55 protein-coding genes, 1 tRNA gene, 1 riboswitch and 1 other annotated feature (2 of these 58 only partly in view) are annotated in these 57,671 nt (G+C 47.0%); of the genes, 53 read left to right on the top strand and 3 right to left on the bottom strand.

All coding sequences use genetic code 11. The features are described 5' to 3' along the window. The 21 genes from D081_RS01050 to D081_RS00950 all read left to right on the top strand — a co-directional run. On the top strand, positions 1 to 697 hold the 3' portion of the coding sequence (locus D081_RS01050) for a sulfide/dihydroorotate dehydrogenase-like FAD/NAD-binding protein (protein WP_085022282.1). The gene continues 143 nt to the left of window position 1, outside the view; only the last 697 of its 840 coding nucleotides appear in the window; its start codon lies beyond the left edge, outside the window; it ends in the stop codon at positions 695 to 697. Positions 698 to 703: 6 nt separating this feature from the next. Next, positions 704 to 2,107, top strand: a complete 1,404-nt coding sequence (gltA, locus tag D081_RS01045; RefSeq protein ID WP_085022281.1) for an NADPH-dependent glutamate synthase — start codon at positions 704 to 706, stop codon at positions 2,105 to 2,107. A 78-nt stretch (positions 2,108 to 2,185) separates the two neighbouring features. Beyond that, a complete protein-coding gene (locus D081_RS01040) occupies positions 2,186 to 2,668 on the top strand; it encodes a DUF523 domain-containing protein (protein WP_085022280.1) in 483 nt (160 codons plus the stop codon). A 3-nt stretch (positions 2,669 to 2,671) separates the two neighbouring features. Next, complete coding sequence (locus tag D081_RS01035) at positions 2,672 to 3,097, top strand: YbjN domain-containing protein (RefSeq protein ID WP_085022279.1); 426 nt, start codon at positions 2,672 to 2,674, stop codon at positions 3,095 to 3,097. A 54-nt stretch (positions 3,098 to 3,151) separates the two neighbouring features. Beyond that, positions 3,152 to 3,236 (top strand) — tRNA-Leu (locus D081_RS01030). A gap of 16 nt (positions 3,237 to 3,252) precedes the next feature. Continuing rightward, positions 3,253 to 3,477, top strand: a binding site (T-box leader). Positions 3,478 to 3,530: 53 nt separating this feature from the next. Beyond that, on the top strand, positions 3,531 to 6,197 hold the full coding sequence (locus tag D081_RS01025; protein WP_085022278.1) for a valine--tRNA ligase: 2,667 nt from the start codon (positions 3,531 to 3,533) through the stop codon (positions 6,195 to 6,197). Between the two features lie 74 nt (positions 6,198 to 6,271). After that, positions 6,272 to 7,687, top strand: a complete 1,416-nt coding sequence (locus tag D081_RS01020) for a folylpolyglutamate synthase/dihydrofolate synthase family protein (protein ID WP_085022277.1) — start codon at positions 6,272 to 6,274, stop codon at positions 7,685 to 7,687. Positions 7,688 to 7,792: 105 nt separating this feature from the next. Continuing rightward, positions 7,793 to 9,013 carry an O-antigen ligase gene (locus D081_RS01015; protein ID WP_085022276.1) on the top strand — a complete coding sequence of 407 codons (1,221 nt, stop codon included), beginning with the start codon at positions 7,793 to 7,795 and terminating at the stop codon, positions 9,011 to 9,013. Position 9,014: 1 nt separating this feature from the next. After that, a complete protein-coding gene (locus D081_RS01010) occupies positions 9,015 to 9,689 on the top strand; it encodes a TerC family protein (RefSeq protein WP_085022275.1) in 675 nt (224 codons plus the stop codon). Between the two features lie 24 nt (positions 9,690 to 9,713). After that, positions 9,714 to 12,356, top strand: coding sequence for a calcium-translocating P-type ATPase, PMCA-type (locus tag D081_RS01005; RefSeq protein WP_085022274.1), 2,643 nt, complete (start codon positions 9,714 to 9,716; stop codon positions 12,354 to 12,356). A 205-nt stretch (positions 12,357 to 12,561) separates the two neighbouring features. Then, a riboswitch (cobalamin riboswitch) is annotated at positions 12,562 to 12,752 on the top strand. A gap of 246 nt (positions 12,753 to 12,998) precedes the next feature. Then, the gene (locus tag D081_RS01000; protein WP_085022273.1) at positions 12,999 to 15,200 is read left to right on the top strand and encodes a methylmalonyl-CoA mutase family protein; all 2,202 of its coding nucleotides are present in this window, start codon (positions 12,999 to 13,001) and stop codon (positions 15,198 to 15,200) included. Next, a complete protein-coding gene (scpA, locus tag D081_RS00995) occupies positions 15,200 to 17,401 on the top strand; it encodes a methylmalonyl-CoA mutase (protein ID WP_085022272.1) in 2,202 nt (733 codons plus the stop codon). Before D081_RS01000 ends, scpA begins: the two co-directional genes overlap by 1 nt. Before the next feature lie 12 nt (positions 17,402 to 17,413). Further along, on the top strand, positions 17,414 to 18,607 hold the full coding sequence (meaB, locus tag D081_RS00990; RefSeq protein WP_085022271.1) for a methylmalonyl Co-A mutase-associated GTPase MeaB: 1,194 nt from the start codon (positions 17,414 to 17,416) through the stop codon (positions 18,605 to 18,607). Further along, on the top strand, positions 18,608 to 19,174 hold the full coding sequence (locus D081_RS00985; protein ID WP_085022270.1) for a peptide-methionine (S)-S-oxide reductase: 567 nt from the start codon (positions 18,608 to 18,610) through the stop codon (positions 19,172 to 19,174). A 245-nt stretch (positions 19,175 to 19,419) separates the two neighbouring features. Further along, positions 19,420 to 20,925, top strand: coding sequence for an acetyl-CoA hydrolase/transferase family protein (locus tag D081_RS00980; protein ID WP_085022269.1), 1,506 nt, complete (start codon positions 19,420 to 19,422; stop codon positions 20,923 to 20,925). 17 nt (positions 20,926 to 20,942) lie between these two features. Beyond that, positions 20,943 to 22,589: a methylmalonyl-CoA mutase gene (locus D081_RS00975; protein ID WP_085022268.1), complete on the top strand. Its 1,647-nt coding sequence runs from the start codon at positions 20,943 to 20,945 to the stop codon at positions 22,587 to 22,589. Positions 22,590 to 22,610: 21 nt separating this feature from the next. After that, positions 22,611 to 23,000 carry a cobalamin B12-binding domain-containing protein gene (locus tag D081_RS00970; RefSeq protein ID WP_085022267.1) on the top strand — a complete coding sequence of 130 codons (390 nt, stop codon included), beginning with the start codon at positions 22,611 to 22,613 and terminating at the stop codon, positions 22,998 to 23,000. 72 nt (positions 23,001 to 23,072) lie between these two features. After that, complete coding sequence (gene meaB, locus D081_RS00965) at positions 23,073 to 24,011, top strand: methylmalonyl Co-A mutase-associated GTPase MeaB (protein ID WP_085022266.1); 939 nt, start codon at positions 23,073 to 23,075, stop codon at positions 24,009 to 24,011. A gap of 31 nt (positions 24,012 to 24,042) precedes the next feature. Continuing rightward, positions 24,043 to 24,465, top strand: coding sequence for a methylmalonyl-CoA epimerase (gene mce / locus D081_RS00960; RefSeq protein WP_027396274.1), 423 nt, complete (start codon positions 24,043 to 24,045; stop codon positions 24,463 to 24,465). 45 nt (positions 24,466 to 24,510) lie between these two features. Then, positions 24,511 to 26,046, top strand: coding sequence for an acyl-CoA carboxylase subunit beta (locus tag D081_RS00955; protein ID WP_085022265.1), 1,536 nt, complete (start codon positions 24,511 to 24,513; stop codon positions 26,044 to 26,046). Between the two features lie 161 nt (positions 26,047 to 26,207). Further along, a complete protein-coding gene (locus D081_RS00950; RefSeq protein ID WP_085022264.1) occupies positions 26,208 to 26,603 on the top strand; it encodes a biotin/lipoyl-containing protein in 396 nt (131 codons plus the stop codon). A gap of 353 nt (positions 26,604 to 26,956) precedes the next feature. Here the strand turns inward: D081_RS00950 and D081_RS00945 are convergent, their stop codons facing one another. Continuing rightward, on the bottom strand, positions 26,957 to 27,151 hold the full coding sequence (locus D081_RS00945; RefSeq protein WP_085022263.1) for a CopG family transcriptional regulator: 195 nt from the start codon (positions 27,149 to 27,151) through the stop codon (positions 26,957 to 26,959). A gap of 268 nt (positions 27,152 to 27,419) precedes the next feature. On the opposite strand from D081_RS00945, the gene neuB reads away from it, so the two are divergent. From neuB to D081_RS00910, 8 genes are all read left to right on the top strand, one after another. Beyond that, positions 27,420 to 28,496 carry an N-acetylneuraminate synthase gene (neuB, locus tag D081_RS00940; RefSeq protein ID WP_085022262.1) on the top strand — a complete coding sequence of 359 codons (1,077 nt, stop codon included), beginning with the start codon at positions 27,420 to 27,422 and terminating at the stop codon, positions 28,494 to 28,496. Between the two features lie 6 nt (positions 28,497 to 28,502). After that, positions 28,503 to 29,117 carry a hypothetical protein gene (locus D081_RS00935; RefSeq protein WP_085022261.1) on the top strand — a complete coding sequence of 205 codons (615 nt, stop codon included), beginning with the start codon at positions 28,503 to 28,505 and terminating at the stop codon, positions 29,115 to 29,117. An 18-nt stretch (positions 29,118 to 29,135) separates the two neighbouring features. Then, positions 29,136 to 29,354 (top strand): hypothetical protein, encoded by a 219-nt coding sequence (locus D081_RS00930; protein WP_085022260.1) that lies wholly within the window; start codon positions 29,136 to 29,138, stop codon positions 29,352 to 29,354. Between the two features lie 22 nt (positions 29,355 to 29,376). Continuing rightward, positions 29,377 to 30,138 (top strand): SDR family NAD(P)-dependent oxidoreductase, encoded by a 762-nt coding sequence (locus D081_RS00925; RefSeq protein ID WP_085022259.1) that lies wholly within the window; start codon positions 29,377 to 29,379, stop codon positions 30,136 to 30,138. A 64-nt stretch (positions 30,139 to 30,202) separates the two neighbouring features. Continuing rightward, positions 30,203 to 31,189 carry a ketoacyl-ACP synthase III gene (locus tag D081_RS00920; RefSeq protein WP_085022258.1) on the top strand — a complete coding sequence of 329 codons (987 nt, stop codon included), beginning with the start codon at positions 30,203 to 30,205 and terminating at the stop codon, positions 31,187 to 31,189. A 195-nt stretch (positions 31,190 to 31,384) separates the two neighbouring features. Further along, positions 31,385 to 31,546 (top strand): hypothetical protein, encoded by a 162-nt coding sequence (locus D081_RS12590; protein WP_158087515.1) that lies wholly within the window; start codon positions 31,385 to 31,387, stop codon positions 31,544 to 31,546. Beyond that, positions 31,543 to 31,965 (top strand): type II toxin-antitoxin system death-on-curing family toxin, encoded by a 423-nt coding sequence (locus D081_RS00915; protein WP_085022257.1) that lies wholly within the window; start codon positions 31,543 to 31,545, stop codon positions 31,963 to 31,965. The genes D081_RS12590 and D081_RS00915 overlap by 4 nt, the downstream gene beginning before the upstream one ends. Before the next feature lie 47 nt (positions 31,966 to 32,012). Beyond that, on the top strand, positions 32,013 to 32,957 hold the full coding sequence (locus D081_RS00910) for a nitronate monooxygenase (protein WP_085022256.1): 945 nt from the start codon (positions 32,013 to 32,015) through the stop codon (positions 32,955 to 32,957). Between the two features lie 279 nt (positions 32,958 to 33,236). On the opposite strand, the gene D081_RS00905 is transcribed toward D081_RS00910, so the two are convergent. Then, positions 33,237 to 33,437, bottom strand: a complete 201-nt coding sequence (locus D081_RS00905; protein ID WP_085022255.1) for a DUF1858 domain-containing protein — start codon at positions 33,435 to 33,437, stop codon at positions 33,237 to 33,239. Between the two features lie 136 nt (positions 33,438 to 33,573). Between D081_RS00905 and D081_RS00900 the strand changes: the two genes are divergently transcribed. The 20 genes from D081_RS00900 (at position 33,574) to htpG (ending at position 54,527) form a co-directional block, all read left to right on the top strand. After that, positions 33,574 to 34,410 carry a polysaccharide deacetylase family protein gene (locus tag D081_RS00900; protein WP_085022254.1) on the top strand — a complete coding sequence of 279 codons (837 nt, stop codon included), beginning with the start codon at positions 33,574 to 33,576 and terminating at the stop codon, positions 34,408 to 34,410. A gap of 201 nt (positions 34,411 to 34,611) precedes the next feature. Beyond that, on the top strand, positions 34,612 to 35,043 hold the full coding sequence (gene mraZ / locus D081_RS00895) for a division/cell wall cluster transcriptional repressor MraZ (protein ID WP_085022253.1): 432 nt from the start codon (positions 34,612 to 34,614) through the stop codon (positions 35,041 to 35,043). Between the two features lie 8 nt (positions 35,044 to 35,051). Further along, the gene (gene rsmH / locus D081_RS00890) at positions 35,052 to 35,996 is read left to right on the top strand and encodes a 16S rRNA (cytosine(1402)-N(4))-methyltransferase RsmH (RefSeq protein WP_085022252.1); all 945 of its coding nucleotides are present in this window, start codon (positions 35,052 to 35,054) and stop codon (positions 35,994 to 35,996) included. Between the two features lie 37 nt (positions 35,997 to 36,033). Further along, positions 36,034 to 36,408 carry a cell division protein FtsL gene (ftsL, locus tag D081_RS00885; RefSeq protein WP_158087514.1) on the top strand — a complete coding sequence of 125 codons (375 nt, stop codon included), beginning with the start codon at positions 36,034 to 36,036 and terminating at the stop codon, positions 36,406 to 36,408. A 160-nt stretch (positions 36,409 to 36,568) separates the two neighbouring features. Next, entirely contained in the window at positions 36,569 to 38,065 is a 1,497-nt protein-coding gene (locus D081_RS12795) for a UDP-N-acetylmuramoyl-L-alanyl-D-glutamate--2,6-diaminopimelate ligase (RefSeq protein ID WP_085022250.1), read from the top strand. Between the two features lie 2 nt (positions 38,066 to 38,067). Then, on the top strand, positions 38,068 to 39,447 hold the full coding sequence (gene murF, locus D081_RS12790) for a UDP-N-acetylmuramoyl-tripeptide--D-alanyl-D-alanine ligase (RefSeq protein ID WP_085022249.1): 1,380 nt from the start codon (positions 38,068 to 38,070) through the stop codon (positions 39,445 to 39,447). Between the two features lie 48 nt (positions 39,448 to 39,495). Next, a complete protein-coding gene (gene mraY / locus D081_RS00870; RefSeq protein ID WP_233127376.1) occupies positions 39,496 to 40,482 on the top strand; it encodes a phospho-N-acetylmuramoyl-pentapeptide-transferase in 987 nt (328 codons plus the stop codon). Between the two features lie 33 nt (positions 40,483 to 40,515). Next, a complete protein-coding gene (gene murD, locus D081_RS00865; RefSeq protein ID WP_085022248.1) occupies positions 40,516 to 41,883 on the top strand; it encodes a UDP-N-acetylmuramoyl-L-alanine--D-glutamate ligase in 1,368 nt (455 codons plus the stop codon). Then, positions 41,880 to 42,995 (top strand): undecaprenyldiphospho-muramoylpentapeptide beta-N-acetylglucosaminyltransferase, encoded by a 1,116-nt coding sequence (murG, locus tag D081_RS00860; RefSeq protein WP_085022247.1) that lies wholly within the window; start codon positions 41,880 to 41,882, stop codon positions 42,993 to 42,995. The genes murD and murG overlap by 4 nt, the downstream gene beginning before the upstream one ends. A 23-nt stretch (positions 42,996 to 43,018) precedes the next feature. Beyond that, a complete protein-coding gene (gene murC, locus D081_RS00855) occupies positions 43,019 to 44,386 on the top strand; it encodes a UDP-N-acetylmuramate--L-alanine ligase (protein ID WP_085022246.1) in 1,368 nt (455 codons plus the stop codon). Positions 44,387 to 44,422: 36 nt separating this feature from the next. Continuing rightward, positions 44,423 to 45,361: a D-alanine--D-alanine ligase gene (locus tag D081_RS00850; RefSeq protein ID WP_085022245.1), complete on the top strand. Its 939-nt coding sequence runs from the start codon at positions 44,423 to 44,425 to the stop codon at positions 45,359 to 45,361. Positions 45,362 to 45,366: 5 nt separating this feature from the next. Continuing rightward, a complete protein-coding gene (locus D081_RS00845; RefSeq protein ID WP_085022244.1) occupies positions 45,367 to 46,293 on the top strand; it encodes a cell division protein FtsQ/DivIB in 927 nt (308 codons plus the stop codon). 19 nt (positions 46,294 to 46,312) lie between these two features. After that, positions 46,313 to 47,008: a DUF881 domain-containing protein gene (locus tag D081_RS00840; RefSeq protein WP_085022243.1), complete on the top strand. Its 696-nt coding sequence runs from the start codon at positions 46,313 to 46,315 to the stop codon at positions 47,006 to 47,008. Further along, on the top strand, positions 47,005 to 47,337 hold the full coding sequence (locus D081_RS00835) for a small basic family protein (protein WP_085022242.1): 333 nt from the start codon (positions 47,005 to 47,007) through the stop codon (positions 47,335 to 47,337). The genes D081_RS00840 and D081_RS00835 overlap by 4 nt, the downstream gene beginning before the upstream one ends. Positions 47,338 to 47,446: 109 nt before the next feature. Next, positions 47,447 to 48,604: a cell division protein FtsZ gene (gene ftsZ, locus D081_RS00830; RefSeq protein WP_143272057.1), complete on the top strand. Its 1,158-nt coding sequence runs from the start codon at positions 47,447 to 47,449 to the stop codon at positions 48,602 to 48,604. 100 nt (positions 48,605 to 48,704) lie between these two features. Further along, the gene (locus D081_RS00825) at positions 48,705 to 49,730 is read left to right on the top strand and encodes an ABC transporter substrate-binding protein (RefSeq protein WP_085022240.1); all 1,026 of its coding nucleotides are present in this window, start codon (positions 48,705 to 48,707) and stop codon (positions 49,728 to 49,730) included. A gap of 24 nt (positions 49,731 to 49,754) precedes the next feature. Then, positions 49,755 to 51,083 (top strand): 30S ribosomal protein S12 methylthiotransferase RimO, encoded by a 1,329-nt coding sequence (gene rimO, locus D081_RS00820; protein WP_085022239.1) that lies wholly within the window; start codon positions 49,755 to 49,757, stop codon positions 51,081 to 51,083. A gap of 2 nt (positions 51,084 to 51,085) precedes the next feature. After that, the gene (locus D081_RS00815; RefSeq protein WP_085022238.1) at positions 51,086 to 51,565 is read left to right on the top strand and encodes a CinA family protein; all 480 of its coding nucleotides are present in this window, start codon (positions 51,086 to 51,088) and stop codon (positions 51,563 to 51,565) included. Positions 51,566 to 51,661: 96 nt separating this feature from the next. Then, positions 51,662 to 52,399 (top strand): hypothetical protein, encoded by a 738-nt coding sequence (locus D081_RS00810; RefSeq protein ID WP_085022237.1) that lies wholly within the window; start codon positions 51,662 to 51,664, stop codon positions 52,397 to 52,399. 169 nt (positions 52,400 to 52,568) lie between these two features. Then, entirely contained in the window at positions 52,569 to 54,527 is a 1,959-nt protein-coding gene (gene htpG / locus D081_RS00805; RefSeq protein ID WP_085022236.1) for a molecular chaperone HtpG, read from the top strand. A gap of 94 nt (positions 54,528 to 54,621) precedes the next feature. On the opposite strand, the gene D081_RS00800 is transcribed toward htpG, so the two are convergent. Next, entirely contained in the window at positions 54,622 to 55,476 is an 855-nt protein-coding gene (locus D081_RS00800) for an AraC family transcriptional regulator (RefSeq protein WP_085022235.1), read from the bottom strand. Between the two features lie 242 nt (positions 55,477 to 55,718). Between D081_RS00800 and D081_RS00795 the strand changes: the two genes are divergently transcribed. From D081_RS00795 to purF, 4 genes are all read left to right on the top strand, one after another. Then, the gene (locus tag D081_RS00795; protein ID WP_085022234.1) at positions 55,719 to 56,045 is read left to right on the top strand and encodes a hypothetical protein; all 327 of its coding nucleotides are present in this window, start codon (positions 55,719 to 55,721) and stop codon (positions 56,043 to 56,045) included. 149 nt (positions 56,046 to 56,194) lie between these two features. Beyond that, positions 56,195 to 56,689, top strand: a complete 495-nt coding sequence (purE, locus tag D081_RS00790) for a 5-(carboxyamino)imidazole ribonucleotide mutase (RefSeq protein ID WP_085022233.1) — start codon at positions 56,195 to 56,197, stop codon at positions 56,687 to 56,689. Between the two features lie 60 nt (positions 56,690 to 56,749). Further along, entirely contained in the window at positions 56,750 to 57,466 is a 717-nt protein-coding gene (purC, locus tag D081_RS00785) for a phosphoribosylaminoimidazolesuccinocarboxamide synthase (RefSeq protein ID WP_085022232.1), read from the top strand. Positions 57,467 to 57,528: 62 nt separating this feature from the next. Then, on the top strand, positions 57,529 to 57,671 hold the 5' end (the start) of the coding sequence (gene purF, locus D081_RS00780; RefSeq protein ID WP_085022402.1) for an amidophosphoribosyltransferase. 1,276 nt of this gene lie beyond the right edge of the window; the window shows 143 of its 1,419 coding nt (coding positions 1-143); its start codon is at positions 57,529 to 57,531; its stop codon lies beyond the right edge, outside the window.

Here is a 57,671-nt window from a genome sequence, read left to right as displayed (position 1 = left end):
TATTGCAGATTTTGATGTTGAAAAGGGCACCATCACCCTGATTTTCCAGGTGCTGGGTGCTTCTACCATGCAGCTCAGTGCCTTAAATGAAGGGGATTCCATTGTGGACTTTGCTGGTCCTTTGGGTCAGCCTTCCGAGATTTCCGGCAGCATGGGTACTGTAGTCTGCATTGGCGGTGGTATCGGTGTGGCACCGGTTTATCCTATTGCCCGGGCTATTCATGAAGCCGGCAACAAGGTTATTTCCATCATGGGTGCCAAAACCAAGGATATCCTGATTTTTGAAGATAAGATGAGAGCAATTTCCGATGAGGTTATTATCGCTACTGACGATGGCTCTTACGGCGTAAAGGGCTTTGTTACCACTGCTTTGCAGCAGCTGGTGGACCGCGGAGAGAAGATTGACCAGGTTACTGCCATTGGCCCTGGTATCATGATGAAGAGCGTCTGCGATGCAACCCGTCCATTGGGGATTAAGACCATCGTTTCCCTTAACCCTGTAATGGTTGATGGCACCGGCATGTGCGGTGGCTGTCGTGTACAGGTGGGGGACGAGATGAAGTTTGCCTGTGTAGATGGTCCTGAGTTCGATGGTCATCTGGTGGATTTCAACAATCTTATGTCCCGTGGCCGTATGTTCCGCGAGCAGGAAGCTAAGGCCAAGGATCATGTTTGCAACATTGGACTGGGGAGGTAATTGGGAATGGCTCTAGTATTGGAAAAACATAAAATGCCTGAGCAGGATCCTCAGGTCCGTGCTCATAATTTTCAGGAGGTAGCTTTGGGCTACGATGAGGAAACTGCTGTGGCAGAGGCTAACCGTTGCCTGGGCTGCAAGAATCCTCAGTGCCGTCCTGGCTGCCCGGTTGGAATTGATATTCCGGCTTTTATCGGCAAGATCAAGGAGCGGGATTTTGACAGTGCCATTGGTATTATCAAGGAGTCCAGCTCTCTGCCGGCAGTTTGCGGCCGTGTATGTCCACAGGAGAATCAGTGCGAGAAGAACTGCGTGCTGACCCACAAGGGTGAGTCTGTGGCTATTGGCCGTCTGGAGCGTTTTGTGGCTGATTATCAGCTGGAGAAGAACGAAGAGGTTAAGCCTATTGAATTTGCCCCGGATGCCCAGAAGGTGGCAATTATTGGTGCCGGTCCTTCCGGCCTGACCTGTGCCGGCGATCTGGCACGCAAGGGCTACAAGGTTACTATTTTCGAGGCCCTCCATGTAGCCGGCGGCGTACTTTCCTATGGTATCCCGGAGTTCCGTCTGCCAAAGGACAAAATCGTTAAGCGTGAGGTGGAGAACCTCCAGAAGATGGGCGTAACCATTGAGGTTAACTCCATTGCCGGCCGTCTATTTACTGTTGACGAGCTTATGGGTGAAATGGGCTTTGATGCAGTATTTGTAGGCACTGGTGCGGGTCTGCCTCATTTCATGAATATTCCGGGTGAGAGCCTTAATGGCGTGTACTCTTCCAATGAGTTCCTTACCCGCTGCAATCTCATGAAGGCCTATGATTTCCCTAATCACGCAACCCCAATTGCCATGGGCAAGAAGGTGGCTGTAGTTGGTGGCGGCAACGTTGCCATGGATGCGGCCCGTACTTCCCTGCGCCTTGGTGCTGACAAGGTTTACATTGTATATCGTCGCAGTGAGGCTGAGCTGCCAGCCAGAGCCGAGGAGGTTCATCATGCCAAGGAGGAGGGCATTGACTTTAAGCTCCTCAATAATCCGGTAGAGATTATTGGTGATGAGAATGGCTGGGTTAAGTCCCTGAAGTGCATTCGCATGGAGCTGGGTGAGCCGGATGCATCCGGCCGTCGTCGTCCAGTGGCCGTAGAGGGCTCCGAGTTCGAGCTGGATGTAGATACTGTTATTATGGCTATTGGTAATGGTCCAAACCCTATTGTGGCTTCCACTACTCCGGGTATGGACACCAACAAGCGTGGCAATATTATTGCTGATGAGGAGACCGGTGCCACCACCAAGGAAGGCGTTTTTGCCGGTGGTGATATTGTTACTGGTGCAGCTACTGTTATTTTGGCCATGGGTGCCGGCAAGAAGGCAGCTGCGGCTATTGATGAGTATCTAAAAAGCAAGAAGAAGTAAAGTAGGTATGTAAATCCGGTGGGTTGGTGCAGGGATGTGCCAGCCCACTTCTATGTAAATGAGTTTGAAGGTTTTATAATGATTTTAGTTTCATCCTGCCTATTGGGCAATAAAGTAAAGTATAGCGGAGGTTCCAATGATAATGGGCTCCTTATGCGCTATAGCCGTTATCTGACAGCTGTCTGTCCGGAAACGGCAGCCAATCTGCCTATTCCCCGTCCACCAGCTGAGCTGCAGCATGGTGACGGCATGGATGTTTTGAAGGGTACAGCCAAGGTTGTAAACAAGCTGGGAGGAGACGTTACATTACACTTCATTCAGGGGGCCAATAAAGTACTGGATATGGTGAAGAAGCACCGGGTGAAGGTGGCTATTTTGAAGGCCAACAGCCCGTCATGCGGTAATGAAATGATCTACGACGGCAATTTTAATGGCAATAAGATAGCCGGTGAAGGGGTTACAGCAGCTTTGCTGAGGCAGAATGGTGTAAGGGTTTTTTCAGAAAAGGATCTTAATGAAGATTTATTGCAGCGAATAATCGCAATGTATCGGGAGGAATAAAAGATGAGCAAAAAAGCAGAAATTTTCCAGGAATATTTGACCAGCCACAATTTGACCATGTTTACCCGTCAGGATCTGAATGATCAGCTGCAGACCTCTATTTTCCGGTCTGCCTTCAGCATTGATGGCCAGAACATTCCATTCATTATCGTGGTGGATGAAAGTGCCTTTGCCATGCTGCAGGTGCAGATCGCTCCTGAGGCAGTGACCAATGACAACAAGCTGAAGGTATATGATGCCGTCAACAATTGGAATATCTCCTTAAAGCCGTTTAAGTACGTGGTTGACAATGAGGGCAGCCTGATTCTCACCTGCTGCATGATGAATGCCGACGGCCAGATGGACGGTGACAAGACCAACGCCATGATGAACATTATTCTTGATTATCTGACCAAGGAATATAAGAATATTCTGGCAGCTATCGGCTGATAAGGAGCCACTTGACAATAAACCGCAAAGATTGATATACTTAGTAAAGTTTTTGCGGGCGTGGCGGAACTGGCAGACGCGCTGGACTTAGGATCCAGTGCCGCAAGGCGTGGAGGTTCGACCCCTCTCGTCCGCACCAGATAAAGTTAAATATTTTAGATACGATGATAAAGAGGAGTACCTGCAACGCAGCTCTCTAGAGAGGAAGGATAAGGTGTGAGCTTTCCGGGTGTGCAGCAGGAAAGGTAGCTTTGGAGTTTTCCGGCTGAACTGACAGTAGGCCGGAACGCAGAAACAGCGTTATGTAAATGAGCTTAAAATCCTTTGGGATTTTAAGGAATTTAGGTGGTACCACGAAAGCAGGCACTTTCGTCCTTTGTAGGATGGAAGTGCTTTTTTATTTACATTTGATTAATTTGAGGAGGTCTTGAACATGGAAGAAAACAACATTCCTAAGGTATATGACCCGAAAGCCTTTGAGAAGAAATGGTATGGCTATTGGGAAGAAAACAAGCTGTTTCACGCAGTGGTGGATGAGGAGAAGGAGCCTTACAGCATCGTTATTCCGCCACCAAATGTAACTGGTCATCTTCACATGGGCCATGCTCTGGATAATACCCTGCAGGATATTCTTATCCGCTGGCGCCGCATGCAGGGCTACAATACCCTGTGGATGCCAGGCTGCGACCATGCCGGCATTGCTACCCAGGCCAAGGTTGAGGCTGCTCTCCGTGAGGAAGGAACCAACCGCTACGAGCTGGGCCGTGAGAAGTTTCTGGAGCGCGTATGGCAGTGGAAGGAGAAGTTTGGCAGCCGCATCATGAGCCAGCTTCGTTCTTTGGGTTCTTCCCTTGATTGGGACAGAGAGCGCTTCACCATGGATGAGGGTTGCTCCAGGGCGGTTCGTGAGGTATTCGTAAGCCTTTATGAGAAGGGCCTGATTTATCAGGGGACCCGCATCACCAACTGGTGCCCGGACTGTAATACCGCTATTTCCGATATTGAGGTAGAGCATGAAACTGAGCAGGGCCATCTGTGGCATATCCGCTATCAGGTGGAGGGTGAGCCGGATAAGTTCGTAGAGGTTGCCACCACCCGTCCTGAGACCATGTTCGGTGATACCGGTGTGGCTGTTCACCCTGATGATGAGCGCTATAAGGATCTGGTAGGCAAGAATGTTATTCTGCCGGTAGTAAACCGTGTGATTCCACTCTTTGCTGACGAATATGTTGATTCTGCCTTTGGTACTGGTGCCGTAAAGGTAACTCCAGCCCATGACCCTAACGACTATGAAATGGGTTTGCGCCATGATCTGGAGCAGGTGAAGGTTATTTCCAATACTGGTAAGATGCTGGAGGGGGCCGGCAAGTATGAGGGCATGGACCGTTATGAGTGCCGCAAGGCTCTGGTTAAGGATCTGAAGGAGCTTGGTGCTCTGGTATCCGTTGAGGATCATGAGCATGCTGTAGGTCATTGCTCCCGCTGTCATTCCACCATTGAGCCAATGATTTCCACCCAGTGGTTCGTAAAGATGGACACCTTGGCCAAGCCGGCTGCCGATGCCGTTCGTGATGGCCGTATCAAATTCGTTCCTGAGCGCTTTACCAAGATTTATACTCAGTGGCTGGATAATATCCGTGACTGGTGTATTTCCCGTCAGCTTTGGTGGGGCCATCGTATTCCAGCCTGGTATTGTGATGATTGCGGTGAGACTACTGTATCCCGTGATGATGTTTGCCAGTGCCCTAAGTGCGGCAGCAAGAATGTCCGTCAGGATGAGGACGTATTGGATACCTGGTTCAGCTCCGGTCTGTGGCCATTTGAAACCATGGGCTGGCCTGAGGATACTCCTGAACTGAAGCAGTTCTACCCAACCTCTACTCTGGTAACCGGTTACGATATTATTTTCTTCTGGGTTGCCCGTATGGTAATGATGGGCCTGGAATTTGGCAAGGATATTCCATTCAAGACTGTTTACATCCATGGCCTGGTCCGCGACAGCCAAGGCCGTAAGATGTCCAAGTCCTTGGGCAATGGTATTGACCCACTGGAGATGATTGAGGAGTATGGTGCAGATTCCCTGCGCTTTATGCTGATTACCGGCAATACTCCTGGTAACGATATGCGTTTCTACAACGAGCGTGTTGAGTCTGCCCGTAATTTTGCCAACAAGCTGTGGAATGCTTCCCGCTTCATGCTCATGAATCTGGAAGGCTTCGACAAGAGCTTTGTACCGGCAGCTGAGGATTACACCATGGCCGATAAGTGGATTTTGTCCCGCTTTGCCAAGACCGCTCAGGGTGTTACCGAGAATTTGGAGAAGTACGAGCTGGGTGAGGCTGGCCGTCTGATTTATGAATTTATCTGGAGCGAGTTCTGCGACTGGTACATCGAGCTCAGCAAGGCCCGCCTGTACGACAAGAATAATGTTAAGCCACGTCAGACTGCCCAGTATGTATTGGGCTATGTTCTGGAGCGTACCCTGCGTCTGCTGCATCCATTCATGCCATTTATCACTGAGGAAATCTGGCAGCACATTCCACATGAGGGCAAGAGCATCATGGTGGCAGAGTGGCCGGCTGAGGACAAGACAATTGCTGACCTTATTGATGAGGATAGCGAAAACAGCATGACTACCATTATGGAGGCAATCAAGACCATCCGCGCCCTGCGTCTGGAGGTTAATGCGGCTCCTAGCAAGAAGAGTGAGGTTGTGCTGAACTTCACTGATGAGTCCCTCCGCCAGGTATTTGCTGATAATGAGGGCTATCTGACTGTCTTGGCATCTGCTGAGCCTGTAACCCACATGGCTGCCGGTGCAGATAAGCCGGATAATGCCATGGCCGGCGTAGTAAATGGTGTGGAGATTTTCCTGCCACTGAAGGACTTGATTGATGTGGAGAAGGAAACTGCCCGTCTTAACGGTGAGATGGCCAAGCTGGAGAAGGAAATTTCCCGTCTTGACAAGAAGCTGTCCAACCAGGGGTTCCTGGCCAAGGCTCCTGCTGATGTAGTAGCCGGCGAAAAGGAAAAGCTGGCTGGCTATCAGGAAAAGATGGATGCCGTAAAGGCCCGTCTTGAGGATTTGGCCAAGTTATAATACACCTCATCCGTCAGCTCTTACGGGCTGACACCTTCCCCTCAAGGGGAAGGTAAGATTAGAGGGGGGATAAGATGAATTATTCAGAGGCAATGGACTACCTTGAAGAACTCAATGTTTTTGGCATGAGTCTGGGGCTGGACCGCATCAAGCGGCTCCTGGATCTGATGGGTAATCCCCAGAATACATACAAGACAATTCACATAACTGGTACCAACGGCAAGGGCTCCGTAACCTGTATGGTGACGGAAGTCCTGAAAAAAGCCGGGATAAAGGTGGGTATGTATACTTCTCCCCATTTGGACTCCTATACGGAACGGGTCGTTATCAATGGTGATGAAATTAGCCGGGAAAAATTGGCGGCTGCCATTACTGTGGTGCGGGACCTGTGTGATTTCATGGTGGGAGAAGGGGATGAGCACCCTACCCAGTTTGAAGTACTTACAGCTGCGGCATTTTATCTGTTTTCCAAGGAACAGGTGGAGTATGCTGTTATCGAAGTGGGTCTGGGAGGTCTGCTGGATTCCACCAATGTTATTACCCCGGAAGTTTCGGTAATAACCAATGTCTCCTTTGAGCATGCCGATAAATGCGGTGGCACCCTGGAGGGAATCGCCCGGCACAAGGCGGGCATTATTAAGCCTGGGGTGCCGGCGGTCACAGGCGCCGAGGGTCAGGCACTGGATATTATCCGCCAGGCAGCTGCTGATAATAAGGCGGCTATCTATGTGGCTGGTCAGGATTTTGATGCCAGGCCTGTAAAACCATTGGGACAGCTCAGTATTCCACCGAACTTGGGGAATACCAGTGTAGGCAATATGAGCCCATCCATGATTGATTTGCAGATAGAGGCCTTGTCCACCTTGCCTTATGGACGGTGTGAATCGGAAGGGGCAGCAACTAGAACCCAGCTGGTGGAGTTTACTTCACGCAATGACCAGATGGCCAGCCTTGACTATAAGCTGTCCTTGCTTGGGTTGCATCAGGTAAGTAATAGCGCTTTGGCGGCTGCTGCGGTTATGCTCTTGGCTGTCAATGACCTGCGCATAACCCAACGGGCCTTGAAGCAGGCCATGGCCAATGTAAAGTGGCCGGGAAGATTTGAAGTAATTCCAAGAGATGGCTTTGAGCTGATTATTGACGGGGCCCATAATCCGGCGGGGATTAAGACCCTGCGGGAGAGCCTGGATTATTATTACCCGGACCAGCAGCGAATTTTCGTATTGGGAATTCTGCGGGACAAGGATTTTGAAGGCATGCTGGAAATCCTGCTGCGGCCGGAGGACAGGGTGATATTTACCACACCGTCCTCAGAGCGGGCGGCAGATCCGGTGGAGCTGCTGGAATGTACCAAGGTTGAGGCAAAGGAAGCCATCGGGGACCCTGCCAAGGCTTTGGAACGGGGACAGGAACTGGCGGGCTCTGATACCATTTTGGTTTGCACCGGTTCCCTGTACTTAATTGGATATTTGAGGACCCTGCTGAAATAAGCTGTGGTTCAGTTAAAAAGGAGTCATTGTATTGACTCCTTTTTTGCGTTACAATTATATAGATATAGTTTTTTAGTATATTTATAAATTTTGAGGTGAATTCTGTTGAGTGGGTTAAAGAAACTGGCTGCTTCCAGAGCAGTTAAGGACACCATTTACATGACAATATTATTGGAGGCTTTTTTCATCGGATTATCACAAACGGTTGCTATAGTATGTATGGGCGTCGGCATAGCATTGTTTTTGTTCCGTTGGTGGAAGGATCCGGAATTCAAGGTTAAACGCACCAGCTTTCATTGGCCAATCATTGTATATCTGATATGCAGTGCAGCTTCTATTTTGGTGTCGCCGGATAAGATATATACCCTGACCATATGGTTCGTATTGGTTATAATTTATCTGCTGACCTATGTGTTGGTAACACAAAATATTGATGATAAGGCGCAGATAAAATACATTGCCTATTCCTTGGGGGCTTCGGCGGCCCTTATTGTGGGATATGGTTTTTTCCAGTATATCTTCGGCATTGATACCAGCGAGATGAAGTGGGTGGATGGGGAAGCCTTTCCGGAGCTGAGCAAGCGGGTGTTTTCCACTCTGGAAAATCCAAATATTTTGGCGGCCTATCTGGACATTGTGGTCTGTGTTCTTTTGGGATTTTTTGATGCTTTTAAAGAAAAGCGTACGCGGATTATTCTGGGAGCAGCCATGGTGCTTACCCTGGCCTGTCTGGCCATGACCTACGCCCGTGGTGCCTGCCTTACCATTGCCCTTATCATGGCTGGATATGGTATATTGAAGGACAGACGGGTTCTTGGTGTGCTGGCTGTTTTGGTCGTTGGCTATTTGGCTTATAATCCGGTGTTCCTTGAGCGGATGAGTACCATGTTTTCTGTGGCAGATACTTCCTCGGAAATGCGTATTGCCATGTGGGAAAGCACGGTGCAGATGATTCTGGACCATCCGGTTTTTGGCATTGGCGGTGGCGCATATTCCCTGGTTTATCCTATTTATGATACCTACATTGTGGATGGCAGCGTAACCTTGGTTCATGCCCATAATATTTACCTTAACTATTTGGCTGAGATTGGTATCGTAGGGGGCTGCGCCTTTTTGATGTTCTTCCTGGGGTATACGGGCACGGCCTTATTCCCCCAGAAGGAGATGCCGGATACCTTAACTAGGGGATTTATGCTTGGTTTGGGCATGGCTTTGGTATCGGTGGCCTTAAACGGTCTTACTGATGATGTATTGTATAATGTTCCGTCCTCCATGTTATTATGGATGATGTGCGGACTGGTTTTCGTGTTAAAGGAGAAGATATAATTTGACTGTTTTTACTGTAGAATTTTGGACAGCCTTATTCTCTATTGTTATACTGGATCTGGTATTGGCCGGAGATAATGCGGTGGTAATTGCCATGGCAGCCCATCGTTTGCCGGATGAACTGAAAAAGAAGGCTGTTTTGGTGGGTACTGCCGGGGCGGTGATTATCCGTATTGTCATGACCCTGTTGGCGGTGTATCTCTTGTCTATTCCGTATCTTCAGGCTCTGGGTGGTCTGTTGCTGCTTCCAATTGCCATTAAGCTGCTGGCTCCGGCCAAGGAGGGCCATGTGGAGGAAGCGGATAATTTCGCCGGGGCGGTAAAGACCATTATTGTGGCGGATGCGGCCATGGGTATTGATAATGTACTGGCAGTAGCCGGAGCGGCCCACGGCAGCTTTTTGCTGGTGGTTATTGGTCTGATTATCAGTGTGCCAATTGTGGTGGGCAGCAGCCAGATTATTGGCAAGCTGTTGGATAACTGGCCTGTGCTGATTTATCTTGGGTCTGGTATTTTAGGCTGGACAGGAGGCAGCATGCTTATTCATGATGCCAGCATTGGTCCCGTAATTGAAGGTGCTTTGGGGCCTATGGCCTCGATTATTGTGCCGGCTGTACTGGCTTTGGGCGTTTGCATTATCGGGTATGGCAAAAAGAAGCAGGTTCAGGCGGAATAAACTGGTGTTGTGTGGGAGAGTTATATGAAATTACAAGGGTTGTCTTTAAGTGAAATTGAAGAACGCCGTGCCAAATATGGCAGCAATTCCCTGACTCAGCTGGAACGGGATTCCCTATGGAAAAAAATAATGCAGGGGTTTAAGGACCCTATGATAATGATTCTCTTGGTCGCTCTGATTATTCAGGGCGTACTTTATTTTATGGGTCAGGCGGAATGGTTTGAGCCGGTGGGCATTTTAGTTGCTATCCTCATTGCCAATGGGGTGGCATCTATCAGTGAGTACAAGCAGGAGGGCAAGGCCGTGGCCCTCAGAAATGACGAGGCGGCCAAGGATATGACCAAGGTTCTGAGGGAAGGAAGCCTGTCTGAGATTCCTGTAGCCGATGTGGTGGCTGGGGATATTATTTTTTTGCAGGCCGGTGACCGCTTGCCAACGGATGGTGTTTTGGTGGAGGGTTCGGTTAATCTGGACCAGTCCGTATTAAATGGCGAAACTGAGGAAATTTATAAATATCCTCTGACGGAGGAGGAAAACTCCTACGATATAGATGATTTGCTGAATTCCCACTATGCTTATCGGGGTACTGTGGTGTGCAGCGGTGAAGCATATCTGGAAAGCTGTGTGGTGGGGGATAACACCTTGTTTGGCAAGCTGGCCTTGGAGGCTCAGTCTGTGGCCCGTCGGACACCGTTGCAGGTGAAGCTGGACAAACTGGCCCATCATATTTCCACCTTCGGCTATGTGGGAGCCATCGCTATTGTGTTGGGTATCCTGATAAAGACCTTTGCAACAGGAGCGGCTCCGGACTCTGTATGGGAATGGGTGCGGCTGATTATTGATGCCGTAACAGTGGCGGTAACGGTTATTGTCTGTGCAGTGCCGGAGGGACTGCCTATGCTTACCTCCATGCTGCTGTCAGTGCAGAGCCTTAAAATGGAAAAGGACAATGTGCTGGTCAAGAAGATAAATGGTATTGAAACCTCCGGAAGTCTAAGCATTCTGTTTACTGATAAAACCGGTACCATTACGGAGGGCAAGCTGTCCGTGGTGGATATAACCCTGGGAGATTTAAGCAATATTAAAAGCATTGGCAGGCTGGAGCTGAAGCACCCGACGGGGGCAGCGGCTTCTGAGGATTATATAGAAAAATTCCTTATGGCTGCAGGCTTAAATAACAGTGCCCACGCGGGCAATGGGGCGGTAATCGGTGGTAACAGCACCGACCGGTCCATCATCAAGGCACTTATGGATGCTGAGCTTCAGGACGAGATTAAGCGGGATACGGCCATTGGTTTTAAATACTTTAATTCCAAGGATAAGTACTCGGCGGTGGCAGTGCGGGAAAATAATGAAGCCGTATGCTATTTAAAAGGTGCTCCGGAGGTTTTGCTGGATAAATGCAGCAGCTATTTAGGGGCAGATGGCACCGTTCATTCTCTGGCAGCTGACAACGGCCTGCAGCGATATATTGATGAACAGGCGGCCCGCTCCATGCGACTTTTAGCAGTGGCCTATGGTCCAGGGCAGGTCAATGAGCATGGGGAGGCTGAGGCAGCTGGCCCTCTTACGCTGGTGGGAATTATCAGTATCCGTGACAATCTGCGTCCGGAAGCCATGGGAGCTATCCGCGAGGTGCAGCAGGCCGGGGTACAGGTGGTCATGATTACCGGCGACAAACGGGAAACTGCCGTGGCCATTGCCAAGGAGTCCGGCCTAATTCATTCTGATAATGACGTGGTGCTGACTTCGGCGGAAATGAAGGCCATGTCCGATGGTGAGCTTAAAGCTGTTCTGCCAAAGCTGCGGGTTGTAGCAAGGGCCCTGCCAACTGATAAGAGCCGTCTGGTGCATGTGGCACAGGATTTGGATTTGGTTGTAGGCATGACCGGTGACGGGGTAAATGATGCTCCTGCCCTGAAGAAGGCGGAGGTGGGCTTTGCCATGGGCAGCGGCACTGAGGTGGCCAAGGAGGCCGGCGATATTACTATTCTTGATGACAATTTCCAATCGGTGGTAAAGGCAATTTTGTATGGCCGTTCCATTTTCAAGAGTATCAGAAAGTTCCTGATTTTCCAGCTGACTGTCAATGTGGCAGCGGTGCTGGTCTGCTTTTTGGGGCCGATGCTGGGGGAGAATATCGTGCTGACGGTTATTCAGCTTCTGCTGATTAACCTGGCCATGGATACCCTGGCGGCCATTGCCTACGGCAGTGAGCCGGCCTTGAAGGAATACATGCAGGAAAAGCCGGTGGCACGGCAGGAAAGCATCGTGACGAAAAAAATGTTAACGCAGGTTATCATTAATGCTCTGGTAATTACAACAATTTGTCTGAGCATTTTGTTCTTTGAACCGGTGCGGAATTTGTTTGGTGATGTGACCACCACCTATTTGAAGTCAGCCTTATTTGCCACCTTTATGATGGCCATTACCTTTAATGGCTTCAACGCCCGTACGGAGCATTTGAATGTATTTGAACATTTGGGCCGCAATAATACCTTCCTGCTTGTGAGCTTTGCTATCTTCGCCATGCAGTGGGTGTTCGTGGAATTTGGCGGTGAGGTCCTCAGCGTGGAACCACTGTCATTACAGACCTGGCTGTTGTGTGCCGGTATGGCCGTGTTGGTTATTCCGGTGGATGTAATCAGAAGAATAATTATTAGATAGTAGGTATGCCTATGGTGATATATCAATACACCATAGGCATATTTTCGTAATAACTCGGCACAAAAGATATCTTTCGCCTCGTTGAAACGTTAAGTGGAATATTTTTCCTTTAAAGGAAAAATTTGAACCATTTCGTTATAATTGTCATACAAATATGCCTTGCGTGCATTGACAATTAATATATAACGATTTAGAATGAAATTAATTGAATAGAGTACGGACAGGTGTCTGTTTATCAGACTTAATAGAGAATCCGGTAAAAAGCCGGAGCGGTCCCGCCACTGTATAGGGGAGCAAGGTACATTTATGTCACTGAGTCACGGGCAATGTGATTTGGGAAGGCGTACCAAGCTGAGAACCTGAGCCAGGAGAACTGCCTGTTTTATCATTTCCGTTAGCGAACAATTTCAAAGGGCTGCCAGCAACCCTTTGATAACAAGATGCTTGTACCTGCGAGCGATGGGTAGGGGATGGACTACGATGGGTGAATATCTGCGAGTTTAGGCGATTCATTTATCTGGTATCAATCTCCGGCTTATTTATGTAAGTCGGATTTTTATTTTTCCAGACAGATATTTTTCCGTCACTCCATCTGCACACTCTATGCAGATGGTTTTATTTTGTGTGAAGGAGGTAAATTCAATGAATGAGGAGAAAAGCGGTCAGGCCCAAGAAGAGCTGGATCTTCAGGCCATTCTGAAAAAGGCTGAGCAGCAAACAACATTTCCTGATGTGCCTTTGGATGAATTCCAGCCGCCAACGTATGATGAGTGGAAGGAAGCATGCATAGCACTTTTAAAAGGTGCTCCGTTCGAAAAGAAAATGTATACCAAAACTTATGAGGGTATAACTTTTTCACCAATGTATTTTAGAAAGGATACTGATCCTATCCTGCCTAAAAAGTCCTTCCCGGGAATGGACGATTTTATGAGGGGTGCAAAGCCAAATGGCTACATAGAATCTCCATGGGGTATCGCTCAGTCCTGTGATGAAACCATGCCAAAGGAGAACAATGAGCTCCTGAAGCATGAAATCGACAGAGGCTCTACAATCTATAATGTATGTCTGGATAAGGCCACTGTATCCTGCGTGGATGCCAAGGATGCAGATAAGCCTGGTGAGGGTGGCTGCAGTATCACCACCCTGCAGGATATGCATGATTTGTTAAGTGGATTAAAGCTGGACAAATATCCACTGTATATTTATGCCGGAGCTTCTGCTGTACCTATGCTGTCCCTGGTGGTGGCAACCTTAAAATCCAGTGGACAGGATGTAAAGAGCTTAAAGGGAATTATTGGTGCCAATCCAGTGGGGGAACTGGTGGCAACAGGCAAAAATGGTCAGTCCCTTGCCAAGCTCTATGATGAAGCTTATGAAGCCGCCAAGTGGGCCATCAAGAATGCTCCGGGGCTGAAAACCTGCTTCGTAAGAAGTGATGTTTTCAGTAATGGCGGTGCTAACGATATACAGGAAGTAGCCTACAGTCTGGCTGTGGCTACTGATTATATCAGAGCTATGCTGGAACGGGGACTTACAATTGATGAGGCAGCCGGACAGGTGGCCTTCGAGTTCTCCATGGGCGCCAACTTCTTTATGCAGATTGCCAAGCTTCGCGCCGTGCGTCCTATCTGGTCCCAGATTATCGAAGCCTTTGGTGGTAGCACAGAAGTGCAGAAGATGTTCATCCATGCCCGTCCAGCCCGGTTCTTCAAGACGGTTTATGATCCTTATGTAAATATGCTGCGCAATACCTCGGAAATCTTCTCCGGCGTGGTAGGCGGCCTGGATTCCTTCGAAAATCCTCCATTTGATGAGGTTATCCGCAAGGGTGATGAATTCTCCCGCCGTATTGCCAGAAACGTGCAGATTATGCTTCAGGAGGAGTTCGGTCTCCTGCAGCCTATTGATCCGGCTGGCGGTTCCTGGGCTGTAGAAACCCTTACCAAGCAGGTTAAGGAAAAAATCTGGGAGGAATTTAAGGTTGTTGAAGCCAAGGGCGGTATCGTAGATGCCCTGAAGGAAGGCTATCCACAGGAGCAGATTGGCCTTATTCTGGCTGACCGCTTCAAGAAGCTGGAGCTGCGCCGCGACCGTATCGTTGGCTCCAATATGTATCCTAATATGACAGAGGTTCGGCTGGACCCTAGAGAAGAGGATTTTGCCGAGAATAAAAAGCTCCGTAGTGCTGATATTGCTGAATATGTTGAGGATATTGACAGCAAGTTCTGCCAGGATGCTTTGGCCAAAATTAAGGAGGCCAAGGGAAGCATGGAGGCTGTCATTGAGGCAGCCAAGGCAGGTGCCACATTGGCAGAGCTGCGTGAGGCTCTTACTTGTCCTAAATGTGCGGAGAATGCGGAGGAGATTGAGAAGATTGATGCCCATCGCTGGAGTGAGCGCTATGAGGCTCTCCGCATGATCACTGAGGAATATAAGGAAAAGAATGATGATAATGTAAGAATTTTCCTGGCTAATATGGGGCCTATTCCACAGCATAAGGCCAGAGCAGACTTCACCACCGGCTTCCTGCAGGTAGGTGCCTTTGAGGTACTGGGCAACAACGGCTTCCCAACTGAGGAGGAGGCTGCAGCCACCGCCAAGGAATCCGGGGCAGACGCAGTAGTAATCTGCTCCACTGATGCTACATATCCTGATATTGTGCCTAAGCTGGCTCCAATGCTTCACGAGGCATTGCCTAATGCCACCGTATTCCTGGCTGGTGAAGCACCAAAGGATTTGAAGGAAACTTACGACAATGCCGGTATAGATAAATACATTTCTGTCAAGGCAAATTGTTACGAAATCCTGCAGGCACTGCAGAAGAAGAAAGGGATGATTGAGTGATGGCTTCTTTTAACAACCCTGATTTTACCAGTATGAACCTTAAAGAAGCTCCAGAGAGAAGCCCTGAAGAATGGCGCAAGCTGTTTGAGGACGCTGCCGGTGCCAATTTTGACAAGCTGACTGGCAAGACAATGGAGCATATTCCTATAAAACCGTTGTATAACTATGATGAATATGAGCACATGAATCATCTGGATTTTGCCTCTGGCATTCCACCATGTCTCCGTGGCCCATATTCTACAATGTATGTATTCCGTCCATGGACCGTTCGTCAGTACGCCGGTTTCTCCACTGCAGAGGAATCAAATGCATTCTACCGCAGAAATCTGGCAGCTGGCCAGAAGGGTCTGTCCATCGCCTTTGACCTGCCAACCCACCGTGGTTATGACTCCGATAATCCACGAGTTCTGGGTGATGTTGGTAAGGCCGGCGTTGCCATTGACTCCATTTTGGATATGCGTATTCTGTTCAGTGGCATTCCACTTGACCAGATGTCCGTATCCATGACCATGAACGGTGCAGTATTACCAATCCTGGCCTTCTACATTCTCTCCGGTGAGGAGCAGGGTGTAGACAAGAGTGTTATGGCCGGAACTATTCAGAATGATATTCTGAAGGAGTTCATGGTGCGTAATACTTATATTTACCCACCTGAGATGTCCATGCGTATTATCGGTGATATTTTTGAATATACCACCAAGTACATGCCGAAGTTCAACAGTATCTCCATTTCCGGCTATCACATGCAGGAAGCTGGCGCTACGGCGGACATTGAGTTGGGTTATACTCTGGCGGATGGTCTTGAATACATCCGCACTGGTGTGGCAGCAGGCCTGCCAGTAGATGCCTTTGCTAAGCGTCTGTCCTTCTTCTGGGCTATCGGTAAGAACTACTTTATGGAGGTTGCCAAGATGCGTGCGGCCCGTGTACTGTGGGCAAAGATCGTTAAGTCCTTCGGGGCTACCAACGACAAGTCCATGGCCCTCAGAACCCACAGCCAGACCTCCGGCTGGTCACTGACAGCCCAGGATCCATTTAACAATGTATCCCGTACCTTGATGGAGGCCATGGGTGCCGCTTTGGGACATACCCAGTCACTCCATACCAATGCACTGGATGAGGCCATTGCCCTGCCAACTGACTTCTCGGCCCGTATTGCCCGTAATACTCAGCTGTATATCCAGGATGAAACCAGCGTATGTAAGATCATCGACCCTTGGGGCGGTTCCTACTATGTGGAGGCTCTCACTAATGAGATCATCCGCCGCGCCTGGGCTCATATTCAGGAGGTTGAGGCTCTGGGCGGTATGGCCAAGGCTATTAACAGCGGCTTGCCTAAGATGCGTATCGAGGAAGCTGCTGCCCGCCGTCAGGCTCAGATTGACTCTGGCAACGAGTCCATCGTAGGTCTTAACCGTTTCCGTCTGGAAAAGGAAGACCCACTGGAGATTTTGGCCATTGATAATACTGCTGTACGTCAGGCTCAGATTGAGCGTCTGGAAAAACTCCGGGCTGAGCGTAACGATGATGATGTTCGCCGTTGTCTGGAGGGCATCACCAAGGCAGCTGAATCCCGTGACAATGGTAACCTGCTTGAAGCAGCTGTTGATGCGGCCCGGGCTCATGCATCACTGGGTGAGATTTCCGATGCAGTAGAGAAGGTTTCCGGCCGATTCCAGGCTGTTATCCATACTATTTCCGGCGTATATTCCTCCGAGTTCACTGATAAGAGTGCCTTGGAGAAAGCCCGTGAAATGGCTGATGAATTTGAAAATCTTACTGGTCGCCGTCCAAGAATCTTCGTGGCCAAGATGGGCCAGGATGGTCATGACAGAGGCCAGAAGGTTATAGCTTCTTCCTTCGCCGATATGGGCTGGGATGTTGATGTAGGTCCTCTTTTCCAAACCCCGGAGGAGACTGCACAGGATGCCGTCGATAATGATGTTCACATGGTAGGTTTCAGTTCCCTGGCCGCTGGTCATAATACTCTCCTTCCACAGCTGGTTCAGGAGCTGGAAAAGCTGGGCCGTGATGATATCATGGTTTGTATCGGCGGCGTCATCCCGGTTCAGGATTATGATTTCCTGTACGAAAGCGGTGCAGTGGCTATCTTCGCTCCAGGAACCAATATTCCTGAGGCTGGTATCAAGCTGCTTACACTGTTGATTGACAGAGCTAAGGAAGACTTAGCAGAGGAGTGATGGTGACGGGTTATGGCAAAATACACCACTTCAAAACCAAGCTGGGTTCCTGATGAGCCCAATGAAAAGTTCGCCTGCAGCGTTATGGGCGGCATAGAGGGGATAAAGGACACCACCGTAGGCAATATCAACCCTAACTTATTAAGTGGTAAGACGAAACCAAAACGGCGGCTGGTCTTAAGTGAGGATGATTATGTCAATGGGGTTCTCAGCGGAGACCGCATGACATTATCCCGGGCTATAACTCTCATTGAAAGCAATAATTCCAAGCATTTTGCCAAGGCACAGCGGGTTTTACAAAGGCTTTTACCACATACTGGAAAGGCACTTAGAATAGGTATTACAGGCGTGCCAGGTGCCGGCAAGAGTACTATTATCGAAGCCTTCGGTAATATGCTCTGCGATGCCGGCCATAGGGTAGCCGTCTTGTCCGTTGACCCAACCAGCTCTGTTACCAAGGGCTCAATTTTGGGCGACAAAACAAGAATGGGGACTCTTTCCCGTAGACAGGAGGCCTTCATAAGGCCTTCTCCTGCCGGGGGAACCCTTGGCGGCGTGGCCCGTAAAAGCCGTGAAACCATGCTGATGTGCGAGGCTGCCGGTTATGATATTATCCTTATTGAAACCGTTGGCGTAGGTCAGTCGGAAACTACAGTAAGATCAATGGTGGATTTCTTTATGCTGGTGGTTCTTACCGGTGCCGGCGATGACCTGCAGGGCATCAAGAAGGGTATTATGGAGCTGGCTGATGCCATTGTTATCAACAAGGCTGATGGGGATAATCTCCTGAAGGCCAAGGTGGCCAGGGCTGAATACGAGCGGATGATAGAATATATACGTCCTGCTACAGAGGGCTGGCCAACCCACGCATATCTCTGCTCTGCCTATACAAAGTTCGGTATTTCGGAGTTGTGGAAGGTTATCCAGGCTTTTAAGGAAATGACAACGGAAAGCGGTGTTTTCAACAAGCGCCGTAACCGTCAGCTGCTGGAATGGATGTACAGCATGATTGATGAGCATCTCCACAGCCTGTTCTTTGATGACCCGGTTATAACAGGCCGAATGCCGGAGGTAAAGGATGCTGTATTAAACGGTGTCATTTCTCCAACTCAGGCGGTAAAAGAGCTGGTAAACATGTTTGATGTGGACATGGCTGCCCGCCGTCAGGTGGATATTTTCCATCCGGAAGCCGAGGTGAAGCCGTAGATGTATACCAAGAAAATATATTTTTCCGGTGGCAGCTTTCACGAGCTGCAGGCTGTGTTTGAGATTCTGACGGGGGTAATCAGTGTAAAAGCCGGTTATATAAATCCTGAGTCACAGCCAGTCAGCTATGAAGCTGTGGAGCAGGGGCACGTAAAGGCTGTAATGGGTATATGCGCAGAGTATAATCCAAAGAAAATTGATGTTTCCAGCTTGCTGGATATTCTGTTTTCCGTTACTGATCCTTATAGTGAGCATGGACAGGGGAACCTAATTGGTCCGATGTTTATGTGCGGTGTATACAATAATACCCCGGAGGATTTGCCACAGATTCAGCTTCATCTGAATTTCATGGCCAACAAAAAGAATCCACCGGCTGTGGCTGGCAGCAATCTGACCATTAATGATCCGGTCAGTGACCAGAAACAGAGGCGGAAGCTATGTGTAAGGTCAGAGGAATTACATGTATTTGTGGAAGCAGAGGAGGAGCATCAGGATTATCTGAAAAAGAATCCTACGGCCCCAACCTATGTGGATATCCAAAAGTTTAAGAATTACATAAGCAAGTAATAGAGTTGAGGATAGCGAAAGCTATCCTCTTTATTTGTATGACAATTTCTACATCTTTCCTTGACTGAAAAAGGCTGGAGTGGTAGACTTTGAGTGATGTATAATGTTTATATGTGGGAGCGTATAACTATGGTTTGAGCGTATTATAACTAAAAGTTATAATCACCAGTCACAGGGGAAAAGAGGGTACGCCCCGCACAGAAAATTTTAGGTCGTAGTCATACGACTTTAGGGGAGGATTTTCGATGATTGACATTCTCGACAGGGTACGCAACAAGGAATTGCAGTCCAGGATTGTAACTGCGGAAGAGGCAGCTGCTTTTATTAAGCCTGGAATGAATGTTGGTACCTCCGGCTTCACACCATCAGGTTACCCAAAGGCTGTTCCAATGGCCTTGGCTGCTCGCATGGAAAAGGAGCATTTCAAGATTAACCTTTGGACCGGCGCTTCTACCGGTGATGAAGAGGACGGATGTCTTGCAAGAGCTGATGGTATTGCATTCCGCATGCCATATCAGACAAACAAGGATATGCGTAACGCTATTAACAGCGGCAAGATTGAGTATGCAGATTTGCATCTCTCTGAGTCCGCACAGCTGGCCCGCTATGGTTACTTAGGCGGCAAGATTGATGTGGCTATCGTAGAGGCTTGTGCCATTACTGAAGAGGGTAACATCATTCCTACTACCTCCATGGGTAACACTGCATCCTATGTTCAGACTGCGGATGTTGTTATTGTAGAGGTTAATACCAGCCAGCCACTTGAGCTGGAGGGTATGCATGATGTGTATGTTCCTCTCGATCCACCAAATCGTCTTCCAATTCCTGTTGTTAAGCCTAATGACAGAATTGGTACACCATATATTCCTTGTTCTCCGGACAAGATTAAGTACATTGTACCTTGCGATATCACCGACAAGGTTCGTCCGCTTGGTGAAATTGACGAGAACTCCCGCAAGATGTCCCAGAACTTTATCGAGCTGCTCCATGCAGAGGTAAAGGCTGGACGTATGCCTAAGAACCTGCTGCCATTGCAGTCCGGTGTAGGCGCAGTTGCTAATGCTGTTATCAGTGGATTCGTTGAATCTGACCTTAAGGATCTCTCAGTATATACTGAGGTTATCCAGGATGGTATGTTTGACCTCATCGATGCAGGAAAGCTGAATTTTGCATCCGGTACTTCTCTCTCTCCATCCCCGGAAGGTCTGAAGCGTTTCTACGATAATATCAAGGAATACAGAAAGCATATTGTGCTTCGTCCTCAGGAGGTAGCCAATAGCCCAGAGGTTGCACGTCGCATTGGTGTAATCGCAATGAACACCGCCATCGAGGCAGATATTTATGGCAACATCAATTCTACTCATATTATGGGTACAAAGATGATGAACGGTATCGGTGGTTCCGGCGATTTCGCCCGCAACGCTTACCTGACTGTATTCTTTACTGTATCTACAGCCAAGGACGGTAAGATTTCTTCCATCGTTCCTATGGTTTCCCATGTAGACCATACTGAGCATGATGTAGATATTATCGTTACTGAGCAGGGTCTGGCTGACCTCCGTGGTCTGTCTCCACGTCAGCGCGCAAAAGTTATAATAGAGAATTGTGCGCATCCAGACTTCAAGCCTATGCTGATGGATTATTATGAGAGGGCATTAGCAGAAACCAAGAGTGCTCATACTCCACACCTTTTAAATGAAGCACTTTCTTGGCATGAAAGATTTATGAAAACAGGCACAATGAAGAAATAATAGGAGGATATTTCACTATGAGCAATGAAAAGATTCAGGCTGGTTTAGATAAATATAATGCCAGCGTAGAAAAGGCTATCGCTAAGTTCCCAGAGCGCGCTAATCTTCCGGAGCAGCGCCTGTACACTCCATTGGATATTTCCGAGACCGACTATGCTGATGAAATCGGTTTCCCTGGTATGTATCCATTTACCCGTGGTGTACAGCCTACCATGTACCGTGGTCGTTTCTGGACAATGCGTATGTACGCCGGCTTCTCTACTGCAGCTGAATCCAATAAGCGCTATCGTTATCTGATTGAGTCCGGTGCTACCGGCCTTTCCTGCGCATTTGACCTTCCTACTCAGATTGGTTATGACTCTGATGACCCTATTTCTGAGGGTGAGGTTGGTAAGGTAGGCGTTGCTATCGACTCTCTGGCTGATATGGAAGTTCTCTTCGACCAGATTGACCTTGGCAAGGTTTCCACCTCCATGACTATCAACGCTCCTGCATCTGTACTGCTTTCCATGTACATTGCAGTTGCTGAGAAGCAGGGTGTTCCTGCTGATCAGCTGAAGGGTACTATTCAGAATGATATTCTGAAGGAGTATGCAGCACGTGGTACTTATATCTTCCCTCCACGTCCTTCCATGCGTCTGATTACTAATATCTTTGAGTATTGCTCCAAGAATGTTCCAAAATGGAATACCATTTCCATTTCCGGTTATCATATCCGTGAGGCAGGTTCCACTGCTTCTCAGGAAATCGCATTCACCATTGCAGATGGTATCGCATATTGCGAGGCTGCAATCAAGGCTGGTCTCCATATCGATGATTTTGCAGGCCGTCTGTCCTTCTTCTGGAATGCTCATAACAACGTACTTGAGGAAGTTGCCAAGTTCCGTGCTTCCCGTCGCGTATGGGCCAAGGTTATGAAGGAGCGTTTCCATGCTGAGAAGCCAAAATCCATGATGCTTCGCGTACATACCCAGACTGCAGGTTCCATGCTGACTGCTCAGCAGCCTAACAACAACATTATCCGTGTTGCTCTCCAGACTGCAGCAGCTGTTATGGGTGGTACCCAGTCCCTCCATACTAACTCCCGTGATGAGGCTTTGGCACTCCCTACCGAGGAGTCTGTAATGATCGCTCTCCGTACTCAGCAGATTGTTGCTTATGAGTCCGGCCTGGCTGACGTAATCGATCCATTGGCTGGTTCCTACTATGTAGAGGCCCTTACCAATAAGATTGAGAAGGAAGCCTGGGAATACATCAACAAGATTGATGAAATCGGCGGCGCAGTTGCAGCTATCGAGAAGGGCTATATCCAGAAGGAAATCCAGGATTCCGCTTACAAGTGGCAGATGGATGTTGAGTCTGGTGCAAAGACCATCGTTGGCGTTAACAAGTTCCAGATTGAAGAAGAGCCACCTAAGGGCCTGCTGAAGGTTGATGCTTCCGTAGGTGTTGCACAGTGCAAGCGCCTGGCTGAAATGAAGGCTAAGCGTGACAATGATGCTGTTAAGGCTGCACTGGCTGATCTTAAGAAGGCTTGTCAGGATGAGAATGAGAACCTCATGCCACACATTCTTAATGCAGTTCGTACCTATGCAACTCTCGGTGAGATTTGCGGCGTAATGCGTGAAGTATTTGGTGAGTATGAAGCTCATGTAAATCTGTAATAATTTGGAGGTAAATGAGAAATGGCTAAAGTTAGAGTATTAGTAGCAAAACCAGGCCTTGATGGCCATGACCGTGGTGCAAAGGTTGTTGCCAGAGCACTTCGTGATGCAGGTTTCGAGGTTATTTATACCGGTCTTCGTCAGACTCCAGAGCAGATTGCTGAGGCAGCTTTGCAGGAAGACGTTAATGTTGTGGCTATGTCCATCCTTTCCGGTGCTCATCCACATCTCTTCCCTAAAGTTGTAAATCTGATTCGTGAGAAGGGCATGGATGATGTTCTCATCATCGGCGGCGGTGTTATTCCTGAGACTGATATTCCGGCTCTCAAGGAAGCAGGCATTGCCGAGGTATTTACTCCAGGTACCCCAACCGGCGATATTGTTGAATTCATTAAGGCTAACGTTAAATAATTAGTTTTTTGCAGCAGGGGTGGCAGCTGCTGGGGCGGCTGCCATCATATTGCTGGTAACGGTGGTGCATAGATGGACATTGTAGAAGAGCTTTTAAAGGGGAACCGACTGGCTTTATCCCGTGCCATTACAGCCATTGAAAATGAGTATGATGAAGCGATGGATATTATGAAAAAGCTTTATCCTCATACTGGCCATGCATTTGTTCTTGGTATTACCGGCCCTCCTGGTGCCGGCAAGAGTACCTTGACCGACAAGCTGGCCAGAGCTTACAGAGCACAGGGCAAGACAGTTGGTATTATTGCCATCGACCCTACCAGCCCATTTACTGGCGGCGCAATTCTTGGTGACCGTATCAGAATGAATGGTCTGACCACGGATGAGGGAGTTTTCATACGCAGTATGGGAACCCGCGGCAGCCTTGGCGGACTTTCTCATAAGACAGCTGATGCAGTCAAGGCCATGGATGCCTTCGGTAAGGATATTATCTTCGTTGAGACTGTTGGTGTTGGACAGTCCGAGGTAGATATTGTCAAGGCGGCTGATACAACCATGGTTGTATTGATTCCTGGTATGGGTGATGACATTCAGGCTATCAAGGCAGGTATCCTTGAAATTGGTGATGTGTTTACCATTAACAAGGCAGATCACGACGGAGCTGACAAGCTGGTACGTGAGATGAACATGATGCTTGATTTGGACGGCCTGATGACGGATTGGCGTCCACCAATTCAAAAGGTAATTGCCAGTCAGAATGAGGGGATTACCGAAACAATTGAAAACATTGAAAAGCATTTCAAGTATATCTCTGAAAACGGAATATTGACTAAACGCCGTACAGAACGTTCCAAGAACGAGATGCTGGATGTGCTCCATAGCAATATCGGTTCTTATATTACCAAAAAGCTGGTAGAATCCGGCAAGATGGACGAATATGTAGAGCAGATTAAGGCCAGGGAGACCGATCCTTATACGGTGGTAAGCAATGTAATGAAGGATATGCTTAAGTAAGTGTGAATAAAAGATTTAGGGGGAAAACAAAATGGCATTCAAAATTTTAGGCGTTGACCACATTGGTATTGCGTGCAAGGATTTACAGGAAGGCAAAGACCTCTGGACTACTATTGGTCTTGCCTGCACTGGTGAGGAAACTGTTGCAGAGCAGAAGGTTACCACTACCTTCCATCCAACTCCAAATGGCTCCGAGATTGAGCTTCTGGTTGGTACTGCTGATGACAGCCCTATCGCCAAGTTCATTGAGAAGAACGGCGGCCGTGGCGGCATCCAGCACATCGCTCTTCGTGTAGATGATCTTCCTGCAGCAATCGCTGACCTTCAGGAGAAGGGCATTGTTATGATTGACAAGGCTCCTCGTAAGGGTGCAGGCGGCGCTGATATTGCTTTTGTTCATCCAAAATCTGCTGGTGGCGTTCTGCTCGAACTTTGTCAGCACGAAGACCGTTAATCTTATTCAAAATACAGCCACTTGTGGCTGATTAGGAGGCAAAAAATGGCTACAGTTCAGGAAAAAATTGAACTTATGAAGGAAAAGAAGGCTCACATTGAGCTGGGCGGCGGCGAAGCACGTATTGCCAAGCAGCACGAAAAGGGCAAGATGACTGCCCGTGAGCGTCTTGAGCTCCTCTTTGATGAGGATTCCTTCACAGAACTGGATGCTTTCGTAAAGCATCGTTGTACTAATTTTGGTCAGGAGAAGAAAGATCTTCCTGCTGAGGGTGTTGTAACCGGTTATGGTACTGTTGATGGCCGTCTGGTTTATGCCTTCGCTCAGGACTTCACCGTAGAGGGTGGTTCCCTTGGTGAAATGCATGCAAAGAAGATCTGGAAGGTTCAGGATCTGGCAATGAAGATGGGTGCTCCTTGCATCGGTATCAATGATTCCGGCGGTGCCCGTATTCAGGAGGCGGTTGACGCTCTCTCCGGTTATGCTGGTATCTTCTACCGCAATACCGCAGCTTCCGGCGTTATCCCTCAGATTTCTGTAATCATGGGACCATGCGCAGGCGGTGCTGTATATTCTCCAGCTATCACTGACTTCATCTACATGGTAGACAAGTCTTCCCAGATGTTCATTACCGGTCCGGCAGTTATTAAGTCCGTAACCTATGAGGAAGTTACTGCCGAGGCTCTTGGTGGTGCTATGACTCATAACACCAAGTCCGGTGTTGCTCACTTCGTAGCATCCGATGAGCAGGACTGCATTGAACAGATCCGTTATCTCTTGAGCTTCCTGCCAAGCAACAACATGGAAAATGCACCAATGTTTGACACTGGTGACGATCCAGACCGTATGGACGAGAGCTTGAACACCGTTATTCCAGATGACCCTAACCAGCCTTATGATATGAAGGATATCATTGCTGCATTGGTTGATAACGGCGAGTTCTATGAAGTTCATCAGCATTTTGCTACCAACATCATCACCTGCTTCGCACGTTTTGATGGCCGTAGCGTAGGTATCATTGCAAATCAGCCTAAGGTCATGGGCGGCTGCCTTGATATTGATGCTTCTGATAAGTCTGCTCGTTTCATTCGCTTCTGCGATGCTTTCAACATCCCACTTGTTAACCTGGTTGACGTACCAGGCTTCCTGCCAGGCGTTGGTCAGGAGCATGGCGGTATCATTCGTCATGGTGCAAAGATGCTGTATGCATACAGTGAAGCTACTGTTCCAAAGATTACTGTTATCACCCGTAAGGCTTATGGCGGTTCCTACATCGCTATGTGCTGCCGCGAGCTGGGCGCAGACCAGGTTATGGCTTGGCCTACCTCCGAGATCGCAGTTATGGGTCCTGCAGGTGCTGCTAATATCATCTTTAAGCGTGATGAGCCAGATGTTAAGGCTAAGCACACCCAGGATTATGTTGATGAGTTCGCAACCCCTTATAAGGCTGCAGAGCGCGGCTATGCTGATATGGTTATTGAGCCTATCGAGACCCGCCCTCGTATCATCACTGCATTGAATGCATGCGCTTGCAAGCGTGAGGCTATGCCTGCCAAGAAGCACGGCAATATTCCACTTTAATCCGATGCTAACTGTCACTAAGACTCCTTCCTCTTAGGTGGAAGTCAAGTGCCAGTAAAGCCCTGGGTAAAATTCGACTAAATTCAGATGGAGTTTAAAACTCCACCTGAATAAGTCTTCATTTTATCTGAAATATTACTAAAAATTTGGAGGAAAAATAAATGAAGAAGTTCAATATCAAAGTTAATGGTACCGCTTATGAGGTTGAGGTTGAGGAAGTAAAGGGCGCAGCTCCTGCTAAGGCTGCTGCTCCAAAGGCTGCACCAGCTGCTCCTAAGGCAGCTCCTGCTCCAGCTGCTGCTCCTGCACCAGCTCCAAAGGCTGCTGTAGCTGCAGGCGCTGGCGAGACTGCAGTTTCCGCTCCAATGCCTGGTAAGGTTCTGAAGGTTGTTGCTGGCGAAGGCACTGCTGTTAAGTCCGGCGACACTGTAATCATCCTCGAGGCTATGAAGATGCAGAACGAGATTCCTGCTCCATGCGATGGTACTGTTAAGGCTGTTAACGTATCCGAGGGCTCCACTGTATCCGCAGGCGAGGCTATGGTTATCATCGGCTAATTTGATAACAATAACAAAGATAAAAGAGGGATGCTTCCTTATGGAGGCATCCTTTTTATTTTTATAAATTGCGAGTCCTTACGTGGGATGTTTCATTCATGCGCTCTGCTAGTGTCACATTAAATAGTTCTCCGCTTCGTCGTGATATTGACGGGCTTCGCAGCCGTCTGTCACAACTCTACGGCATAAATAGATTTTGTGCTGATGTGTCATTTTACGCTACGCTTATTCATAAAATCATCTGCATGTCACCCGCTAATCATATGTTTTAATAGCATATTTAAAATAGCCAGCCCTGGAGTATATCCGGGACTGGCTATTTTTGTAATAAGGTGACCAATTAAAATAACACATTAATGGTCATTGACAACCTCGCTGTTTTCAAGTGCGAACTCTAGCAACATGCCAATCAGCTCATTGCGTGTGCGTCCTGTATCGTCTGCTAGTGCATTTACTTGGTCGAGAAGTTCAGTTTTTAGTCTTACCGAGAATACACGATAACCGTCATCACCGCGCATTTTCTTCGTGATGAGCAGCTTACTACTCATGTTCATCACCTCTTTAGGATATTTTATACTGGAAAACATAATATATAAATGCTTGTAAGTATGTTATAAAAACACATTTTAGATATTTTAAACTATAAACATGAAAAATATATTTAAAAATAAAATTAGCTATTTTTAAATATGGAATGATTATTATGTTATAAAATATGTTATAATAGATAACGCGTAAGCATTGAGACTAGTACGAATATTCGATTATTGTTAAGTAAAAGAAGCAAGCGTTATTGGGGAATGATAGGAGGGGAAAATGGAGCACGTATTGGTAATAGCTGAGGCTGGAGTAAATCATAATGGTAGTGTAGACTTAGCGGTTCGGTTGGTGGAGGAGGCTGCCAATGCAGGAGCAGATGTAGTTAAATTTCAAACTGGATTAACTGAAAAACTGATTAGCAGATACGCACAGAAGGCAGATTACCAGAAAATTACCACCAGTGAAATGGAATCACAGTTGGAAATGTGTAAAAAATTGGAGTTCTCATGGGATGATCATGCAAGGGTTATAAAAGCATGTAGAGATAATAATATTAAGTTTTTATCCACACCGTTTGATATTGACAGCCTTCACTTTCTGACAAAAAAATGTGGTGTTGATACCATAAAAATTCCTTCTGGTGAAATTACGAATGCTCCACTACTGTTTGAAATTGGTAGATTGGGCAAGGATGTTATTCTTTCAACAGGAATGAGCCTATTGGGGGAGGTTGAGCAAGCTTTGGCGATATTGGCATATTCATACATTAATGATGTTGTACCAAAGTCTGTTAATGAATGTTATGAATCATATAGTTCTAAAGCCGGCCAATCGTCATTACGTAAACATGTTTCGTTGCTTCATTGTACAACTGAATATCCGGCTCCTTTAGAAGAAGTCAATCTAAGATGTATAGATACATTAAGAAATGCATTTTCATTACCAGTAGGTTACTCTGACCATACTCTCGGAATAACAATTCCAATTGCGGCTGTTGCACGTGGCGCAACCATCATTGAGAAGCATTTTACATTGGACCGTAAAATGGAAGGACCGGATCATAAGGCGTCGTTGGAACCAAAAGAATTAGGTCTAATGCTTAAATCAATAAGGCAAGTTGAATTAGCAATGGGTAACGGTATCAAAATACCATCAGAAAGTGAAAAGAGAAATATGGCCGTGGCACGTAAAAGTTTGGTTACTACCTGTAATGTTAAAGCTGGAACAGTATTTACGGGGGATAATTTGACAGTTAAAAGGCCGGGAGACGGGGTATCGGCTATTTATTATTGGGATTATTTGGGAAAGACTGCGACACGTGATTACTACGAAGATGAAATTATAAGGGGGTAATGTTTTATGAAAGAGGTAGCATTATTAGGTGGCGGTGGTTTAGCTTTGGAACTGATGGAGTATATGCTTGATGATGATATAAAAATTGCGGGATATTTTGCACCTCAAGAGGATACTGATTGTAGTCAGTATATTCCCTATCTAGGGGATGAAAGAGATAATTATTCAGATAAACTTATATATCTGTTGGCTTCAGGTTTGATCAGTTTACGTCGAAAAATGATTAATTTTATAGAGTCGCATAATTTGGAGAGCGGACAGTTCATCAGCAGAAAGGCACATGTTTCACCGATGGCGACATTTGGGAAAGGAGTTGTAATAACACCTTTCGCATCAATCACAGGTAATCCAGTAATAGGTGACCACGTACTTATGAATATTTACTCCAATATAAGTCATCATGCAGTAGTAGGGAATAACATAGTTTTGGGACCTGGCTCGCGTGTTAATGGCCATTGTTGCTTGGGAAATGAAGTATCACTTGGTTCAAATGCGTGTCTTATTCCTGGTACTAATTTGGCTGATGGAGTGGAAATAGGCATTTTATCATATCCGAGAAGAAAAGTTAAAAGCAATAAGTTTGTACTTGCGCCACCAATTAAGGCAATGGATAAAATATAGTATTGGAGGAAATAAAAAATGACTGAACAGGAATTTATTGAAAAAATGCAGGAAGAAGTATTGGATACAGATAGTGAGATCGTTTTGGATATGGCTTTAACCGATGTGGAGGAGTGGGATTCCCTTAGCTTTGTCAGCTTTATTGCTATGGCCAAGGAGTCTGGTTTCACAAATGTAAACCGTGAAGCCGTAAACAAGGCTGTTACAATAAAAGATTTGTATGAGTTAGTAAAGTAATATTTGATGTTGGAGAATATCAATGGGAAGAGTTCAATATGATTTTTCTGGTGAGCGCTTTGTAGTAACTGGCGCGTCCTCTGGTATGGGGCGGGCTGTTGCTAAAGAACTTGCAGCGGCAGGTGCAACCGTGCTTGCCGTCGCACGGCGGGAAGATAGGTTGGTGGCATTACAAAATGAGTTTACTGGCCAAATTGTTCCGTCAGCATTGGATGTATGCGATAGCAAAGCTTTGTCGGAAGCTATTGCCTCGTTTGTGAAGACCTATGGTAAGCTGCATGGTGCAGTCCATGCAGCGGGGATTTTTTCCAGTACACCATTGAGGGCTTATGATGAAGATGAAGCCAGAAAAATCATGGATATTAGTTATTGGGCTGGAATAAGGTTGATGCAAATTGTCAATAAGAAGAAAAATGCAGAGGATGGCTGTTCCAGCGTGCTTTTTTCTTCAGTTGCAGCAGCTGTTGGAGAAAAGAGTAATTTTGCCTATTCATCAGCGAAAATTGCCATGCAGGCTGCGGTTCGTTCTATTGCCAAAGAAATTTATCAACGGAAAAATCGTATAAATACCATAAGTCCAGGTTGGGTTCATACAGAAATGACCCGTAATGAAGATGAAAATTCTGCATTAAATAAGAAGTTCTATGATTGGCATCTATTGGGAATTGGTGAACCGGAAGATGTTACTGGTATGGTGCTATTTCTGTTAAGTGAAAGGGCTCGATGGATAACTGGCACTGACGTGGTGGTGGATGGTGGTTATCTACTGGGGGGGTATAACTGACCATTGTGGGAGTACTATAACAAAAGAGATATTTAGTGTCTTTAAAATGGAGTGAAATAAAAACTTGAAAGCGTATATTAAAGATATAGTTTACTATTTGCCAGAGAAGGTTGAGCGGAATCAAAATGAAAGATTACGGGAGAAGACAGGTATAGAGTGCCGTCATGTAGCTGAGGAAAATGAAACAGCGGCGGATATGGCGGTGAAGGCAGCTGAGAAACTCTTTGAAAAAGTTTCTCGTGAGTCTGTGGATTATGTGCTGTTTTGCAGCCAGTCGCCAGATTATCTTTTACCTACGACCGCCTGTGTTCTTCAGGATAGACTTGGATTGTCAAAGTATTGTGGGGCACTTGATTATAACCATGGATGCACAGGATATATTTATGGACTTGGCTTGGCAAAAGGACTTATTGAGTCAGGGCAGGCGAAAAGTGTTCTACTGTTGACGGCAGAAACCTATAGTAAATATATTCATCCAAAGGACCATGCTGTTTTGCCATTATTTGGCGATGCTGCAACGGCAACTTTGATTGTTGCTAAAGATACAGAGGATGATGGCATATATGGTTTTGAGTACGGTACTGATGGTGCTGGATTTGAAAACCTAATTGTTCCCGTCGGTGGAGCTCGCCAGCCCTATCAGTTGACTGAGATAAAATCAACAACAGACAAGTATGGTAATATACGCACAAACCAGAATTTATTTATGAATGGTGGGGCGATTATGGACTTTGCCTTGGAGGTTGTTCCTGAAACTCTGTCCAAGATACTGTCAGATAATAATCTTGAGCGTAAAGACATAAATTATTATATATTTCACCAAGCGAATCATTTTATGCTAAAGAGTTTGCAAAAGATATGTAGATTGGGTAAATTCCAGTATTGGAATGATGTTAGGGAATATGGCAATACGGTGTCCAATTCTATTCCTATTGCATTGGTGGATATGTTGAAAGAAACAAAAACAGATCAACTGCATCGGTGTTTGTTGATGGGATTTGGAGTTGGACTATCCTGGGGCGGATGTATTGTAGATTTAACGGATTGTTAATAAAAAAGGATAATGTTTTAAACGAAGATGCTTCCTTTAGGAAGCATCTTTTTCGATACGTGTTTAAATAGACATTGGTTCCTAATTATGTTAAATACTTTCTTTAAAAACTTATTTAAAGTTTACAAATATAGTTCTTGCTAATAAGATAGGCTAATGATATACTTCAAACAAGAATTGTAGGAGGTGTTGATTATGACTGATAATACTGAAGTTAGAGAAGAAAGTCAGGAGCAAGTAAAAAGAGTCGTACTTAACTCTCGTAATAGTGAGGCCATCAAAGAAGCAATGCAGGAAGTATCTCAGGAAATAATGAAAAAGAATGAGGAACTTTATCGGAGGCTGGCGTACAAATGACTTATGCTGCTATAGAGTACATCACTGAAATTTTATTGGATGACATATTGCAGTTTCATAATGATCTAGAAGCAAGTGATATTCCGGTAGAAGATGGTGTTCGCGATATGGCTTTATTGGAGTCGGCAATAAATGCACCATTTCAAACTTTTGGAGGAAAGGATTTATTTCCCACTTTATTTGAAAAGGCGGCACGTCTGTTTTTTGGCATTGCCAATAATCATGCGTTTGTAGATGGAAATAAAAGGACTGCTGTTCATGCTATGGAAGTTTTTCTTTTTATGAATGAGAAAACTTTATTGTATGAAACTGAGGAAATGGAAACACTGGTAATAGGGGTTGCGAACGGCAGCTTTTCCTGCGAATATGTTACAGAGTGGATAACAAAGCATGTAGAGAAAAAGGGAAAAACTATATAGTTGTTGAAGTAGAGGGGTATAGAGTTTTAGAGTGGAGGTAAAATAGCATGGCAAAGAGTATTTGTGAGGTTCTGGGGATTAAGTATCCGATTATTCAGGGTGGTATGGCCTGGATTTCTGATGCAAGGATGGCGGCAGCGGTATCTAATGCCGGGGGAGCCGGTATTATTTCCTGTGGTGGTCGTACCACAGATTATGTAAGGGATGAAATCCGCAAGGCCAAGACTTTGACCGACAAGCCTTTTGGTGTAAATATTATGCTGATGGCCCCAAACAAGGATGAAATACTGGAAGTTATCTGCGAGGAAAAACCGGCCTTTGTAACCCTAGGTGCCGGTAATCCTGTACCGTTTGTGGAGCCTTTGCACAAGGCTGGCATCAAGGTTATTCCGGTGGTGCCAAATGTTAAGCTGGCCAAGCGGCTGGAGCAGAACAATGCGGACGCAATCGTGGTAGAGGGCATGGAAGCCGGCGGACACATTGGTGTGCTTACCACCATGGCGTTGATGACCCAGGTTATTCCTGAGGTGAATATTCCGGTTGTTATGGCTGGTGGTATTGCTGATGGCCGTGGCATTGCAGCAGCTCTGCTGATGGGAGCTGCCGGAGTGCAGATGGGTACCCGCTTCCTCATCGCTGAGGAATGTCCTGTTCACGATAATTTCAAGCAGAAGCTCATTGAGGCAGTTGATACGGATACCATTGTAACCGGTCAGACCATCAAGAGTGCAGTGCGGGGACTTAAAAATAAGTTCTCCGAGGAATATCAGGCACTGGAATTTTCCGGCAAGGCCACCAAGGAGGAGCTCCTTAAGCTGGCAACTGGCACCAATAAGCTGGCGGCTGTGGACGGCGATATGGAAAATGGCATGATCCAGGCGGGACAGAGCCTGACTCCGCTGAAGAAAATCGAGCCAATGGCCACGATAATTGAAACTCTTGTAGCAGAGGCTCGGGCAACCCTGGCTGAGGTCCAGAATATCAAGCTATAACAGCTCATATGCATATGGTGGTCAGTGATAGTTGACTTCAGCTCGGGTCTCTGGGCTAAAACTATTTTTTGCTTTTAATTAGCAGCGATAAAAGTCGAACTCGCTTCGCTCAAACAACGACATTTTCTCGCTGTGTAAGAACGCAAAAAAATAGTTTTTGACGCCCATCGCCCTAATGCTTCAGTCAATCTATCATGACCACCATTTATGTACATAAAAAAGACGTCTGGATTTTTCCAGACGTCCTTTAAGTTGACTATACTTATCCCATATCAGTTATTAGTTTTCACCAACAACCTCGTTCAGACCTGCAATAAGCTGGTCAACGTCAATGCCATGGGCAGAAGCACCCTGCTCAATGTTCTCGAAGTGTGCAGCTGCGCAACCAATGCAGCCCATGCCACTCTCCATGAAAACAGGAACGGTATCAGGATATTTGGTAACAACCTCCATGATGGACATGTCCTTGGTAATAGCCATATATAACAACCTCCTTAATAATTATTATTAATTACACTCCATGATTATATCATAAATAAGAAAATTTTCCTAATAAATATGGGAAAATTAAAATGATTGCGGTATAATGTAGTGGTGCAAATTGATATGGAGGAATATGATGGTTAATCTCGAGGAGTATGTTCAAAAATATAGATTGTTTCTGATAGCTGGAATTATTCTGCTGGCTGTTGGTCTGATAGCGTGTATGGGCAAGAAGGAAGAGCCTGTGCCGCACCCGATGGCCAAGGAGGAAGATCATAGAGGCGTTACGGTTTTAAATTATCACAAAATCGATAATACCTTCCATTCACTTTCGGTTAGGCCGGAAGATTTTGAAAAGCAAATGAAGTGGCTAAGCCAGCATGGTTATCACACCATTACACCTGATCAGCTGTACGATTTTGTGACCAATGGCGTGGAACTGCCGTATAACCCGGTGATGATAACCTTCGACGATGGTTACGTTGACAACTATAATAATGCTTATCCAATAATGAAAAAATATGGTTTTGTGGGAACTATTTTTGTGGTTACCACCTATTTGGACCAATATCCCAACTATCTGACCTGGAGTCAGGCCCGGGAGCTGGAAAACAATGGCTTTTCAATTGAGTCCCACACTGCCACCCACAAGTCCATGACTGAGGCCAGCGATAGCCAGATTATGGAGGAGCTGACCAAGTCCAAGGAAATGCTGAGGGAAAAGCTGGACAAGGAGTCCAATTATATCGCTTATCCAACCGGTACCTACAATCTTCATATTGCCCAGCTGGTAAAAAATGCCGGCTATAAGGCTGGCTTCACCATCAAATATGATGCGGTAAACCGCAACAGTAACGTCTACGCCCTGGAGCGTGTACCTATTTTCCATACAGAGGATACCAATAAGGATTTTCTGGAAAGAATCCAATTTATCCCACTTATGAACAAGGATGGCTGGTTGAAAAAATAAATAATGTTGTTTAACGTCTTTAGCTTTATGCTAAAGGCGTTTTTTATTTGGAACTTAACTTATCTCAAGGCCCATAGAATGGGGCTCTGGGACTAATTTCCCTTTTTTATTTTTTTAGAAAAAAATGGGGTGAAAATTAGCCAAAAAGTGGAAAAAAGTGGGGGATTGTGGTAGACTATGACTACAAGGTGGTGATGAAGGATGTTAATGGGCGAATATAATCATTCGCTGGATGCGAAGGGCCGTGTGATTTTACCGGCTGATTTTCGCAGTGAATTAGGCGAATCCTTCATTATTACCAAGGGATTGGACAACTGCTTGTTCATCTACCCACAATCTGAATGGGAGCAGCTTTCAGTAAAGCTTCGTCAACTACCTTTAGCAAAAACTGAAGCCAGAGCCTTCGTAAGATTTTTCTTCGCCGGTGCCCGTCAGGTTGAACTGGATAAAATGGGCCGTTTCCTGATTCCTGCCACCCTTCGCCAGCATGCATCCCTGAAAAAGGATGCTGTGCTTATCGGTGTATCCAACCGTATAGAGGTTTGGGGCAAGGAAGAATGGCTTAAGTACAATGAAGAAATTACTCCATCTGTTTCTGCTATTGCTGAAACATTGGCAGAGCTGGGAATATGAGGTAGCAAATGAGTGAGAAATTTCATCATGTAAGCGTAATGCCAGAGGAAACTGTCAATGGGCTGATAACGAGCCTGTCCGGTACTTATGTGGATTGCACCTTGGGTGGTGCCGGTCATTCCAGAATGATTGCTGACAAGCTCAATGCTGATGGAAGATTAATCGGCATTGATCAGGACGCGTCGGCCATAGAGGCTGCCACTGAGCGGCTGGCTGACAGCAAGTGCCGGGTGGATATAGTAAAGAGCAACTTTTCCAATCTGGAAAATATACTGCGTGAGCAGGAGGCAGAAGAAATAGATGGTATTCTCTTTGACCTGGGGGTTTCCTCCCATCAGCTGGATACAGCAGAGCGGGGATTTTCCTACATGCAGGATGCACCCCTTGATATGAGAATGAACCAGGATGCAAAATTTTCTGCTTATGATATAATAAACAAGTATGACTTGGATGAGCTTTGCCGCATTTTTAAGGAATACGGTGAAGAAAGATGGTATAAGCGTATAGCTCAGTTCATCGTGGAGGCCAGAAAGAACGGCCCGATTAATACCACAGGTGAGCTGGTGGATATAATAAAAAAAGCGGTTCCGGCTGCAGTGAGAAATGCCAAGGGGGGACATCCCGCCAAGCGCATTTTTCAGGCAGTTAGAATAGAGGTTAATAACGAGCTGGGGATTCTTGAAGGAGCTTTCCGTACCGCAGTAAAGCATTTAAAGCCAGGCGGAAGAATCGCGATTATTACCTTCCATTCCCTTGAGGACAGAATAGCCAAGAATATCCTTAAGGAAATGTCAAGCAGATGTATTTGTCCGCCGTCCCTTCCAGTTTGTGTATGCAACCATAAGCCGGAGATAAAGCTGCTGGTAAAGGCAGCTGTGGCTTCGGACAGTGAGCTGGAACAGAATTCAAGAGCTAAGAGCGCAAAGCTGCGTATAGCGGAAAAATTGGATTGACACTCAGGTCAATAAGCACGGAAAGGAGGTTACTTGTGTGCTTGCCCGTCAATTAGTAGAAGAAGAGTACTTTGAGGAGCTTCCCCAGGAACAGCAAAAAATCATACGACGTAAAATTGTAAGGCGTAACGTACATAAGGACCCCCGTCGAAAGAAGGCAGTCTGCTTTTTAGTAGTAAGTGCACTTATTTATGGATTAATCTTATGGTTCAGTAGCTGCCTGGCAAGTGAAGTGTATGAAGTAGGCCGTATTCAGGCTGAAGCTAGTGCCCTGGAGAAAAGCAACGAAACACTCAGAGTGGAGAATGCAAAGTTAAAGTCTCATTCCCGGATTAAGGAGATAGCTGTGAATCAGTTGGGGATGACTGTTCCACAGGAAAATTATTTTGCAGGGAATCAGACAAAGCATTAAAAGAATAGGCGATGTGAAAAAGGGATTTGCGCAAGCAATCCCTTTTTCTATTTGAAATAATATCTGAAAGCCCAAAATAAGTATTTTATGGTAGAAAAATACTTGTTTTAGCGGTATAATATCTTAGTTATGTTATGACAAAAATTAGGAGGATTTTCTAATGGCAAAAACATTAGGTTCACTGGCTGCTCTCATTGAAGGAGCAGAGATTATTGGCAACAGTGAGACTGTAATTAAAGATATAGAGCACGATTCCCGCAAGGCAACCGAGGGTACTCTGTTTGTCTGCATGGTAGGTGCTCATGTGGATGGACATGATTTTATTCCTCAGGCCAAGGAAAAGGGCGCGGTAGCCATTATTACCGATAATGAGAATGCCTTTATGCCGGCCGGAATGGATGTACTGCTGGTACCGAACCTGAAGGAAGCCCTGAAAATCATCGTGCCATTTTTTTATGACTATCCGGCTCAGCGGATGCGCATAATTGGTATTACCGGTACCAACGGCAAGACCTCCATCAGCTACATGACCAGAGCCATGCTGCGTAAGATGGGCTTTAGGGTAGGCCTGATTGGTACCATCCAGATTATGATTGAGGACGAGGTGCTGCCTATTCACAATACCACCCCTGATGTGGTGGAGCTGCAGCATACCATGGCCATGATGCTGGAAAAGAACATGGACTATGTGGTAATGGAGGTATCCTCCCATGCACTGGATCAGGACCGTGTGGCTGGTGTGGAATTTGATACGGTAGTATTTACCAACCTGACCCAGGACCATCTGGATTATCACAAGACTCTGGAAAACTACAAGCTGGCCAAGGCCAAGCTTTTCGATATGGTAGGCCGGCCTGATAATGTGAAGAATGGCAAGACTGCTGTGGTTAATATTGATGATGAAGCTGGCAGGGTAATGCTGGAGCATGCCAACTGCCGTCATATTACCTATGGCATTGAGAATGATGCATCCCTCAAGGCTGAAAACATTCAGGTGCTGGCCAGCGGTGCCAAGTTTGATATTAAGCATCAGTTTGGGGCATTGCCACTTGATTTGAAGATTACTGGTATTTTCAATGTATATAATGTAATGGCAGCTGCCGGTGCAGCTATGGCAGAGGGTGTACCTCTTCCGTTCATCAAGGCGGCCCTTGAGGAGTTCAGTGGTGTGCCGGGGCGTTTTGAGCTGGTCCGTGGTGGTCAGGATTTTGCAGTTATTGTTGACTATGCCCATACCCCTGACGGATTGGAGAATATTCTACACACAGCCCGTAAGATTTGCGATAACCGTATTATTACTGTATTTGGCTGTGGTGGGGACCGGGACCGCACCAAGCGCCCAATTATGGGCCGTATTGCAGCGGAGCTGTCCGATGTAATTGTGGCTACCTCTGATAATCCTCGTACTGAGGATCCTGCCTTTATTTTAAGTCAGGTGGTGGAAGGTGTAGAGCAGGCTGCCGGGGATAAGCCTCATGAGGCTGTCATCGACCGCCGGGAGGCCATTTTCAGAGCGGTGGAAATTGCGGAAAAGGGTGACATTGTTGTTATTGCCGGCAAGGGCCATGAGGATTATCAGATTTTGAAGGACAAGACAATTCATTTTGATGATAAAGAAGTGGCAGCAGAAGCCATTAAAGCAAAAATGGGAGAATAATTATGCCTGAGTTTTCTTTAGCAGATATAGAAAGTGCCCTTGATGGGGCAAAAATATTGGAGAAGGGACAGCAGAATTTTACTGATATCATTACTGATACCCGTAAAATTCAGCCTGGCTGCCTGTTTGTGGCCTTGAAGGGTGAGAGATTCAACGGTGAGACCTTTGCGGAGGAGGCCCTGAAGCTGGGGGCCAATGGCGTGCTGGTCAGCAATGAATACCAGCTGCCTAAAGCAGAGCTGGGAGGCACTGTTATTCAGGCGGCTTCTGATACTCAGACAGCATATCAGCAGCTGGCCCATTTCTGGCGCATGAAGTTTGATATTCCGGTGGTATGCATTACCGGTTCCAATGGCAAGACTACCACCAAGGATTTGACTGCTTCCGTGCTTTCGGCCAAGTTCCCGGTGTTAAAGACCCAGGCTAATTACAATAATGAGGTTGGCCTGCCAATGACCCTGCTGAACATGAATGAAAGCCATAAGGCCGCAGTAGTGGAAATTGGTATGCGCGGCCTGGGACAGATTAAGGCTCTGGCTCCTATTGCGGCGCCTACTATTGGTATTGTTACCAATGTGGGGGAAACCCATATGGAGCTGTTAGGCTCCATGGAAAACATTGCCAAGGCCAAGGCGGAGCTGGTAGAAGCAATTCCAACTGGTGGCACGGTTATTTTAAACAATGACAATAAGTATACTGCGGCCATGAAGGACAAGTGCAACAGTGGTGTGAGGGTTATTACCTTTGGTATTGATAATGAGGCGGATATTAAGGCCTTTGATGTAGAAGGTGGCCTGAACAGCACCACCTTTAAGTGTCGTTTGGGCATGTCCGGTGATGTAGGGGAGTTTGTTCTCCCAATGGTGGGCCGTCATAATGTTTCCAATGCTTTGGCAGCCGTTGCGGCCGGCTTTGCACTGGGCCTTGATGCCAATGAAATTCAGCGGGGCCTTGATGGCCTGGAAATGACCGGCATGCGCTTTGAAGCCAAGCGGGTAGGCCAGTACAATGTCATAAATGACGCTTATAATGCCAGCCCGATGTCCATGGAGGCTGCCATTAATACACTGGCAGAGATTACCAAGGGCCGTCGTATTGCCGTGCTGGGTGATATGCTGGAGCTGGGTGAGGTTTCTGTAGCCGCCCATCAGAAGGTGGGTCAGCAGGTGGCTGAAAGTGGAGCCGTGGCTTTGGTGGCCTTTGGCACCATGGGCAAGGAAATCGCCAAGGGGGCTCAGGCGGCCGGCATGGAAAACGTATTCCACGTAGACAGCCACGAAGCGGCAGCCATTAAGCTGAAGGAACTGCTTCAGCCGGAGGATACAGTGCTCTTTAAGGGCTCCCGTGGCATGAAGATGGAAGCAATTATTGACCTTATTTAAGGAAATAAGATAGACTAAGTTGATTCATTTGGAGGCTTTTACAATACTATGTTGGAATTTACAATAGCAGGCACCGCCATTGCCCTTCCTATGAGCTTGGCGTTTGCGTTGGCCTTAAGCTTTATTCTGGTGCTGGGAGCCGGTCCCTGGCTGATACCTCAGCTGCATAAGCTGAAGTTTGGCCAGGCTATCCGCGAGGAAGGTCCCCAGAGTCATCAGGCCAAGAGTGGTACTCCCACCATGGGCGGTATGATGATCATTCTGGGATTAGTCCTGTCCACATTGGTTTTTGCTGACCACACGGTGGAGATGATGCTGGCCCTGTTCATAATTTTGGGCCACTTTGCCCTGGGCTTTCTCGATGACTACATCAAGGTGGTACGTAAGCACAATGAGGGCTTGAAGCCACGGCAGAAGCTGCTGGGACAGATTATCATGGCAGCACTGGTGGCTGTGTTTGGCGGTTTGCCTACGGATTTGTGGGTACCATTTATTGGGGTCATTGATTTGAGCTATGGCTTTTATGTCCTGCTGTTTTTATTTATGGTAGGCTTTACCAATGCGGTTAATCTGACTGACGGGCTGGATGGGCTGGCCTCCGGTACCGTGGCTGTGGCGTCTTTCTTTTATATGCTGGTGTGCGCTGCCATGGGCAAGACAGATTTGGCTATATTGTGTGCCGCAACTATCGGTGCCTGCCTGGGCTTTTTGAAGTTCAACTATAATCCTGCCAGGATTTTTATGGGTGATACAGGCTCCCTGGCCTTGGGTGGTGTGATGGCCGCGCTGGGCATTCTTACCCACACTGAAATTATTTTGGTGGTTATTGGCCTTATTTTTGTTTGCGAGGCCATGTCAGTTATAATACAGGTTACTTCCTTTAAAACTACCGGCAAAAGAGTGTTCCTCATGAGCCCGATTCATCATCATTTTGAGCTGAAGGGCTGGAGTGAGGTTCGGGTAGTATGGACCTTCTGGACCGTTGGGGCCATTGCGGGTGCTCTTGGCCTTGCTTTATATATTTTCGGTATTTAATGCCGTTTTTGGTCATAAATAGGAGATGTGAAAATGGAGTTCATGGGAAAGAAAGTGTTGGTAATCGGGGCTGGTATCAGCGGTAATGCTGTAGCCAAGATAGCCAAGAATATGGGGGCTGATGTTACCCTCAGTGACGCCAAGGCAGAGGCGGATATCAGCTATGATATGCAGGAGCTGCGGGAGGCTGGTGTGAAGCTGGTTTTCGGCAAGCAGGAGCCAAGCCTGTTGGATGGAGTGGACATGGTGATTCTCTCTCCTGCGGTACCAGTAAGGATTCCGCTGGTGCAGGAGGCTTATAAGCGTAATATTCCTGTTACCACTGAGGTGGAGGTGGCCTACAAGCTGGCGAAATCTCCAATTTTGGCAGTAACCGGTACCAATGGTAAAACCACCACCGTCAGCCTGCTGGGACAGCTTATGCGTACCCGTTATCCAAATGCCGGTGTAGGTGGCAATATTGGTATTCCTCTCTGTGAGGAGGCTCTTAAAGCCGGGGAGGACAGCTGTATAGTGGCGGAAATTTCCAGCTACCAGATGGAGGCCTCCAATAGCTTTAATCCTCATGTGGCCGTTATTCTGAACGTTACTCCTGACCATGTGGTTCGCCATGGCAGTCTGGAAGTATATCAGGCCATGAAGGAGAAGATGTTTGCCAACCAGGGCCCTGATGATTATCTGGTGCTTAATTACGACGATGAAAAGACCCGTGATATGGCCAACCGGGCCAAGGGCAGGGTGTTTTTCTTCAGCCGCAGGGAAATTCTTAAGGAGGGTGCCTTTGTCAATGAAGGTTGGCTCACCATTTCCTGGAATGGCCAGACTTGCAAGCTGTGCCGCACTGATGAGCTGAAAATCAAGGGCGGCCATAATATAGAAAATGCTTTGGCAGCGGCGGCAGCAGCTTATTTGGGCGGCGTCCGTCTGCCTAAGATCGGTGAGAGCCTGAAGTCCTTTGAACCAGTGGAGCATCGTATTGAGCCGGTGGCCACTGTAAATGGTGTACCATATTTCAATGATTCCAAGGCTACCAATACTGATTCTGCCATCAAGGCACTGCAGAGCTTTGATGGTCACCTTATTCTCATTGCCGGTGGCGATGACAAGCACACGGACCTCAGTGAGTTCATGGCCCTTGTGAAGGAGCGGGTGGATGAGCTGATTCTTGTGGGAGACGCTGCTGAACGGTTTAAGGAATGTGCCCTGGCCGCCGGCTATGCTGCGGAGCATATCCATGAGGCAGGCTATTCCATGGACAAGGCGGTGGAAATTGCCCATAATATTGCGGGGATTCCACAGACGGTACTACTTTCTCCGGCCTGTGCATCCTTTGATATGTACTCTGGCTTTGAGGAGCGGGGCCGCGATTTCAAACGTTTGGTAAAGGATTTGCTTAAATGAAAATAATCGTATCCGGTGGTGGTACTGGCGGACATATTTATCCGGCAGTTACCATTATCCGGGCATTGCAGAAAAGAATAGATAATCTGGAGGTTCTTTATGTGGGAACCAGCCGCGGCTTGGAGGCGGATATTGTTCCCAAGGAGGGCTTTCCTTTTAAGACCGTTGACATACAGGGCTTTAAGCGTAGCCTGAGCCCGGTTAATTTTATTCGGGCTGTTAAGGCGATAAAGGGTATGGGCAAGGCCGCAGGCATTGTGCGCTCCTTTAAGCCGGATGTGGTAATTGGAACTGGTGGCTATGTTTGTGGACCTGTATTGATGGCGGCCAGCCTTATGGGGATTCCTACCCTTATTCAGGAGCAGAATGTGGTGCCGGGGATTACCAACAAGATTTTATCCAACTTTGTGTCCCGCATTGCTACGGGTGCCATTGAGGCCAACAAGCATTTTCCACAGGATAAGGTGGTATTTACCGGCAATCCTATTCGGGATGAGGTGGTTAATACCCAGCGGGAGCCTGGCTACGATGCCTTTGAGCTGGACCCGGACAAGAAAACCGTGCTGGTTTCCGGTGGCAGCCGGGGGGCCCGCAGTATTAACCGGGCCATGGTGGATGTGTTAAAGCATTTCGCCGGCAGCAAGCGGGTTCAGATTTTGCACGCCACCGGCAAGGCAGAGCATGAGGATATTATGCGCCGTATTGCCGAGGCAGGCGTGGAGCTGGAGAGGTTCCATAATCTTAAGGTATTCCCATATCTTTACAATATGCCACAGGCTATGGCGGTGGCTGATTTGGCTGTGTTCCGGGCTGGTGCTACCGGCTTGGCAGAGCTTACGGCCAAGGGGATTCCGGCGGTGTTGATTCCATACCCTTATGCGGCGGAGAATCATCAGGAGTTCAACGCCCGGGCTATTGAGAAGGCCGGGGCCGCCAGGGTTATTCTGAACAAGGATATCAGTGCGGATATTTTGATTTCTACTATCGAAGAGCTGCTGGCTGACGACAAGAAGCTGCAGGATATGGCAGACAGGAGTCATAGCCTTGGTCATCCTGAGGCGGCAGCTACCATTGCGGAAATGATTATCGAGTTGGCCCGCAATAAACAATAAATTACTGGAAGGGAAGTATTATAGTGCTTACAGGCATTAATAAGGTTCATTTTGTAGGTATTGGCGGTGCAGGCATGAGTGCCCTGGCCAAGATTCTGGTGGAAAAGGGATATAAGGTTTCCGGCTCTGATGTGAAGGAGTCTGTTATGACCGGCATTCTGCTGGATTTAGGTGCCAAGATTTATATTGGCCAGCGGGCAGAGAATGTGCAGGACACCGAGGCCATTGTGGTATCCAGTGCCATTCGGGAGGAGAATCCTGAGGTGGTGGAGGCCAAGCGTCTGGGCTTAAAGCGTCTGCACCGTTCCGATGTCAATGCTTTTCTGATTAATAACTCCAAGGGCATAGCTGTAGCCGGCGCCCATGGTAAAACAACTACCACTTCCATGCTGGGTGTTTCCCTGGATTATGAAGGGGTATCACCAAGCATTATTATCGGCGGTGAAGTGGATTATCTGGGCAGTAATGCCAAGCTGGGACAGAGTGATTATCTGGTCTCCGAGGCTGATGAAAGCGATGGTACCTTCCTGAAATATTATCCTTACATCGGTATTGTTACCAATGTGGAAAACGACCACATGGACCATTATGGTACCATGGAAAATATTATCAAGGCCTTTACCCAGTTCCTTAACCAGATTCGGGAAGATGGCTGGGGCGTGGTTTGCTTTGATAACGAGAATATCAGAAATATTGTAAAGAACGTCAATCGCAAGATCGTGACTTATGCCATTGACCATGAGGCCGACTATATGGCGGCCAACATCAAGGCGGATGCCAGCGGTACTTCCTTTGATGTAATGCATAATGGGGAGAATTTGGGCACAGTAAAGCTGAACGTGCCAGGCCGTCACAACGTGCTTAACGCTATGGCCTGTGTGGTAACTGGTATAACCATGGGACAGACCGTGGCTCAGATGGCCGAGGGCCTTACCATGTTCAACGGGGCCAAGCGCCGTTTCCAGACCAAGGGCAAGGCCCAGGGCATTTGGGTTGTAGACGACTATGCCCATCATCCAACGGAGATTGCCACCACCCTGAAGGCAGCCCGTCAGACTCAGCCAAAGCGGCTGGTGTGTGCGTTCCAGCCACATCGTTACAGCCGTACCCAGCTGTTGCAGAAGGAATATGGCAGCTGCTTTGCTGAAGCAGATTTGCTGGTGCTCACGGATGTTTATTCCGCCGGGGAGGATCCAATTCCGGGGGTTGACGGTGAGCTGTTGGTAAGGGAAGTGGCACAGCAGACTGGTCAGGAGACAGTTTACATCCAGGATAAAAAGGAAATTGCGGCTTATCTGAAGTCCATCGCCCGGGAGGGGGACCTTATTATGACCATGGGTGCCGGCGATATTGTCAAATGCGGTGAAGAGCTGGTCGAGCTGTTGAAGTAATTTCATAAAAATAAATACGTGGGAGTTTATTTATACATGAGTAAGAAGATTGTTGTTGTAATGGGCGGGCCGTCCAGTGAAGGGGAAGTTTCCCGTCGCAGCGGTACGGCTATACTAAATGCTTTAAAATCCAAGAATTATAATGCAGTGGGCTTGGAGCTGGTTCCGGAAACCTTTGTGGATCAGATTCGGGAGATGAAGGCGGATTTTGTGTTCAATGCCCTTCATGGCAAATTTGGTGAGGACGGCATTATTCAGGGGACTCTGGAAATGCTGGGGATTCCATATACCAGCTCCGGGGTCTGTGCTGCGGCGGTTACCATGGACAAGGTGGCTACCAAGCGTTTCTTCCAGGCTGGGGATATTCCAACTCCACGGTCCCATACATATTACCGCTTTGAACATAAGCAGCGGGATTTGGCCAAGGAAATTGTGGAGGAATTCACAATTCCGGTAGTAGTTAAGGCGGCAGCCCAGGGCTCCAGCATTGGCGTGGTTATTGTAAAGGAGACCAAGGAGCTTGAGGATGCCCTTAATGAGGCCTTTAAGTATGATAATGCTGTTCTGGTGGAAGAATTTATCAAGGGGCGGGAGCTCACTGTTGCTGTATATGGCAATGAGGAGAAGCAGGAGGCTCTGCCAATTATTGAGATTACTACCTCAGAGGGCTGGTATGATTATGTCAACAAGTATAAGGTTGGTGCTTCCCAGCATATCATTCCGGCACCTGTGGGGGATGAGCTGACCCGGGAAATCCAGAATATTGCCAAGAAAGCCTTTGCTGTCTGCGGCTGCTGTGGTGTGGCCCGAGTTGATTTTATGCTCAGTGAGGATAATAAGCCGTATGCTATTGAGGTCAATACAGTACCAGGCATGACGGAAACCTCTCTGGTTCCTGATGCTGGCCGTGCCGCCGGCATGGAATTCCCTGAGCTTTGCCAGAAGATTCTTTATATGGCCGGTTTTGAGGACTGATAATTATGAAGGATAAAGACATTGACAATGTCGAAAACAAAGAAATAGTCGATAATACGATGGAATACAGGCCGCTTATTGCGGGGGAACCTATTTCCAGGGAAGCTGCTTCCACAGAATCCATTGATGATACGGTCATCAATGGAAATGTATCAAAATCAGCAAGAAAGGCAGCTGAGGCTGCTGATAAAGCTGCTCATGAACGCCCTGCCCGCAAGATGATAACACGTCGCGGCATTTTAAGGGTGCTGGGGGTGTTGGCGGCATTTTTGGCCTTTATAGCCATTGCCCTGTCTCCTGTGTTTGTGCTGAAGCACGTTAATGTTCACGGCAACTCCTATCTTCCTGATGAGGAGATTGTTCGTATATCCGGTATTAATCTGGGGGAAAATCTCTTTCAGCTGGCTACTGATGAAATTATGCAGACCATGTCCAAGGATATTCGAATTGAGCAGGCCATTGTAAGGCGGAAATTCCCTGATTCCTTGGATATTCAGGTGGTGGAGCGTATTCCACTGGCCATTATAAAATGTGATTATGGTTACCTTGAGGTTGGCCGGGGAGGTATTGTTCTGGACGCGCACAGAACCCTGGCCCAGATTCCGGTGCCAATTGTCAGTGGAGTGGAGGTTTCCAACCTCTTTGTAGGGGATACTGTGGAAAATGAACAGCTTAATAAGGTTCTAAACTTCCTTGATAAGCTTAACCATGATACAGCCATCAGCATTGCCGAGATTAATATTACAGACCCCAATAATGTGATTGTTTACATGAATCATTCAGTTCAGCTGAAAATGGGGGCGTTGGACAGCCTGCAGAGAAAGCTGGAAATTACGGAGAGTGTTAACCGTGAGGTCAAGCAGGCCAAGCATCCTATCGAATATGTGGATGCCAGATTTGATGGTTCCTATTCTATTAAGTTAAAGGAATAGTCGGTATAGGAGGAGAAAAATGCAGTTGGAAAAAGGGCGATTGTCTATTGCCTGTGTTTGCATGGTTCTAGGTTTTATGCTGGTTATCCAGTTCAAGAGTACAGAGGACATCCGGGCCTCCCAGCCATCCCAGCGTGTGGAGGAGCTGGCAGCCCGCCTTCATCAGGCAGAAGCAGAGAATAAAGAGTTGGAAGAGGAAAACCGTGTTTTGAAGGGAATGTCCGGGGATGCCAAATCGGAAAAGCTGGCAGATGATATTCTGATGATTTCCGGCATGACCCCGCTGGAGGGACCAGGGGTTATAATTACCATTGATGATAGTGCCAAAAAGGCCAAGATGGAAAATGACCCCAACCTGTATCTGGTTCACGATGAAGATATTTTAAAGGTAGTCAACGAGCTGCGGGCAGCTGGGGCAGAGGCCTTGTCAATTAACGGACAGCGGCTTACGGCAAATTCTGAGATTCGCTGTGCCGGCCCCACTATTTCTGTTAATAATGTTCGTTCAGCACCTCCTTTTGAGATTCGTGCCATAGGTGACAAGGACAATCTGGTAAATTCCATTAATATGCGTGGCGGCGTGGCAGATTCCCTTAAGGTATGGGGTATCAGCCTGACAATTCAGCCAATGGATAATGTTTGGATTCCGGCTTACAAGGCAACAGCAAAATATAAGCTGGCAACTACTTCCAAAAAAGAGGAGGAGACAAAATGATTTATGCGGCAGTAGGTCTCCTCATCGGTGCTGTTTTGGGCTTTTTGGTGCCCTTTGGTATACCGGCCGGGTATTCCAGCCTGTTTTCAGTGGCTCTTATGGCCTGTCTGGATTCAGTTTTTGGCGGTATAAAGGCAGCCTGCGGTGGAACCTTTGATGATAAGATTTTTATTTCCGGTTTTTTTACAAATTCTTTAATGGCGGCATTCCTGGTATATGTGGGTGATAGACTGGGAATTGATTTATATTATGTAGCCCTATTAGCATTTGGCTTAAGAATTTTTAATAACCTTGGTTTTATTCGCCAGCACCTGCTTAAAAAGCAATAATTCGGGTCCGCTAACTATGGATTTTGAAATTGATAAATGTTATAATATTCAATGTATGAGTATATTGACAATATTTACGAATTAAAGAATACATGTGGGGGTTTTTCGAGTGCCAATAGAGTTTGATGATTTTGATTTTGATGACAAGGCCGTAATTAAAGTTGTTGGTGTCGGCGGTGGCGGCAGCAATGCAGTAAATTGCATGGTCAATGCCGGTGTTAAGGGTGTTGAGTTTATAGCTGTAAATACTGATGCCCAGGCATTATCCCAGTCTTTGGCTTCCATCCGTATTCAGATTGGTGGCAAGGCTACCCGTGGTTTGGGTGCCGGTGCCCGTCCTGAGGTTGGTGCCAAGGCAGCTGAGGAAAACCGTGAAGAAATTCTTGAAGCACTTCAGGGTGCTGATATGGTATTTATCGCAGCCGGTATGGGCGGCGGTACCGGAACTGGTGCGGCTCCTGTGGTAGCAGAGTGTGCCAAGCAGATTGGTGCCCTTACCGTTGGTGTGGTAACCCGTCCGTTTTCCTACGAGGGACGTATGCGCTCCAAGCGAGCTGAGGCTGGTGTAGAGGCACTGCGTCAGCGTGTTGATACCATCATTACCATTCCTAATGAAAAGGTTTTGAGCATTATTGACAAGTCCACTTCCTTCATTGATGCCTTTAAGGAAGTAGATGATATTCTTCGTCAGGGTGTACAGAGCATTTCCGATCTCATTAATGATTCCGGTTATGTAAACCTTGACTTCGCTGATGTTGAGGCTGTAATGAGCAATGCAGGCCCGGCTCTCATGGGTATCGGTGAGGCCAGCGGTGACAATGCCCCTATGGCAGCACTTCGTGAGGCAGTTAATTCTCCGTTGCTGGAGGTATCTGTAAGCGGTGCCAGAGGCGTCATCATTAACTTCGTTGGTGAGACATCACACCTGAACATGATGGAGCTCAATGAGGCCAGCCAGAGCATTACTGCAGAGGCACATCCGGATGCCAACATCATTTGGGGTGTATCTGTAGATGATACTATGGGTGATACCATTCGTGTTACCGTAGTGGCTACAGATTTTGAGTCCGAGCAGGGTCGTCAGAATGTGGGTGCACCTGCCACTGTGGGGGCTCAGCCACAACAGCCGCAGGCTCGGCCAAATGGCATGAGAGTTCCGGTATTTGGCAACCAGGGTGCGAATGCGGCCAACATTGGCATGCCTAAACAGGACTTCTACAAGGCCAACGGAATTGACATTCCGGTGTGGATGCGCTCAAACAAATAATTCAGTTTAAATTGCAAGTCCTGCAAGGGTGTTTCATTTCCTTGCAGGATTTTCTTTAATTTTAATTTTTTCGTGTTTTTGAATCGATGGTGTATAGTATATGAAAAGATATTCAATGCTGCTGATAACCTCGTTTCTTATGATTGCAGCCTCCATATTCTGTGCCCTGTATTTCACCAATGGTGGTATTGGCTATGATGACAGCCGGCTGCAGGGAAATATTGTTGTCTATACTACCCTGCCGGCGGAAAATGTCAAGCCGGTGGCAGAAGCCTATGAAAAGAGCTACAGGATTCGTGTGACCTTCGTTCCCATGACCGAGGCTGAGCTTGTGAATAAGATAAAGGATACCGGGAAGGCAGATCTGATAATGACCGACAGCCGCGTGCTCAGAAGGACTGCCATTGATGGCTGGCTCCAGCCTTATATTTCCGAGCATGGTGATGTGGTCAGCGACCGTTTTAAGGATGACAGGGGCTTTTGGATTGGACTTTGGTATGACCCGGTGGTATTTTGTATAAATACTGATTATATGCAGCGTTTGCCACATATTCCTGCATCCTGGCGGGAGCTGGGACAACTGCAGAATTATCGTCTGGGCATTACTGATTTTATGGCTGCTGATAATGCTGCCAACATATACATGTTTATGGTGGCCCAAAATGGCGAGGATAATTCCCTGGGGTATATGAGGCAGCTTCACCCCCATGTGGTGCAGTACGCCAAGTATCTGTCCACTCCGGCCCGTATGACCGGAATGGGAGAGGCGGATATTTCCATTGTGGTGCAGAGTGAGGCGTTGCGCTATATAGGTGAGGGTTACCCTTTGAAGCTTATTTACCCGGAGGAGGGTACGGCTTACACTCTTACGGGAGTAGGACAGCTTATTAACAGTCCCAACAGTGATAAGGCCCGGGAATTTATTAATTGGATGCTTACGGATGAGCCACAGCTTGTCATGATGAATAACGGCTTTTATTTTATTCCAGCCAATGGTTCTCTTATGGCGGCCAAGCATTTTTCGGGCAAGAATGTGATTTTGTACGAGCAGTTGGCGGATTATCCCGAAAAGGAACGGAAACAGTTGTTGGACCGCTGGCTGAAGGAAGTAAGATTTGGCAGATAAAACGGATATTTTAGGAGGTAAAGCTTGAAAGCAGGATTTGTAAGTCTTGGCTGTTCCAAGAATTTGGTAGACACAGAGGTAATGCTGGGCCTGATTAAGGAACGGAATATTGAACTGGTAAATGCCCCTTCGGATGCAGACATTCTCATTGTAAATACATGTGCCTTTATTCAGTCTGCAAAGGAGGAATCCATAAATACAATTTTGAATATGGCTGAGTATAAACAGCCGGATAAGGGCCATTGCAGGTCCCTGATTATTGCTGGCTGTCTGGGACAGCGTTATGGCCAGGAGCTTTTGGATGAGCTGCCGGAAGCAGATGGCATCATTGGAACTGAGGCCTGGGACCGTATAACCGAGGTTATTGATGAAACCTTAAAGGGCAACCGGGTTGTGGTGAAGGGCGAGGATGAAATTATCTATGATGCGTCGGTTCCCAGAATTCCTACTACTCCTAAATATACCGCCTATGTGAAAATTGCCGAGGGCTGCAATAACCGTTGTGCCTTTTGTGCAATTCCTCTTATCAGGGGAAAGTTCCGCAGTCGTAAGCTGGAGGACATTGTAGCAGAGGTGAAGCAGCTGGCAGAGAACGGGGTTAAGGAAATTGTCCTTATTGCCCAGGACACCACCAATTATGGCCATGATATTTATGGCGAGCCAAGGCTGGCCCAACTGTTAAAGGAGCTGTGTCAGGTGGAGGGGATTAAGTGGATCAGAACCCTTTACAGCTATCCACGCTTCTTCAACGATGAGCTCATTGATCTCATGGCCCAGGAAGAAAAAATCGTTAAATACGTGGATATTCCATTGCAGCATGCCAGCAATGAGGTGCTGAGAAGGATGCGCCGTCCGGATACCAAGGAGCAGATTACGGAGCTGCTGCAGAAGCTGCGGGATCGGGTGCCTGGAGTAGTTATTCGTTCCACCTTTATAGTGGGCTTCCCTGGGGAAACTGATCAGCAGTTCCAGGAGCTGAAGGCCTTTGTGGAGGAGCAGCGGTTTGACCATGCGGGGTTCTTCACCTATTCCAAGGAGGAGGATACTCCTGCTGCGGATATGGAGGATCAGGTTCCGGAGGAAGTTATGCAGGACCGCTATCACGAAATCAAGGCTGTGCAGAGCCTCATTTCCCAGGAGATTAACGAATCTCTCACGGGACAGGTGCTGGAGGTTATTGTGGAGGGGCATACTGATGAAGGCATGCCTTATGGCCGTTCCTATCGTCAGGCTGATGATGTGGATGATTTGGTTTATATCGAAGATGATGAAACCAGTCAGGTGGGAGATGTGGTCAAGGTACGAATTCTCCAGGGCTTTACTGAGGACCTGGTAGGAGAGCTGGTTGATTAATTATGGAAAAAACATTAGAAGAACAGGCGGGACAGGCACTGCTTGATACCCACCAGACCATCGCCTGTGCTGAATCCTGCACCGGGGGACTGTTGACCAGCCGCCTTACGGATGTGGCAGGCAGCTCCGCTTATGTTCTGGGATCAATTGTGTCCTATACCAATGAAGTGAAAATGTCACATTTGGGGGTAAAGGAAGCCACATTAAAGGAATTTGGTGCAGTAAGTGAACAGACTGCAAAGGAAATGTCCAGTGGGATCAAGGGGCGAATTGGTGCCGATATTGGAGTAGGAATTACCGGAATTGCGGGTCCCGGTGGTGGCAGCGTGGAGAAACCGGTGGGCTTGGTGTATATTTCCGTTGCCGGACCTAAAGGCGTGGTTGTGACTAAAAACCTATTTTCCGGTACCCGTACTGAAATAAAGCGGCAAACTACTGACAAGGCCTTGACAATGCTGATAGAATATATAGGTAAGTTTTAATGCTTATTTAATACAACTTTCACTAGATTTTCAAAATTGGTAACTAGAATAACCATTAGAGAAATTCAACTTAAATTGAATTGTGGGGGAATAATAATGAAGATTAAAAACGTGTTATCAAAGAGCTTAATGGCCATCATGATGGGAGCTTTTCTCATGGTGCCTGCCATGTCCTCTGTATCTGCCGAGGAGGCAGCAGCACCGGCAGCTGCTACTGCAAATGCTGATGCCAATGGAGATGTTACGATTGATGTTTCACTGCCATACAAGTACACCAGCACCCGCTACGGCTACAGCATTATGTGCCCAACCCAGCCTAACGTGGTACCGGCCAGCCTGTTTGACGAAACCGCCAAGGGTGATATCCTTATTTTCGAGGGGAATGTGGATGATGTAAAGAAGGCCTGGATAGTGCTTATCAATGCTTATGATGAGGGAGAGATTCCGGCCAATGCCGGCAGTGTTTCCGATGATGAGCGCAAGACCATTCTGGACAACTTTGCCAACAAGCATGTTTTGACCAATACCCGGGTGGTAGAGGTAGCAGAAAATGTTTATGGCATTTATGGTGTTACTCCGAAGGAGCTGCAGGTTGATACCAACGGTGATGGTACCTTTGATGATACTATTACAGCAGAAAGCCAGATGGTACAGACCTATTTGCCAGGAGAGTTCGGCGGTCATTTCATGATTTCCTTAATTGACAGTCCGGAAATCTCAGTGCCTGGTGTAGCAACCTACAATGCTGGTCTGACCACCTTCAAGCAGTGGCCAACCTCTGAGTATCAGGAATTCCTGGAGCTTTCCAAGCTGCCAAAAAAGAAGAAAAAATAATTAAGAAGTGAATTTCCAAGAACCTGTACAAAAGTACGGGTTCTTTTCTTTTGCGACACTTTGACATTTTTGACTTTTTGATGTATTATATCAATTGTGAGTTAGCACTCAGACTATGGGAGTGCTAAAAATTATCAAAAACATCATTTATATAAAGGAGTCTTTAAAAATGGCAAAAGAAACCCATGAATTTCAGGCGGAAACGAAACAGCTGCTGAATCTCATGATTCACAGCATTTATACAAACCACGAAATCTTCCTGCGGGAACTGATTTCCAACGCTTCCGATGCAATCGACAAGCTGCATTTTGAATCCCTGACCAACAAGGAAATTTTGGAGGGCAACGAGGATTATGAGATTTTCCTCATTCCTGACAAGGAAAGCCATACCCTTACCATTTCTGATAACGGTATTGGCATGAACAGGGAAGAGGTAGTGGAGAATCTTGGTACCATTGCCAAGTCCGGTACCAAGGCTTTCCTGGAGCAGCTGAAGAAGGAAAAGGAAAATGCCGGCAATATGGAAATCAGTGATAATCTGATTGGTCAGTTCGGCGTAGGCTTTTATTCTGCATTTATGGTTGCAGAAAAGGTTACTGTAGTGACCCGCAAGGCCGGTGAAAAGAACGCTGTACGCTGGGAGTCCACCGGTGACGGCTCTTACACCATGGAGGAGTGCGATAAGGAAACCAGAGGAACTACCATTACCATTACATTGGGCAAGGATTTCTATGGTGACAATGCCGAGGAAAACTTTGCTGACAATTGGAATATCCAGAGCCTGGTAAAGAAGTATTCTGACTATGTTCGTTATCCTATCAAGATGAATTTTGAAACTGAGGAAACTCCTCGGGACGAAGAGGGCAAGGAAATTGAAGGTGCAGAAAAGATTAAGAAGACTGAGGTTCGCACCCTTAACTCCATGCAGCCATTGTGGACCAAGAATAAGTCCGATATTACCCAGGAGGAATACAGCAAGTTCCTGAAGACTCAGTTCCATGAATGGGAAGAACCAATGGAGGTATTCCACAACAAGGCTGAGGGTACCGTAGAGTACACATCTCTCCTGTACATTCCTGCCAAGGCACCATTTAACCTTTATCATACTGACTATGAGCCAGGTATTCAGCTCTATTCCCGTCACGTATTTATCATGGACAAGTGCAAGGATTTGCTGCCGGATTACTTGGGCTTCGTAAAGGGTCTGGTTGATTCTCCTGACCTTTCCCTGAATATTTCCCGTGAGCTGCTGCAGCAGAGCCGCGAGCTGAAGACCATCGGCAAGAACATGGAAAAGACCATCCTGAAATCCTTGGAGAGAAAGCTCAGCAAGGACCGTGAGGGTTATGAGAAGTTCTGGGCTGAGTTCGGCAAGTCCCTGAAAATCGGTATCTATAACAGCATGTTCACCGGCAATGATATCATCAACAAGCTGAAGGAGCTGCTGCTGTTCGTATCCTCCAAGGAGGGCAAGAACGTATCCCTGAAGGAATACGTGGAGCGTATGCCTGAGAGCCAGAAGAAGATTTATTATGCAACTGGTGTGGATCAGGCTACCATCGAGAAGCTGCCACAGATGGAGCTTTTGAAGGAAAAGGGTATTGAGGTTCTCTACCTTCTTGATCCAGTGGATGAGTTTGCCATTGAAGCTATCCGCACCTATGCGGACAAGGAGTTCCAATCCATCAGCCGTGGCGACCTGGATTTGGACGATGCTGAGTCCCAGGAGGTTAAGAAGGAAACTGAGGAGCTGGCAAAGACCAACGATGACCTTATCAAGGACATTAAGGAGGCCTTGTCTGACAAGGTAGCTGAGGTTAAAATCAGCGCCCGCCTGAAGTCCAGTGCTGTATGCCTGGTGGCTGATGCTCAGGGCCCGTCCCTGTCCATGGAGCATACCTTCGCAGCCATGGATAACCCTATGTTCAAGGCTAAGCGTATTTTGGAGATTAATCCACATCACGCCCTCTTTACCCGTCTCCAGGGCTTGCACTCCGCCGGCAAGGATAATCAGGATTTCAAGGATTATTGCGACCTGCTCTACACTCAGGCCCTTATTATCGAGGGTATTATGCCGGAAAATCCTGTTGACTTCGCCAACAAGATTGCAGAGCTGATGGCAAAATAAGTTCTCAAATAGAATAAAGCTATAAAATAAAAAAGTCCTATGACTAATGCAGGAGTAGCTGCAAAAGTCATGGGACTTTTTGTGTTGTTGCTTTTTAGCCTTTTCGGTATTCTCTGGCAGAGACTTTGAACTGCTTTTTAAACTCCCGGGAGAAAGCAGAGTAGTCACGGAAACCGCACTGGAAGCAGATATCCGTAATAGGGGAAGCGGTGGTGTTTAGAAGCTCCTTGGCCAGGAGAAGCCGCTTGCTGGTGATGTACTGGTGGACGCTGTAGCCGGTTTCGGCCTTGAATTTTCGCATGAGGTGGTACTTGCTGACAAAGGCAGTATCGGCAAGCTGATCCACGGTCAGGTCCTCCTCTAAGTGAGAATTTATATATTCCAGAACCAGTTGGACCTTTGGGTCGTAGGAGGCATCATGAAGCTGCTGCAGCTGGTTGTCCTGCAGGGCCCGGTTTAGCAGTATCATAAACTCGATAAAGAGAATTTCGGTATATAGCTGGTTGGCAAAGCCCTGCTCATGGTCCACCCGTTCCAGCTTATTCATGTGGTATAGCAGATCATGCTCCGGCCCCTTGGGCATGTGCATAACGCTGGAGGTTTCCCGGGCCAGCTTGAAGCACTGGGAAAGATCGTTTTTATTTTCTCCCCAGGTGTTGTTCTTCCAGTGGGTAAGAAACTCCTGGGACACATAGATAACGATACGCTCATAAAGCTTGCCGGGATAGGTGACCGGACGATGAATTTCTCCGGCACTGACAAAAAGAATATCCCGGGGCTTCAAAGGATAGTTTTTTCCTTCAATAATGTATTGTCCTTCACCGGCAATAAAAAGAATTATTTTATGGAAGTCATGGTAGTGAAAGGGTACTTCCTTCATGGAAACATCCTTCAAATGAAAGATGCGAAAGTGCTGGTGCAGGTATCCTCTCTTAAAATATTCAGACATAGTAGTATCTCCCGTAGTTAAGCAGTTGCAGAGCTCATGGGGGTAGGGGGCGGTTACATAGAACAGTTAAGACACAGGGCGTTTTAGCACTGTGGCTGTGTTCTGGATAACTGTCTCTACCACTAATATTACCTTTATGACCCTATTATAGCACTTTTTGCAATATAAATAGCAATATTTTCATATTTTGTGTAAAATATGCCTGCTATAATAAAACCATCAAAGGTAAGGAGGTTTTGACCATGCAAATCGTATATGGCTTAGACATAAACAACATTAAATATCTGGTACTTGACTACAATGAATCCCTCATGAACGGCCGGACTGTTCAGAAGCTGGCAGCTTTCAGAAATGGTATTGGGGCTGACAAGGTGGTATTCATGGACATGGTTAATGATACTGTTATTGCCATCTACAACGCAGAGGGTCATAACGTAGTTCCTGACATGGATGATTTTAAGGCAGCAAAAGCAATTTCTGCCGGCAGCTTTGACCGTGAATATCATGTAACTGATTATTATTTAAGTACAATTGTGGTCGAAAAACCGATGATAAAGACTGCATGTTAATAGCAATCAAGCTGAAGTAATATAGACACTGTTGACAGGGGAGGTAAAGGGCTCCTTTTCGTTGACAGTGTTTTATTTTTGATGTTATATTGTATGGGTAAGTTATCGTCTGGTAAGATTCAATTTTTAACAGAGGAGTGAAGAAGGAAATGAAAGCAGCCATTATTATGGGTAGCGATTCAGATTGGCCAATCTTAAAGCCGGCATATGAGCTTTTAAAGCAGTTTGGCATAGAGTCAGAGGTTGTTGTAGCTTCGGCACACCGTACCCCTGGCAAGGTTAAAGAAATAGTGTCTACTGCACCGGAGCGAGGTGTAGGAGCATTCATAGCAGCAGCTGGTGCTGCAGCACACTTAGGTGGCGTTATTGCGAGTTATACCACCCTGCCGGTTATTGGAGTACCTATAAATGCTACTTCCTTAAACGGCATGGATGCATTGCTTAGTACAGTTCAGATGCCTTCAGGCATACCTGTAGCTACTATGGCAATTAACGGAGCAAAAAACGCCGCCATTTTTATTGCAGAAATTTTCGCTCTGTCCAACAAGGATATTGCTGATAAGCTTGTTAAGTATAGGGAAAAGATGGTTTCCGATGTTGAAGCAAAGGCTAAGCGGGTTGAGCAGTCACTTAACAAGGACTAAGCTTTTGTTTTTACATATAGATTTATTTTTTAGGTTTATTTAATGGAGGTTATTTAAACAATGGAAAAGAAGAACGCAATCTACGAAGGCAAGGCAAAGATTTTGTACGCAACTGAGAACCCTGACCAGCTGATTTGCTACTACAAGGATGATGCTACCGCTGGTAATGGTGCTAAGAAGGGTACAATTGTGGATAAGGGTATCATGAATAACAAGATTACCATGTTCTTCTTTGATTTGTTGGCAAAAGAGGGCATCGAGAACCATGTTGTTGAGGTTATTGATGACCGCAATGTTTTGATTAAGAAGCTGGACATCGTTCCTTTGGAGGTTATTATCCGCAATGTGGCCGCCGGTTCCCTGGCAAAGCGTCTTGGCCTGGAGGAGGGTACTCCTATGTCCATGCCTGTTATTGAGCTGTGCTACAAGAATGATGATTTGGGTGATCCAATGGTAAACCGCTATCATGTACTGGCCTGCAAGCTGGCTTCTGCTGAGGAGCTGGACGAGATTGAGGCTCAGTCCCTGAAGATCAACAAGATTATGGTGGATTACCTCAAGACCAAGAACATTGATCTCATTGACTTTAAGCTGGAGTTCGGCCGTGACAAGAATGGCAAGATTGTCCTGGCTGATGAGATTTCTCCTGACAACTGCCGCTTCTGGGATTCCGTAACCAAGGAGAAGCTGGACAAGGATCGCTTCCGTCGTGACCTTGGCAATGTTGAGGACGCTTACAAGGAAATCTTAAAGAGATTGACCGGCGAAGTTCGCTAATTCACGATTATTGAATATTTAGATAGGATGGTTTTAGAGTGATTGATTTAGAAGAAGACAAGATGAAGGAGGAGTGTGGCGTCTTTGGCGTTTACTCCCGGGAATTCAATGTCTCCGAATTGACTTACTATGGACTTATTGCCCTGCAGCATCGCGGCCAGGAAAGTACAGGTATTGCTGTCACTGACGGAGCCTGGATGGACGT

Origin of the sequence: Anaerovibrio sp. JC8 (assembly GCF_002100115.1) — a bacterium.
GTDB lineage: Bacteria > Bacillota > Negativicutes > Selenomonadales > Selenomonadaceae > Anaerovibrio.
The sequence above is the reverse complement of the archived record's forward strand: the minus strand, read 5'-3'. Positions and strand labels throughout refer to the sequence as shown.

What these genes read in the sequence shown, in the direction of transcription:
- gltA (WP_085022281.1), top strand. Translation starts at nt 704, where the DNA reads ATGGCTCTAGTATTGGAAAAACATAAAATGCCTGAGCAGGATCCTCAG.
- D081_RS01040 (WP_085022280.1), top strand. Translation starts at nt 2,186, where the DNA reads ATGATTTTAGTTTCATCCTGCCTATTGGGCAATAAAGTAAAGTATAGC.
- D081_RS01035 (WP_085022279.1), top strand. Translation starts at nt 2,672, where the DNA reads ATGAGCAAAAAAGCAGAAATTTTCCAGGAATATTTGACCAGCCACAAT.
- D081_RS01025 (WP_085022278.1), top strand. Translation starts at nt 3,531, where the DNA reads ATGGAAGAAAACAACATTCCTAAGGTATATGACCCGAAAGCCTTTGAG.
- D081_RS01020 (WP_085022277.1), top strand. Translation starts at nt 6,272, where the DNA reads ATGAATTATTCAGAGGCAATGGACTACCTTGAAGAACTCAATGTTTTT.
- D081_RS01005 (WP_085022274.1), top strand. Translation starts at nt 9,714, where the DNA reads ATGAAATTACAAGGGTTGTCTTTAAGTGAAATTGAAGAACGCCGTGCC.
- D081_RS01000 (WP_085022273.1), top strand. Translation starts at nt 12,999, where the DNA reads ATGAATGAGGAGAAAAGCGGTCAGGCCCAAGAAGAGCTGGATCTTCAG.
- scpA (WP_085022272.1), top strand. Translation starts at nt 15,200, where the DNA reads ATGGCTTCTTTTAACAACCCTGATTTTACCAGTATGAACCTTAAAGAA.
- meaB (WP_085022271.1), top strand. Translation starts at nt 17,414, where the DNA reads ATGGCAAAATACACCACTTCAAAACCAAGCTGGGTTCCTGATGAGCCC.
- D081_RS00985 (WP_085022270.1), top strand. Translation starts at nt 18,608, where the DNA reads ATGTATACCAAGAAAATATATTTTTCCGGTGGCAGCTTTCACGAGCTG.
- D081_RS00980 (WP_085022269.1), top strand. Translation starts at nt 19,420, where the DNA reads ATGATTGACATTCTCGACAGGGTACGCAACAAGGAATTGCAGTCCAGG.
- D081_RS00975 (WP_085022268.1), top strand. Translation starts at nt 20,943, where the DNA reads ATGAGCAATGAAAAGATTCAGGCTGGTTTAGATAAATATAATGCCAGC.
- D081_RS00970 (WP_085022267.1), top strand. Translation starts at nt 22,611, where the DNA reads ATGGCTAAAGTTAGAGTATTAGTAGCAAAACCAGGCCTTGATGGCCAT.
- meaB (WP_085022266.1), top strand. Translation starts at nt 23,073, where the DNA reads ATGGACATTGTAGAAGAGCTTTTAAAGGGGAACCGACTGGCTTTATCC.
- mce (WP_027396274.1), top strand. Translation starts at nt 24,043, where the DNA reads ATGGCATTCAAAATTTTAGGCGTTGACCACATTGGTATTGCGTGCAAG.
- D081_RS00955 (WP_085022265.1), top strand. Translation starts at nt 24,511, where the DNA reads ATGGCTACAGTTCAGGAAAAAATTGAACTTATGAAGGAAAAGAAGGCT.
- D081_RS00950 (WP_085022264.1), top strand. Translation starts at nt 26,208, where the DNA reads ATGAAGAAGTTCAATATCAAAGTTAATGGTACCGCTTATGAGGTTGAG.
- D081_RS00945 (WP_085022263.1), bottom strand. Translation starts at nt 27,151, where the DNA reads ATGAGTAGTAAGCTGCTCATCACGAAGAAAATGCGCGGTGATGACGGT.
- neuB (WP_085022262.1), top strand. Translation starts at nt 27,420, where the DNA reads ATGGAGCACGTATTGGTAATAGCTGAGGCTGGAGTAAATCATAATGGT.
- D081_RS00935 (WP_085022261.1), top strand. Translation starts at nt 28,503, where the DNA reads ATGAAAGAGGTAGCATTATTAGGTGGCGGTGGTTTAGCTTTGGAACTG.
- D081_RS00930 (WP_085022260.1), top strand. Translation starts at nt 29,136, where the DNA reads ATGACTGAACAGGAATTTATTGAAAAAATGCAGGAAGAAGTATTGGAT.
- D081_RS00925 (WP_085022259.1), top strand. Translation starts at nt 29,377, where the DNA reads ATGGGAAGAGTTCAATATGATTTTTCTGGTGAGCGCTTTGTAGTAACT.
- D081_RS12590 (WP_158087515.1), top strand. Translation starts at nt 31,385, where the DNA reads ATGACTGATAATACTGAAGTTAGAGAAGAAAGTCAGGAGCAAGTAAAA.
- D081_RS00915 (WP_085022257.1), top strand. Translation starts at nt 31,543, where the DNA reads ATGACTTATGCTGCTATAGAGTACATCACTGAAATTTTATTGGATGAC.
- D081_RS00910 (WP_085022256.1), top strand. Translation starts at nt 32,013, where the DNA reads ATGGCAAAGAGTATTTGTGAGGTTCTGGGGATTAAGTATCCGATTATT.
- D081_RS00905 (WP_085022255.1), bottom strand. Translation starts at nt 33,437, where the DNA reads ATGGCTATTACCAAGGACATGTCCATCATGGAGGTTGTTACCAAATAT.
- D081_RS00900 (WP_085022254.1), top strand. Translation starts at nt 33,574, where the DNA reads ATGATGGTTAATCTCGAGGAGTATGTTCAAAAATATAGATTGTTTCTG.
- mraZ (WP_085022253.1), top strand. Translation starts at nt 34,612, where the DNA reads ATGTTAATGGGCGAATATAATCATTCGCTGGATGCGAAGGGCCGTGTG.
- rsmH (WP_085022252.1), top strand. Translation starts at nt 35,052, where the DNA reads ATGAGTGAGAAATTTCATCATGTAAGCGTAATGCCAGAGGAAACTGTC.
- D081_RS12795 (WP_085022250.1), top strand. Translation starts at nt 36,569, where the DNA reads ATGGCAAAAACATTAGGTTCACTGGCTGCTCTCATTGAAGGAGCAGAG.
- murF (WP_085022249.1), top strand. Translation starts at nt 38,068, where the DNA reads ATGCCTGAGTTTTCTTTAGCAGATATAGAAAGTGCCCTTGATGGGGCA.
- mraY (WP_233127376.1), top strand. Translation starts at nt 39,496, where the DNA reads ATGTTGGAATTTACAATAGCAGGCACCGCCATTGCCCTTCCTATGAGC.
- murD (WP_085022248.1), top strand. Translation starts at nt 40,516, where the DNA reads ATGGAGTTCATGGGAAAGAAAGTGTTGGTAATCGGGGCTGGTATCAGC.
- murG (WP_085022247.1), top strand. Translation starts at nt 41,880, where the DNA reads ATGAAAATAATCGTATCCGGTGGTGGTACTGGCGGACATATTTATCCG.
- D081_RS00850 (WP_085022245.1), top strand. Translation starts at nt 44,423, where the DNA reads ATGAGTAAGAAGATTGTTGTTGTAATGGGCGGGCCGTCCAGTGAAGGG.
- D081_RS00845 (WP_085022244.1), top strand. Translation starts at nt 45,367, where the DNA reads ATGAAGGATAAAGACATTGACAATGTCGAAAACAAAGAAATAGTCGAT.
- D081_RS00840 (WP_085022243.1), top strand. Translation starts at nt 46,313, where the DNA reads ATGCAGTTGGAAAAAGGGCGATTGTCTATTGCCTGTGTTTGCATGGTT.
- D081_RS00835 (WP_085022242.1), top strand. Translation starts at nt 47,005, where the DNA reads ATGATTTATGCGGCAGTAGGTCTCCTCATCGGTGCTGTTTTGGGCTTT.
- D081_RS00825 (WP_085022240.1), top strand. Translation starts at nt 48,705, where the DNA reads ATGAAAAGATATTCAATGCTGCTGATAACCTCGTTTCTTATGATTGCA.
- D081_RS00815 (WP_085022238.1), top strand. Translation starts at nt 51,086, where the DNA reads ATGGAAAAAACATTAGAAGAACAGGCGGGACAGGCACTGCTTGATACC.
- D081_RS00810 (WP_085022237.1), top strand. Translation starts at nt 51,662, where the DNA reads ATGAAGATTAAAAACGTGTTATCAAAGAGCTTAATGGCCATCATGATG.
- htpG (WP_085022236.1), top strand. Translation starts at nt 52,569, where the DNA reads ATGGCAAAAGAAACCCATGAATTTCAGGCGGAAACGAAACAGCTGCTG.
- D081_RS00800 (WP_085022235.1), bottom strand. Translation starts at nt 55,476, where the DNA reads ATGTCTGAATATTTTAAGAGAGGATACCTGCACCAGCACTTTCGCATC.
- D081_RS00795 (WP_085022234.1), top strand. Translation starts at nt 55,719, where the DNA reads ATGCAAATCGTATATGGCTTAGACATAAACAACATTAAATATCTGGTA.
- purE (WP_085022233.1), top strand. Translation starts at nt 56,195, where the DNA reads ATGAAAGCAGCCATTATTATGGGTAGCGATTCAGATTGGCCAATCTTA.
- purC (WP_085022232.1), top strand. Translation starts at nt 56,750, where the DNA reads ATGGAAAAGAAGAACGCAATCTACGAAGGCAAGGCAAAGATTTTGTAC.